Origin of the sequence: Saccharospirillum salsuginis (assembly GCF_014651855.1) — a bacterium.
Taxonomy (GTDB): domain Bacteria; phylum Pseudomonadota; class Gammaproteobacteria; order Pseudomonadales; family Natronospirillaceae; genus Saccharospirillum; species Saccharospirillum salsuginis.
In genome coordinates this window covers 327,443-385,113 of the sequence record NZ_BMXR01000004.1, presented here as the reverse complement: position 1 = coordinate 385,113, position 57,671 = coordinate 327,443, and the positions used below count along the sequence as shown (strand labels likewise).

52 protein-coding genes (2 of these 52 running past the window's edge) are annotated in these 57,671 nt (G+C 57.3%); 18 read left to right on the top strand and 34 right to left on the bottom strand.

Annotated elements, in window-relative coordinates:
* From IE111_RS10230 to IE111_RS10215, 4 genes are all read right to left on the bottom strand, one after another.
* Positions 1 to 126 carry the start of a hypothetical protein gene (locus tag IE111_RS10230; protein ID WP_189608449.1) on the bottom strand. It extends 138 nt beyond the left edge of the window, so only the first 126 of its 264 coding nucleotides appear in the window; it begins with the start codon at positions 124 to 126; its stop codon lies beyond the left edge, outside the window.
* Positions 126 to 485 carry a DsrE family protein gene (locus IE111_RS10225; RefSeq protein WP_189608448.1) on the bottom strand — a complete coding sequence of 120 codons (360 nt, stop codon included), beginning with the start codon at positions 483 to 485 and terminating at the stop codon, positions 126 to 128. The genes IE111_RS10230 and IE111_RS10225 overlap by 1 nt, the downstream gene beginning before the upstream one ends.
* The gene (gene tusD, locus IE111_RS10220; protein WP_189608447.1) at positions 482 to 871 is read right to left on the bottom strand and encodes a sulfurtransferase complex subunit TusD; all 390 of its coding nucleotides are present in this window, start codon (positions 869 to 871) and stop codon (positions 482 to 484) included. The genes IE111_RS10225 and tusD overlap by 4 nt, the downstream gene beginning before the upstream one ends.
* 714 nt (positions 872 to 1,585) lie before the next feature.
* Positions 1,586 to 2,257 (bottom strand): Bax inhibitor-1/YccA family protein, encoded by a 672-nt coding sequence (locus tag IE111_RS10215; RefSeq protein WP_189608446.1) that lies wholly within the window; start codon positions 2,255 to 2,257, stop codon positions 1,586 to 1,588.
* Positions 2,258 to 2,513: 256 nt separating this feature from the next.
* Between IE111_RS10215 and IE111_RS10210 the strand changes: the two genes are divergently transcribed.
* Entirely contained in the window at positions 2,514 to 3,143 is a 630-nt protein-coding gene (locus tag IE111_RS10210) for a TetR/AcrR family transcriptional regulator (protein ID WP_189608445.1), read from the top strand.
* Between the two features lie 5 nt (positions 3,144 to 3,148).
* On the opposite strand, the gene IE111_RS10205 is transcribed toward IE111_RS10210, so the two are convergent.
* On the bottom strand, positions 3,149 to 3,907 hold the full coding sequence (locus IE111_RS10205; protein WP_189608444.1) for an enoyl-CoA hydratase-related protein: 759 nt from the start codon (positions 3,905 to 3,907) through the stop codon (positions 3,149 to 3,151).
* A gap of 253 nt (positions 3,908 to 4,160) precedes the next feature.
* Entirely contained in the window at positions 4,161 to 6,818 is a 2,658-nt protein-coding gene (locus IE111_RS10200) for a helicase-related protein (RefSeq protein ID WP_189608443.1), read from the bottom strand.
* A 356-nt stretch (positions 6,819 to 7,174) separates the two neighbouring features.
* On the opposite strand from IE111_RS10200, the gene IE111_RS10195 reads away from it, so the two are divergent.
* Positions 7,175 to 10,087: an insulinase family protein gene (locus IE111_RS10195; protein WP_189608442.1), complete on the top strand. Its 2,913-nt coding sequence runs from the start codon at positions 7,175 to 7,177 to the stop codon at positions 10,085 to 10,087.
* A gap of 383 nt (positions 10,088 to 10,470) precedes the next feature.
* Here IE111_RS10195 and xthA read toward each other — a convergent pair whose 3' ends face one another.
* Complete coding sequence (gene xthA, locus IE111_RS10190; protein ID WP_189608441.1) at positions 10,471 to 11,295, bottom strand: exodeoxyribonuclease III; 825 nt, start codon at positions 11,293 to 11,295, stop codon at positions 10,471 to 10,473.
* 82 nt (positions 11,296 to 11,377) lie between these two features.
* Between xthA and IE111_RS10185 the strand changes: the two genes are divergently transcribed.
* Entirely contained in the window at positions 11,378 to 11,953 is a 576-nt protein-coding gene (locus tag IE111_RS10185; RefSeq protein ID WP_189608440.1) for a thymidine kinase, read from the top strand.
* 5 nt (positions 11,954 to 11,958) lie between these two features.
* On the opposite strand, the gene IE111_RS10180 is transcribed toward IE111_RS10185, so the two are convergent.
* Positions 11,959 to 12,459, bottom strand: coding sequence for a GNAT family N-acetyltransferase (locus IE111_RS10180; RefSeq protein ID WP_189608439.1), 501 nt, complete (start codon positions 12,457 to 12,459; stop codon positions 11,959 to 11,961).
* Positions 12,460 to 12,580: 121 nt separating this feature from the next.
* On the opposite strand from IE111_RS10180, the gene IE111_RS10175 reads away from it, so the two are divergent.
* Positions 12,581 to 13,192: a MepB family protein gene (locus IE111_RS10175; RefSeq protein WP_229805309.1), complete on the top strand. Its 612-nt coding sequence runs from the start codon at positions 12,581 to 12,583 to the stop codon at positions 13,190 to 13,192.
* Between the two features lie 27 nt (positions 13,193 to 13,219).
* Here IE111_RS10175 and IE111_RS10170 read toward each other — a convergent pair whose 3' ends face one another.
* Positions 13,220 to 13,915 (bottom strand): 4'-phosphopantetheinyl transferase family protein, encoded by a 696-nt coding sequence (locus IE111_RS10170; protein ID WP_189608438.1) that lies wholly within the window; start codon positions 13,913 to 13,915, stop codon positions 13,220 to 13,222.
* 157 nt (positions 13,916 to 14,072) lie between these two features.
* Here IE111_RS10170 and IE111_RS10165 point away from each other — a divergent pair, with 157 nt between their 5' ends.
* The gene (locus IE111_RS10165; protein ID WP_189608437.1) at positions 14,073 to 14,558 is read left to right on the top strand and encodes an NYN domain-containing protein; all 486 of its coding nucleotides are present in this window, start codon (positions 14,073 to 14,075) and stop codon (positions 14,556 to 14,558) included.
* A gap of 16 nt (positions 14,559 to 14,574) precedes the next feature.
* Here the strand turns inward: IE111_RS10165 and acuI are convergent, their stop codons facing one another.
* The 11 genes from acuI to IE111_RS10110 form a co-directional block, all read right to left on the bottom strand.
* Entirely contained in the window at positions 14,575 to 15,558 is a 984-nt protein-coding gene (acuI, locus tag IE111_RS10160; RefSeq protein ID WP_189608436.1) for an acrylyl-CoA reductase (NADPH), read from the bottom strand.
* Positions 15,559 to 15,621: 63 nt separating this feature from the next.
* Positions 15,622 to 15,921: an MmcQ/YjbR family DNA-binding protein gene (locus IE111_RS10155; RefSeq protein ID WP_189608435.1), complete on the bottom strand. Its 300-nt coding sequence runs from the start codon at positions 15,919 to 15,921 to the stop codon at positions 15,622 to 15,624.
* A gap of 98 nt (positions 15,922 to 16,019) precedes the next feature.
* Positions 16,020 to 17,402: a dicarboxylate/amino acid:cation symporter gene (locus IE111_RS10150; RefSeq protein WP_189608434.1), complete on the bottom strand. Its 1,383-nt coding sequence runs from the start codon at positions 17,400 to 17,402 to the stop codon at positions 16,020 to 16,022.
* A gap of 149 nt (positions 17,403 to 17,551) precedes the next feature.
* Positions 17,552 to 18,178 (bottom strand): arylesterase, encoded by a 627-nt coding sequence (locus IE111_RS10145; RefSeq protein WP_229805308.1) that lies wholly within the window; start codon positions 18,176 to 18,178, stop codon positions 17,552 to 17,554.
* Between the two features lie 43 nt (positions 18,179 to 18,221).
* On the bottom strand, positions 18,222 to 19,211 hold the full coding sequence (locus IE111_RS10140; RefSeq protein ID WP_189608433.1) for a hypothetical protein: 990 nt from the start codon (positions 19,209 to 19,211) through the stop codon (positions 18,222 to 18,224).
* A gap of 84 nt (positions 19,212 to 19,295) precedes the next feature.
* Positions 19,296 to 20,228, bottom strand: a complete 933-nt coding sequence (locus IE111_RS10135; RefSeq protein ID WP_189608432.1) for a DMT family transporter — start codon at positions 20,226 to 20,228, stop codon at positions 19,296 to 19,298.
* A 134-nt stretch (positions 20,229 to 20,362) separates the two neighbouring features.
* Positions 20,363 to 21,307 (bottom strand): sensor domain-containing diguanylate cyclase, encoded by a 945-nt coding sequence (locus IE111_RS10130; protein ID WP_189608431.1) that lies wholly within the window; start codon positions 21,305 to 21,307, stop codon positions 20,363 to 20,365.
* A 150-nt stretch (positions 21,308 to 21,457) separates the two neighbouring features.
* On the bottom strand, positions 21,458 to 21,682 hold the full coding sequence (locus tag IE111_RS10125; RefSeq protein WP_189608430.1) for a hypothetical protein: 225 nt from the start codon (positions 21,680 to 21,682) through the stop codon (positions 21,458 to 21,460).
* A gap of 30 nt (positions 21,683 to 21,712) precedes the next feature.
* On the bottom strand, positions 21,713 to 23,245 hold the full coding sequence (locus tag IE111_RS10120; RefSeq protein ID WP_189608429.1) for a glutamate synthase-related protein: 1,533 nt from the start codon (positions 23,243 to 23,245) through the stop codon (positions 21,713 to 21,715).
* Between the two features lie 150 nt (positions 23,246 to 23,395).
* On the bottom strand, positions 23,396 to 24,565 hold the full coding sequence (locus tag IE111_RS10115) for an MFS transporter (RefSeq protein WP_189608428.1): 1,170 nt from the start codon (positions 24,563 to 24,565) through the stop codon (positions 23,396 to 23,398).
* Positions 24,562 to 25,128 (bottom strand): TetR/AcrR family transcriptional regulator, encoded by a 567-nt coding sequence (locus IE111_RS10110; RefSeq protein WP_189608427.1) that lies wholly within the window; start codon positions 25,126 to 25,128, stop codon positions 24,562 to 24,564. Before IE111_RS10110 ends, IE111_RS10115 begins: the two co-directional genes overlap by 4 nt.
* 575 nt (positions 25,129 to 25,703) lie before the next feature.
* Here IE111_RS10110 and IE111_RS10105 point away from each other — a divergent pair.
* Complete coding sequence (locus IE111_RS10105; protein ID WP_189608426.1) at positions 25,704 to 26,882, top strand: DUF3103 family protein; 1,179 nt, start codon at positions 25,704 to 25,706, stop codon at positions 26,880 to 26,882.
* 31 nt (positions 26,883 to 26,913) lie between these two features.
* On the opposite strand, the gene IE111_RS10100 is transcribed toward IE111_RS10105, so the two are convergent.
* A complete protein-coding gene (locus IE111_RS10100) occupies positions 26,914 to 27,675 on the bottom strand; it encodes a DUF2182 domain-containing protein (protein WP_189608425.1) in 762 nt (253 codons plus the stop codon).
* A 16-nt stretch (positions 27,676 to 27,691) separates the two neighbouring features.
* Entirely contained in the window at positions 27,692 to 28,297 is a 606-nt protein-coding gene (locus IE111_RS10095) for a DUF1326 domain-containing protein (RefSeq protein WP_189608424.1), read from the bottom strand.
* 212 nt (positions 28,298 to 28,509) lie between these two features.
* Between IE111_RS10095 and IE111_RS10090 the strand changes: the two genes are divergently transcribed.
* The 6 genes from IE111_RS10090 (at position 28,510) to IE111_RS10065 (ending at position 35,517) form a co-directional block, all read left to right on the top strand.
* Positions 28,510 to 30,465: a winged helix-turn-helix domain-containing protein gene (locus tag IE111_RS10090; protein ID WP_189608423.1), complete on the top strand. Its 1,956-nt coding sequence runs from the start codon at positions 28,510 to 28,512 to the stop codon at positions 30,463 to 30,465.
* Positions 30,466 to 30,570: 105 nt separating this feature from the next.
* Positions 30,571 to 31,194, top strand: coding sequence for a hypothetical protein (locus IE111_RS10085; RefSeq protein WP_189608422.1), 624 nt, complete (start codon positions 30,571 to 30,573; stop codon positions 31,192 to 31,194).
* A gap of 349 nt (positions 31,195 to 31,543) precedes the next feature.
* Positions 31,544 to 32,818, top strand: a complete 1,275-nt coding sequence (locus IE111_RS10080) for a tyrosinase family protein (protein ID WP_189608421.1) — start codon at positions 31,544 to 31,546, stop codon at positions 32,816 to 32,818.
* Between the two features lie 87 nt (positions 32,819 to 32,905).
* Positions 32,906 to 33,130, top strand: a complete 225-nt coding sequence (locus IE111_RS10075; RefSeq protein WP_308427531.1) for an alpha/beta fold hydrolase — start codon at positions 32,906 to 32,908, stop codon at positions 33,128 to 33,130.
* Positions 33,131 to 33,181: 51 nt separating this feature from the next.
* Entirely contained in the window at positions 33,182 to 34,093 is a 912-nt protein-coding gene (locus tag IE111_RS10070; RefSeq protein ID WP_189608420.1) for a type VI secretion system-associated protein TagO, read from the top strand.
* A 389-nt stretch (positions 34,094 to 34,482) separates the two neighbouring features.
* Entirely contained in the window at positions 34,483 to 35,517 is a 1,035-nt protein-coding gene (locus IE111_RS10065; protein ID WP_189608419.1) for a hypothetical protein, read from the top strand.
* On the opposite strand, the gene IE111_RS10060 is transcribed toward IE111_RS10065, so the two are convergent.
* The 8 genes from IE111_RS10060 to IE111_RS10025 form a co-directional block, all read right to left on the bottom strand.
* Positions 35,514 to 36,086 (bottom strand): leucine-rich repeat domain-containing protein, encoded by a 573-nt coding sequence (locus IE111_RS10060; RefSeq protein WP_189608418.1) that lies wholly within the window; start codon positions 36,084 to 36,086, stop codon positions 35,514 to 35,516. The genes IE111_RS10065 and IE111_RS10060 overlap by 4 nt on opposite strands.
* Positions 36,087 to 36,142: 56 nt before the next feature.
* On the bottom strand, positions 36,143 to 37,666 hold the full coding sequence (locus tag IE111_RS10055) for a hypothetical protein (protein ID WP_189608417.1): 1,524 nt from the start codon (positions 37,664 to 37,666) through the stop codon (positions 36,143 to 36,145).
* A 237-nt stretch (positions 37,667 to 37,903) separates the two neighbouring features.
* Positions 37,904 to 38,149, bottom strand: a complete 246-nt coding sequence (locus IE111_RS10050; RefSeq protein ID WP_189608416.1) for a hypothetical protein — start codon at positions 38,147 to 38,149, stop codon at positions 37,904 to 37,906.
* The gene (locus IE111_RS10045) at positions 38,136 to 39,131 is read right to left on the bottom strand and encodes a hypothetical protein (protein ID WP_189608415.1); all 996 of its coding nucleotides are present in this window, start codon (positions 39,129 to 39,131) and stop codon (positions 38,136 to 38,138) included. Before IE111_RS10045 ends, IE111_RS10050 begins: the two co-directional genes overlap by 14 nt.
* Positions 39,132 to 39,329: 198 nt before the next feature.
* Positions 39,330 to 41,180 carry an Lnb N-terminal periplasmic domain-containing protein gene (locus IE111_RS10040; protein WP_189608414.1) on the bottom strand — a complete coding sequence of 617 codons (1,851 nt, stop codon included), beginning with the start codon at positions 41,178 to 41,180 and terminating at the stop codon, positions 39,330 to 39,332.
* A gap of 73 nt (positions 41,181 to 41,253) precedes the next feature.
* On the bottom strand, positions 41,254 to 41,733 hold the full coding sequence (locus IE111_RS10035) for a DUF3015 family protein (protein WP_189608413.1): 480 nt from the start codon (positions 41,731 to 41,733) through the stop codon (positions 41,254 to 41,256).
* A gap of 155 nt (positions 41,734 to 41,888) precedes the next feature.
* A complete protein-coding gene (locus tag IE111_RS10030; RefSeq protein WP_189608412.1) occupies positions 41,889 to 42,713 on the bottom strand; it encodes an SDR family oxidoreductase in 825 nt (274 codons plus the stop codon).
* A gap of 167 nt (positions 42,714 to 42,880) precedes the next feature.
* Complete coding sequence (locus tag IE111_RS10025; RefSeq protein ID WP_189608411.1) at positions 42,881 to 43,567, bottom strand: metallophosphoesterase; 687 nt, start codon at positions 43,565 to 43,567, stop codon at positions 42,881 to 42,883.
* A gap of 205 nt (positions 43,568 to 43,772) precedes the next feature.
* Between IE111_RS10025 and IE111_RS10020 the strand changes: the two genes are divergently transcribed.
* The 3 genes from IE111_RS10020 to IE111_RS10010 all read left to right on the top strand — a co-directional run bounded on the left by IE111_RS10020 (position 43,773) and on the right by IE111_RS10010 (position 46,199).
* Positions 43,773 to 44,642 carry a HEPN domain-containing protein gene (locus IE111_RS10020; protein ID WP_189608410.1) on the top strand — a complete coding sequence of 290 codons (870 nt, stop codon included), beginning with the start codon at positions 43,773 to 43,775 and terminating at the stop codon, positions 44,640 to 44,642.
* A 153-nt stretch (positions 44,643 to 44,795) separates the two neighbouring features.
* Positions 44,796 to 45,281 carry a type VI secretion system tube protein TssD gene (tssD, locus tag IE111_RS10015; RefSeq protein ID WP_189608409.1) on the top strand — a complete coding sequence of 162 codons (486 nt, stop codon included), beginning with the start codon at positions 44,796 to 44,798 and terminating at the stop codon, positions 45,279 to 45,281.
* A 456-nt stretch (positions 45,282 to 45,737) separates the two neighbouring features.
* Positions 45,738 to 46,199: a hypothetical protein gene (locus IE111_RS10010; RefSeq protein ID WP_194523966.1), complete on the top strand. Its 462-nt coding sequence runs from the start codon at positions 45,738 to 45,740 to the stop codon at positions 46,197 to 46,199.
* 125 nt (positions 46,200 to 46,324) lie between these two features.
* On the opposite strand, the gene IE111_RS10005 is transcribed toward IE111_RS10010, so the two are convergent.
* The 4 genes from IE111_RS10005 to IE111_RS09990 form a co-directional block, all read right to left on the bottom strand.
* The gene (locus IE111_RS10005) at positions 46,325 to 49,573 is read right to left on the bottom strand and encodes a type I restriction endonuclease subunit R (RefSeq protein ID WP_189608407.1); all 3,249 of its coding nucleotides are present in this window, start codon (positions 49,571 to 49,573) and stop codon (positions 46,325 to 46,327) included.
* A gap of 3 nt (positions 49,574 to 49,576) precedes the next feature.
* Positions 49,577 to 50,668 (bottom strand): Fic family protein, encoded by a 1,092-nt coding sequence (locus tag IE111_RS10000; protein ID WP_189608406.1) that lies wholly within the window; start codon positions 50,666 to 50,668, stop codon positions 49,577 to 49,579.
* A gap of 142 nt (positions 50,669 to 50,810) precedes the next feature.
* On the bottom strand, positions 50,811 to 52,079 hold the full coding sequence (locus IE111_RS09995; protein ID WP_189608405.1) for a restriction endonuclease subunit S: 1,269 nt from the start codon (positions 52,077 to 52,079) through the stop codon (positions 50,811 to 50,813).
* The gene (locus tag IE111_RS09990; protein ID WP_189608404.1) at positions 52,076 to 54,175 is read right to left on the bottom strand and encodes a type I restriction-modification system subunit M; all 2,100 of its coding nucleotides are present in this window, start codon (positions 54,173 to 54,175) and stop codon (positions 52,076 to 52,078) included. The genes IE111_RS09995 and IE111_RS09990 overlap by 4 nt, the downstream gene beginning before the upstream one ends.
* Positions 54,176 to 54,612: 437 nt before the next feature.
* Between IE111_RS09990 and ndhC the strand changes: the two genes are divergently transcribed.
* From ndhC to nuoC, 3 genes are all read left to right on the top strand, one after another.
* Positions 54,613 to 55,035, top strand: coding sequence for an NADH-quinone oxidoreductase subunit A (ndhC, locus tag IE111_RS09985; protein WP_189608403.1), 423 nt, complete (start codon positions 54,613 to 54,615; stop codon positions 55,033 to 55,035).
* A 344-nt stretch (positions 55,036 to 55,379) separates the two neighbouring features.
* Complete coding sequence (locus IE111_RS09980) at positions 55,380 to 56,060, top strand: NuoB/complex I 20 kDa subunit family protein (protein WP_189608402.1); 681 nt, start codon at positions 55,380 to 55,382, stop codon at positions 56,058 to 56,060.
* A 93-nt stretch (positions 56,061 to 56,153) separates the two neighbouring features.
* On the top strand, positions 56,154 to 57,671 hold the 5' portion of the coding sequence (gene nuoC / locus IE111_RS09975; RefSeq protein WP_189608528.1) for an NADH-quinone oxidoreductase subunit C/D. Its footprint extends 240 nt past the window's final position; only the first 1,518 of its 1,758 coding nucleotides appear in the window; it begins with the start codon at positions 56,154 to 56,156; its stop codon lies off the right edge, out of view.

Sequence of the window (57,671 nt, the reverse complement as noted above, 5' to 3'; positions counted from 1 at the left end):
ATTGGGCTGCCAGATCATGACGCGGGCGTCCTCGCGAAGCAAGAGCCGGTCTTCCGAGGTCAGCCAGACATGGAACAGGGCCAGTTGGCGGGGTGTGGGTGGTTGGGTCAGGGTTAAAAACGCCATCAGAACACCTCCACATGTCGGGCTGTGCGCAGTAATTCGGCGACACCGTCGAGCGAAAGCGGTTCGGCTTCCTCGGCCAGGGGTTGGTCTCCCAGGGTGGCATCGCGATGGGCGTCGCAATAGAACAGGGCTTCGGAGCCGTACAAGGGCAGGGCGCTGAGCTGCTTGCTGAGCGACTTGCCGAGGATGGGCGATTGATGCGGGATCAACCAGCTCAACGCCTGATCCCAGAAGACCACGCAGTGCGACCGGTCGAACAGGGCCAGGCTCATGATCGCTTCGAGGATTTCTTCGCTCCGGCGTTGCTGGTAGGTCGGTTGGGTGACCAGGATGACGGTTTCATAGTGCGGATGTTTCATCGGAAGCTGACCACCTTGTCACAGTCGCCGAACCCGAGTGTCCACTGGCCGAGACCGACCAGTTCGAAGGGCGGGGCGACGGTCACGCTGGATTTGGCCTGGCGCTGCGCTTCGCTTTCGTTCAGCAGGCCCCGATTGGCCGAGGCGGCGATGCACAGCAATAATTCGCAGCCGGACCGCTTGTGCAATTCGACCCACTCCTCGCGGATGTCGATCTCGTCACTGGCCGGCGACTGGGCCGTCAGCCCGGCGTAGACTCCGTCCATGAAGAAAAACACGCGTTTGATGCACAAGCCCTGAGCGCGAGCGGCGCGGGCATAGGCGAGGGCGTCTTCCTGGCTGCTCTGACTCCAGGGCGCGGCGTAAATGTTCAGTTGCAGATTCATGGCGTTATATTAACACGGTTTGAAACCAGAGTTTGTCGCTTGCCCGAGAGGATAGCACTGTTTTGGGCGGGTGCATGGTGTTTGAGACTGTGGTTGATTTTGGATTCGTGGTTGAACCCGCAGCGGGGACCGGGTTCAGGCATCAGGGGTCGCCGTGTATCCGTCCATGGAGGCTTGACCACAGCATCCCTGCTGTGGACATCCCCTGATACCAGAACCCGGTCCCCGCCGCTAGCCAATGCAGCCGTGGAACTCGTAGGGTGGGCACGGCCCACCAAAGGAAGGACAATCAAACATCAAACCTAATGATCGCCGCAATGCCCACCACGTCACACCCCCAAGTAGGTTGGGACGGTACGTCTGGTCCGGCACCCCGGTCTCGGCCGCCCACCATGGAAGAATGTTAACCTCTCGCAATGCGGTTGGATTGTGAATATTGCAAAGTTCTTAAGGCAGTGTTGTGTAGGTTGGATTAGCCCGAAGGGCGTAATCCAACAAGTTTGACAGTGCCACGAGACCATCTATCGACACCGTAGTAATGTTGGATTACGCCTTAGGCTAATCCAACCTACTTAACCGCAATCACGGAACTCGTGGGGTGGGCGTGGATCAATATCCTTCCCATGGCGGGCGGCCGAGACGCCAGACCGACCCGGCCCACATAAAAAAGGCCGCAAAAAGCGGCCTTTGAGGATTGCTGTATCAGTCAACCCGTCAGTCGTTCCCGGTAAATGCGGCAATCAGATGCAGAAGGTGAACGAACAGGTTGTAGATGCTCAGATACAAGCCGACGGTTGCGCGAACATAATTGGTCTCGCCGCCGTTCACGATCCGGCTGGTATCGAACAGGATCAGCAGGGACATCAGCAGGACAACGCCGGCTGAGATGGCCAGGCTGACGGCCGGGATGGCGAAGAAGAGGTTCGCCAGCATAGCCACCAGTACAACGATCAGGCCGACCATGACGAAGCCACCCAGGAAGCTGAAGTCCTTCTTGGTGGTGACCGCGTAGGCGGACAGGCTGAAGGTGACCACTGCGGTACCGCCCAGTGCCTGTGCGACGATGCTGGCACCGTTACTCAGCGCCAGGTAGGCGTTGAGGATTGGCCCCAGACTCGCCCCCATAAGCCCGGTGAAGACGAATGTCCACACCAGACCCATGCTGCTGTTGTAACTGCGCGGCAGGGCGAACCACAGAATACCGATGGCGGCGAGCATCATGATCAGGGATGCGCCATGACCCAGGTTCAGGCTCATGGACAACACCGCTGTTACGGCGCTGAAAACCAGCGTCATGGACAGCAGCGCATAGGTATTACGCAGTACTTTGTTCGTCGCCAGCGCCGATTCGGCGCGTTGGGAAACGGTGTTCTGATAGTCGGCCATAGGCAAACCTCCGTGATTCAAGTCAATCCTAATCTTATAGGCATTTGTGCGGTTTTCAATATGGGCACTGGTTCACAGCCGGCCCTATACCTTGCGCTGACATTATCGCATCGACCGGCGGTTGTCTGCGAATGATTCGGACATTTTCTCGCTTTGGACCTGCAAAACAATGAAAAGTAGGTTATATTCTCGTTTTAAACGATCGTTTAAAACAATGTAACGAATAAAACAAAGTAACGAAATCAGAGACGCAGTAATGAGCCAAGCCGATACCGTAACCCGCATCCTCGATTCCGCCGAACAGCTGTTCGCCGAAAAGGGGTTCGCCGAAACCTCCCTGCGGATGATCACCACCCGTGCCAAGGTCAACCTGGCGGCGGTGAATTATCATTTTGGCTCCAAAAAAGACCTGATCCAGGCCGTTTTCGCGCGTTTTCTGACTCCGTTTTGCAATAAGCTCGACAAGGAAATGGCGACCATGGCCGCCGGCAACCCGAACCCCAAGCTCGACGATGTTCTGGGCGTGTTGGCGAAAACCATGCTGACCGGTGTGACCTCATCCGGCCAGAGCAATAAACTGTCGGTCTTCATGCGGTTGCTCGGCCTGGCCTATACCCAGGCTCAGGGCCATTTGCGGCGTTTCCTGCGGGACCATTACAACGGCACCTATGCCCGCTTTATTACCTACCTGCGCGATGCCCACCCGGAGTTGTCGCCCAAGGAAATCTTCTGGCGAATTCACTTCGCCATCGGCGCCTGTGTGTTCACCATGTCGAGTATCGAAGTGCTGCGGGAAATGTCGATCGCCGACACCAGGGAAGACACCGGTATCGACGAGGTGATGAATCAACTGATTCCCTTTCTGGCGGCCGCGCTGGAGCGCTGAGCGCGTCAGGCGCTTTCACCATTGCGGAGGTTTTCGGACACGTCCGAGCGAACGTCCGTCGAACAATCGATCAGGCTTTCCATCAGCGTCTCGTCGTACACCTCGTTGGCGGCCAGATGCAGCACCGACTTGGTGGTGCGCAGTGACTCCACGCTGCGCGCCAGAATGCCCCGCGCCAGCACTTCCGCCACGGCATCCAGTTCATCGGACGGAACCAGTCGGTTCACCAGGCCCAGCCGCGTGGCGGTATAGGCATCCATGACTTCACCGGTCAGGGCGTAATACTTGGCCGCGCGTTCCCCCAACACCTTGATCAGATACGGGCTGCTCAACGCCGGAACCTGGCCGAACAGGGATTCGGTAATGCAAAACGTCGAACGTTCGCTGGCCAACACCAGGTCGCAACAGCAGGCGAGACCGACCGCCGCGGCATTGACGTCGCCCCGCACGGTGAGCAGGACAGGGGAGGGGAAGTTGTACAGGGTCGAGAGTAGACGCGCGAGTTGCTCAGCGTCCTGATAGTGCTCGGCACGGCCGACTTTCTGGCGTCGCTTCAGCCATTGTCGGTCGGGCCCGGTGCAAAAATGGGAACCCCGACCGGAGAGCCAGACGAGTTTGATGTCGGGGTCATCGGCCAGGTCGTCCAGGGCGGTGACCAGGGTGCAGATCAGTTCATCGTCGTAGGCGTTCCCGGACTCGGGTTTGTTCAGAATCACCCGGGCCAGACCGCCATCCCGGCGTTCGATCAGGACGGTTTCCTTCATATTGTTCTTCTTTTTGAGTGTATCGAAGGTCACTTCACCCTAAACCAGTTTCGCCTGCCTCGCCAGTCTCCGGGTTGTCAAATTTTGTGTAATACCGAAGTAAAGGGGCCGTCGGGTTTGTTGGGCAGAAGAGCGACAGCGTTATCTGCCATGGACGCCAATCAGCCAATGGTTGATCCAGTGGCACGAAAGACATCCGGCAGACAACGCCATTGCCCGATGTGTCGGATCCATTCCGATCCGCAGGCTGGTCTCAGACACTTCCCGGAGGCGCGCACAGGATCATTCTGACCCCAACCGGCTGAAGCTCGACATCGTCCCAGGCCGTTTCCTGCATCTCGGCCTGCATTTCGGCTTTCATCACATCCTGTTCGTTCACCATGGGGTTGACCGTGGCGAGGTAGCGCAATCGCTCGATCCGGGCCTCATTGGCCTGAATGTGAGCCTGACGGGCCCGCTCCAGTTCCTGGTCGAACTGCTTCTGGGCGTGTCCGAGGCCGGTCTCGTAGATCGGCGGGATGCGGTCCTTGGCCCCCTGGATCAGCTTGCGAACCGTCTTGATCGGCAGCGTCTTGATCTGCGGTTCCAGGGCCGACTCACTGAGCGCTTCGGACAGGTCGGTAGTGCCACCTTCCAGCGTGAGGGTACGCAGCAGGCCGTTGTTGATGTGTGGGCGCAATGCGTGAGCGGTACGAGCCGGAATGGCGAATTTCCATTGCACCTCGAGCAGAACCTGGCCGGCCGGCACTTGTTGGGTCTCAAGCAGGGCGACGCTCGCCTGTCCGAGTTCGGAGCTGTTCAGGATGTCGAGCAGGCCGACAATCAACGGATGCTCCCAGGAGACAAACAAAACGTCTTCGCGGGCGAGGGCGGTGTCGCGATCGAAGCAGATCACCGTGCCGCCTTCGGGAATGCCCGGAATGGTCGGGATCAACATGTTGTCCGACGGAATCAGCTCGTAAACGCCCTCATTCAGCGGCTCGAAGTGAAGATTCAGCAGGTCCGCGGCCAATTCGATCACACCGTAGGCACTGTGTTCTTCCAGCTCCTCGATGCGGGAACGGAGGTTGTTGGCGTCCGGCTGGCGGCAGGAATTCAACTCCAGCATAACGTCCCGGCCGTTCTCCAGTTCTTCATTCAGTCGGTTCAGCTCGTCGCGGATTTTACCGGTCAACTCGGCATCGTCCGGCGTGGCGTGCCAGGCCTCCGCGTACTGTTCGTGAATGGCGCCGGCGGCCGGCTGCAAGTGTTCGACGCAAGCGAGTACCTCGTGATACCAGCGAAAACGCAGTTCATCCTGAGAGTCCCGGAGATAGGGCAGGTGGATGTGAATCGTCTGCGTCTGGCCAATGCGGTCCAAACGGCCGATGCGCTGTTCCAGCACGTCCGGGTGATCTGGCAGGTCCCACAGCACCAGATGGTGACAGAACTGGAAGTTACGGCCCTCACCGCCGATCTCGGAACACACCAGGATCTGGGCGCCTTCCTCCTGGCTCGCGAAATGGGCGGCGGCCCGGTCGCGCTCGATCAGGTTCAGGCCCTCGTGGAACGCCGTCGCCTCGATGCCGTTGCCGTGCCAGAGCGAGTGGGCCAATTCCTGGGCGGTTTCCGCCGTCTGGGTGATCAGCAGCACTTTTTCGTCGCGATGCGTCTTTACCCAATCCACCAGCCAGGCGAGGCGCTCGGCATCATCAGCGGCCGGGTGGGCTTCCACCTCGCGCGGATAGAAACCGGCCACCGCGCGCCGGGTGTTGCGGTAGACCGTGCGACCGGTGCCATGACGGTCGAGTACCTCGTTCAGCGCACGGGTTGTGTCATTGTGCCACTCGATGCCGAGCGCTTTCAGTTCGGCCAGAACGGAATCGTCCACCTGATCCTTGTACAACGCGACCGCAAGATCGGACAGGTCACGGAACTGACGCTCATCGGCCTGGTAATTCTCAAAACTGGTGAAGCGCGATGCGTCAAGGAGCTGCAACCGTTCGAAATGGGCTTCGTGGCCCAGTTGTTCCGGCGTCGCCGTTAACAACAACAGATGCGGCAGCTTCCTGGCCATCGCGATCCAGGACGTCGTCTCATCCTCCGCCGGCTCGCGCAACGACAAGTGATGGGCTTCATCGACCACCAGCATGTCCCAATCCTGCGCCGTAACCCACTGCATCTCTTCCGCGTTATTCAACAGCGTATGCGGAATCAGATGCACCTGGCCGAGACCGAAATCGTGATCGTCGGACTGATAAAACTCGCAATGAATCGAAAAACGCCGCACCAGCTCGACCAGCCACTGCGCCTGCAGCGCATCCGGCACCGCGATCAGCACTCGGCTCGCGCGGCCCTGCTGGCGCAGGCGGTTGATGATCAACCCGGCCTCGATCGTCTTACCCAGACCGACCTCATCGGAGAGCAGGGCGCGTACCCGAGTGTGCTCGGTCGCCTGCTTCGCCACATACAACTGATGCGGCAACAGAGAGGAGCGTGTACCGAGCAAACCGTTCAGGTGGGTATTCCAGATGCGCTGATTGCCCTCGTTCAACTGCGACCGGAAAGCAAACCAGTTCGGGTGATCCGTCTGACCGGTCATCAACCGTGTCAACGGACTGTTGCGCGCCATCTTATCGCCCAACTCCGTCTCGGGCACCATCTCGCCGCCGGTTGTTTCATACACCAGCAGACCGTTCAGTTCATGAACCTTGGCCACATCCTCTTTGGGCTTATCGCGGCGATCGATGGTCTCGCCCGCCTCAAAGCGGATCCGCGTCAGCGGCGGCTGTTCCAGAGCGTAGCAGCGTTCCGCATCCGAGGCGGGAAAATACAGGGTCACTGTACGGCCACTGATGCCTTGCACCATGCCCAACCCCAGTTCCGGTTCCCCGTCCGCCAGCCAGCGCTGACCTTGTACGAATTCTGCCATAACGCCCTCTTTCTACCTCACTTCCCGGAAAAGGTCGCGTATTCTACGGAATCTGACAATGCATGAAAGCGTTCAGTGCCGGATTCCCCATTCAATCCTCAATTAACAGCCGCTTATACCCGATTTTCGGTATGGCAAGCGCCGGGGGCCGGGTGGTCCTATACGAGGATGTGGGCCGCAGGGATGCGGCCGTCAAGCCCCATGGATGGGTTCACGGCGACCTCGAATAGGACCACCCGGCCCCCGGTGCGGGTTCTGGCACCAAAAACAAACCCGGTTTCCACAGTAAATAAGGCTTGCGCGAGCCCGACAGAACCCCATTATGGACAGGAAATCGATTGATTGAATGGAAAGGTATGACCGTAAAAGCTCACGAAGCGTTCGATGTCGTCGAATCCCGCCGGGTCGACTCCCTGAATGTCACCCTGGAACACTACCGCCACCGCGTCACCGGAGCGGACCACTACCACATCAGCAGCGACAACCCGGAAAACGTCTTCATGGTGACCCTGCGCACCATGCCCAAAGACTCCACCGGCGTTGCCCACATCCTCGAGCATACCGCCCTGTGTGGCAGTGAAAACTACCCCGTGCGCGACCCCTTCTTCATGATGACGCGTCGCTCGCTCAACACCTTCATGAACGCCATGACCAGCAGCGACTGGACCGCCTATCCCTTCGCCAGTGAAAACGCCAAGGACTACGAAAACCTGCTCTCCGTCTACCTCGACGCCGTCTTCTTCTCCAACCTGGAAGAACTCGACTTCCTGCAGGAAGGCCACCGGCTCGAATTCAGCGAGCCGGACGACCCGAACTCACCGCTGGTCTACAAAGGCGTCGTCTTCAACGAAATGAAAGGCGCGATGAGCTCCCCCGTCAGCCAGCTGTACCAGGGCATCAAACACCACCTGTTCCCGTACAATACCTACCACTTCAACAGCGGCGGCGACCCCGAGGCCATCACCGATCTGACCTACGACCAGCTCAAGGCCTTCTACAAAACGCACTACCACCCGAGCAACGCCACCTTCTTCACCTTCGGCGATCGCCCGGCGGCCGACATTCAGCAACGCATCCACGACCAGGCGCTGCACCGTTTCGAAGCGCTGGACCACAAACTGGAAGTGGCGCTGGAGAAACGATTCAACAGCATTCTGCGAGTCGAAGACGCCTACGCCGCCGAACCCGGCGATCTGAGCGGCAAAACGCACCATGTTCACGGCTGGTTACTGGGCGAGTCCACCGACCTGTTCGCCCAGCTGGAAGCCCACCTGCTCAGTGATGTCCTGCTCGACAACAGCGCATCACCGCTGCGCAAAGCACTGGAAAACACCGAGCTCGGCTCCAACCCGTCACCTATGTGCGGCCTGGACGACTCCAACCGCGAGATGATGTTCGTCTGCGGCTTGGAGGGCAGTGAACCCGAGCACGCCGCCGCTTTTGAACAACTGGTGATCGATACCCTGGAAGAGGTCGCCGAGAAAGGCGTGCCGTACGAAGACATTGAAGCCATGCTGCATCAGTTGGAACTCTCGCAGCGGGAAATCACCGGCGATGGCCAGCCCTACGGTATGCACCTGATCTTCTCCGTCATCGGAGCGGCCACACATGGCGGTTCGGTAATGGATTCGCTGGACATCGACCCCGCGCTCGAGAAACTGCGCGAGCTCAGTAAGGACCCGAACTACATTCCCCACCTGGTGCGCAGCCTGTTGCTCGACAACAGCCATCGCGTACGGCTGACCCTGCGACCGGAAGACCAGTTGCACGACCGCCAGCTAGCCAATGAACGCGCCCGACTGGACCGCATCCAGTCCCGGCTCGACGAAGACGAAAAGGCCGCCATCGTCGAACAGGCCCGAAAACTGAAAGAGCGCCAGGAGCAGGAAGACGACATTGAAATGCTGCCCAAGGTGACGCTGGATGACGTCAAACCGGACGTCAAACGGATTCACCCGGTTTCCGAAGGCTCAATCGTGCGTTACGAAGCCGGCACCAATGGCCTGGCTTACCAGCAGTGGTACGTGCCGTTGCCGGACCTGACCACGGATGAACTGGCCCTGTTGCCGATCTACACCGCCGTGCTGACCGAACTCGGCGCCGGCGAGCGCGACTACCTCGGCATGCAGCAATGGCAGGCCGCCCGCACCGGCAGCGTCAGCCTGCACAGTCAGTTCCGCAACCCGCTGAACAGCGCCAACACCGTCGCCGGCTATCTGGTCCTCTCAGGCCGCGCCCTGATGCGCCACCTGGACGAGCTGACGCAGATCCTGCACCAGCACTGGACTTCACCCCGGTTCGACGAACGCAGCCGCATCCACGATCTGCTCCGGCAAATGAGCGCGCGGCGCCAGCAGAGTGTCACCGGTTCCGGCCACATGCTCGCCATGCAGACCGCCAGTGCCCACCACAATCGCGCCAATGCTCTGACTTACGAGATGGGCGGCCTGCCGGCGATTCGTCGCCTGAAAGGCTGGCTGAATGATTTCGAGCAGGAAGACGCGCATTTGGATCAATGGCTGGCTCGCCTGAGCGATCTGCATGCCAAGGTGACCGAACAGAGCGCCCAGGCCGTGCTGATCGCCGAACCGTCCGAATTGGAGACGGCGACCGAACTGACCGAGCAATTCGGCCTGGACAAGCGCACCGGCCAACCGGCCTCGATCGACCAGACCGCCGATATCGACCCGGCCGCCCGGCAACTGGCCTGGAGCGTCAATACGCAGGTCAATTTTTGCGCCTCGGCCTATCCGACCGTACTGTCCGAGCATGCGGACTCCGCTCCATTGACCGTGCTGGCCGGCATACTGCGGGACAACTACCTGCACCGCACCATACGCGAGCAGGGTGGGGCCTACGGCGGTGGCGCCAGCCACGACAGCAATACCGGCACCTTCCGCTTCTTCTCCTACCGGGACCCGCGCATCGAAGGCACACTGGACGACTTCAAGGCCAGCCTGGAGTGGATCCGCAGCGAAGGCGCCAAGGCCGACCAGGTCGAATCCGCCATCCTCGGCGTCGTCGGCTCCATGGATCGCCCCGGATCGCCCGCCGGTGAGGCCAAACAGGCGTTCCAGAACCGCCTGTTCGGTCGCACCGACGACTTCCGCAAGGCCTACCGCGAAGCCCTGCTGGCCGTGAAGCCGGACGACGTCGTCCGCGTCGCCTGCCAGTACTTCGACCCGGATAAGGTGTCCCAGACCGTTGTTACCGACCACAAGCATGCGGACGAGTTGGGCGGTAAGGGGTTCAAGGTGGAAGCGCTGTAATCGCGCCAGTAGGAAGACATAAGTGTAGGGTGGGTCGGTACGTCTGGTCCGGCATCCCGGTCTCGGCCGCCCACCATCGAGAAGTTATGTATCCACCGAATTGAATCATTGTCTCATCGCAGACTAATGGTGCGGATCGGTGGCTCGTTGAGTTCCCCTGGTGGGCCGTGCCCACCCTACGGCTTATACAACCTACTTGCGGGTGCGCTCACCGTAGGAGAAAAAACCGGCAAATCGAGTAGGTTGGGTTAGCCCGAAGGGCGTAACCCAACAACTGATGCTCGCCCCCGTAGGGTGGGCACCGCCCACCATGGGAGAATAATGAACCGCCGGTCAGTGCCGGAAGCGACATTTGAAACAATGGCGCAATCCGGCCCCACCACTCAAGCCATTTCCAAATCCAGATCCAACCAAACCGGCGCATGATCCGAGGGTTTCTCCATCCCCCGGGTCTCATAATCGACCCCGGCGTCTTGAATCAACGGCACCAGCGGCGCGCTGACCAAAATGTGATCGATCCGCAACCCGCGCTTCGGGTCTCGCTCGAACCCCCGGGAGCGGTAGTCGAACCAGCTGAAGCGGTCGTCCACGTTCGGGTACAAATGCCGGTAACTGTCGGTGAAACCCCAGTCGTGGATCTTCTCGAACCATTCCCGTTCTTCGGGTTGGAAGGCGGATTTACCTTCGCGCAGCCAGCGTTTCTTGTTCTGCTCGCCGATACCGATGTCCTCGTCCACCGGAGCCACGTTGAAATCCCCCAGGATGACCAGCAGATCGTCTTTTGAAGCATTGTTGTTCAACCACGCCAACAAATCCGCATAAAACTTCCGTTTGGCCGGCCATTTCTTCTCGTGATTGATGTTCTCGCCCTGCGGGAAATAGCCGTTCAACACCGTCAACTGGCGGCCGTCGGCCAGCGGATGCCGGGTGATCAGCATGCGGCGGTGGTCTTCCTCGCCATCGTCCGGGAAGCCCTTGTCGAACGACTCCAGTGCCTGGGGAGCCAAGGTCGCCACGCCGAAATGCCCCTTCTGCCCCCAGGTGACGGACTCTAGCCCGCACGCCTCGCGAACATCGTCGTGCGGGTAGATATCGTCGTGAACCTTGATTTCCTGCAGGCACAGAATGGCCGGGTCTTGCTCGCACAAGGCCTTCAACTGATGCATACGGGCCCGTACACCATTGATATTGAACGAAATTATGCGCATGGTATTCCTTTCGCGGTGAAGTGATTGCCGGCTATTATTCCGAACATCCCGCCGATATGAAACCGTTTGAACAGGAACGCCCATGGCCCAGCTCTATTTTTACTACTCAGCAATGAACGCCGGTAAATCGACCTCACTGCTGCAATCCGAGTACAACTACCGCGAGCGCGGCATGACAGCCCGTTTGCTGACGGCCCGCATCGACGACCGTTTCGGTCAGGGCTGCATCAGCTCCCGCATTGGATTGGAAAAGGCCGCCGACACCTTCGACGCGGACACCGACCTGATCGATTGGTACAAGGGTTTCAAGGACAACACCGACTGCATTCTGATCGACGAAGCCCAGTTTCTGACCCGTACGCAGGTCGACCAACTGGCCGAACTGGTCGATGACTACGACGTCCCGGTGCTGTGCTATGGCATCCGTACCGACTTCCAGGGTGAACTCTTTCCGGGCTCGGAGCGACTATTGGCCATTTCGGACAAGCTGAGTGAACTGAAAACCGTCTGCCATTGCGGCCGCAAGGCCATCATGGTGGCCCGGCTGGATGAATACGGCAACGCGATCAAAGAAGGGGATCAGGTCGTTATTGGCGGCAACGAACGCTACGTGTCCATGTGCCGCAAGCATTACAAGGAGGCGGTAGAGGGGCTGTAAACGGATCAACAATGGGCATCAATTGAATAACGGAAGAAATGCATCTCCAAGTCGTCGTCCATTTCGATTCTGAACTGAATCGGACCGTTCGCGCGACGATGAATCGCCTTTTTCCAGAAAGCCAGCGCACCACTGTTGTTGGTCAGTACCCGGGTGATCCATTGGCCTGGAAATCGGGAAACGGACAAATCGAATGCCGCCTGTCCCACGCCAAGCTGTTTAAACTTGCGCAACACGAAAAACTGGCCGACATCGTACCAGTCCGGTTCCGCCGGGAACCGGCGCAGCATAGAAAACCCGGCGGTCCCGCCATCCACTTGAATCAGGAAAGGGTAGTGGTCGTCGCGTTGCCAGTAGGGCTCCAGCATTTCTCTTTGGGGCTCGGTCGGGTAACAACCGTATTCGTCCACCGGCCAACCGGTGTATTCCGACATATCGTACAGATAGTAGGTAAATAAATTGAGAACAACATCGATATCCGGTGCATCGACCAGTTTGATGTCCATATACGGCTCCAGGAGTCGGGTGGGAAGAGTGCGTTAGTCGGCAAGTCTGGTACGCCGTCTGCAAGGCTTCCATTATCTGGAGCACTGTACCAAAATACCGATCACAGGGAACCCGCATCGAATGACAAGAATGATGGCAAAGTGTTCGATCAAGTGCAGTCATCCCGCAGCCACCCACTCACTTACAAGGAATACCGTGACTATTTTTTGTTCGCAGGTGCACGTACGAAAACCCGATTCTGTTTTGAATTGGTTGGATGAACTTAAGCCTGGGGAGGTGCCTGTTTCCTTTCTGGATATCAACCGATACCTATTCGAACCCAACCGGATGGTCATTTGTGCAGAGCCCAAAATCGAGCATGAAAGTCATGAATATGGGGCGTTGCGCTTTACACTCGACGGAAAAGATGCTGTCTTTCGACAAGCTAAAACCACTCCGAAGAAGATCGGTCAATTCGTGACGCTCTGGAAAAGGGACACCCCGACGTCCGAGATTTCGCCGTTTGACAGTGAGGACGAAATTGAGCTTTTTGTGGTTGCGACCTGTAATGCAAGCCAACACGGTGTTTTTCTGTTCGATCGGGAAATCTTAACAAGGAAAGGGGTTGTTTCTATCAATGGAAAAGGCGGAAAACGGGCTATGCGCGTATATGCTCCCTGGGATGAGCCACACAGCAAACAGGCTATTCGTACACAGGTTTGGCAATTGGACTGTTTCCATTCGCTGGATTAATGGACGGTATTTGCTTGTAAGACACTTTCAGTGACCCGCTGGGTCAAGTCTGCACCACGTCGTAATCAAGGTGTCTGTTCGTTCGAATTCAACGGTCAATTCTTGTACATCGGGTAATTCCGAAGCCAATCGGGCTTCCATTGTGAACAACAGCCGATCCGACTCCAGAGCTTGGCATTTGACTTCCTTAAAGTCCACATAGCGTTCCACCGTGGGGTGGATGGCTTTGTAAATCGCCTCCTTGGCTGAAAACAACACGGTCAGCGCCAGCCTCTCATGGCCCAGACTCTTGAGCGCTGCAAGTTCTCCATCAACCACGACCAGGTTCTGGATCGCATCGACCGATGACTCCGGTATAAACCACTCCATATCCAGACCCAAACCCCGATACAGATCCTTGGCTCCAACCAGGCAGGCGGCAAGGCCATCAGTGTGCGTAATGCTCCCGACCAGCGAATCCGGCCATATCGGAGCGCGATCCGGCCCGATCGGCAGATCATCCAGCTTATACCCAAGCGCCTCACTGGCTCGATGTGCGCAGTAGCGACCGGCCAGGAATTCGGCCTGTCGTTTGGGAACTGCCTTGTTTAATGACGCAGGCAAGTCGAGTGATAGTTGGCTGCTCGACAGTTGAACGATGGGCTGGTTACCGAATGTGAAACGGCAGGCGTGGAACCCTGTCGGGAGGCTATCGGACGCGAAAAGTGGCTGTGTGTCGATCACTTGTACACTTGAACTGGACACTGGCGGTTTGGGCTTCCCTTTATGATTACGAATTTAGCTGCTCACCGAAACAATTCTCATATCCCGGCCTTCGTTGAATACCCGTGTTATTCTATCAAGTCCACATCAAGCGACCAGAGGCGAAACAGAGAACCCAATGGAACGCGTAGCCCTATTCGTCGATGTTCAGAACGTCTACTACACAACCCGTCAGATCCACGGTCGTGGGTTCGACTACAACCGGTTCTGGCAACAGGCCACGGAAAACCGCGACGTGGTGGCCGCCCAGGCTTACGCCATCGACCGAGGCGATGAGAAGCAGCGACAGTTCCAGAATATTCTGCGGGCCATCGGGTTCGAGGTGAAGTTGAAACCTTTTATCCAACGCCAGGACGGTTCGGCCAAGGGCGACTGGGACGTTGGCATCACCGTGGATGTGATGGACATCGCCCCTCAGGTGGATGTGGTGGTGCTGGTCTCCGGCGATGGCGACTTCGACCTGTTGGTTCACAAGATCCGCCAGCAACCCGGCGTACGCGTTGAAGTTTATGGTGTGCCCGCCTTGACGGCCAACAGCCTGGTCCAGGCGGCCACCCGGTTTATCCCGATCGAAGGTGAACTGCTGTTGCCCGAGCGGCGTTAAACGGGCACAGACGACGCTATCGCCTCAGTGTCACTACGACACGACCGCGGACCTCGCCTATCAACAGCTGCTCGGCCGTCTCGACGGCATCTTCAAGCGGAATAGCCCGGGTAATGGCGTCGATCTCCTTCGCGGATACCAGCTCCCCCAAGCGCCGCCAGGCTTCGATGCGGTCCGCTTTTGGTCGCATAACGCTGTCCACGCCCGCCAGTGTAACGCCACGAAGAATGAACGGAGCGACAGTGGCGGGCAGGTCCATACCCTGGGCCAGACCACACGCGGCAACGGTTCCACCATACTGCGTCGCCGCCAGGACATTGGCGAGTGTATGGCTGCCTACTGAATCGACCGCACCGGCCCAGCAGGGTGAGGCGAGGGGTTTGCCGGGTTCGGACAGTTCCTGGCGGTCGATGATGGTGGTTGCACCCAGGTCTCGCAGGTAATCCGCTTCCTGAGGTCGACCGGTGGACGCCACCACTTTGAATCCGAGTCGGGCCAGCAGCGCAATGGCGTAACTGCCGACTCCGCCGTTGGCGCCGGTAACCAGGATATCCCCTTGATCCGGCGTCAGCCCGTGTCGTTCCAGCGCCATGACACACAGCATGGCGGTGTAACCGGCCGTGCCGATGGCCATGGCCTGCCTGGCCGAGAACGCATCGGGCAGCGGAATAAGCCAATCGCTTTTCAGGCGCGCTTTCTCGGCCAATCCGCCCCAGTGTTTCTCGCCCACGCCCCAGCCGTTTAACAGCACGGCGTCGCCGGGTTTAAACGCGTCGGTGTCCGAGTGCTCGACGGTTCCCGCCAAATCAATACCGGGTACCATCGGGAACTGCTTGACCACCGGGCCTTTACCAGTGATGGCCAGCGCGTCCTTGTAGTTCAAGGTGCTGCAGTCGACGGAGACGGTGACATCGCCTTCCGGCAGGCGATCGTCACTCAGCGACTGGATGGCAACGTGTTGGCCGTCGTCGTCTTTTTCGATCAGAAGGGCATTGAACATGGTGTGAACCTCGTGGCTATTGGATGTATGGGGCAACGAACCGGTCCAAGCGCGGGACTGTGTTCACGAACATTCCCGGAGCGACAACTCGCAGTACTCGATCCAGGTATCCCGCTTGTCGGAAGGAATCAACAGTCGGTCCTTCATGGGTTTACCGGTGCCCGGGTCGTGCGGCAAGCCGGCGCCCTCGTCGATGAGGCGCGTGACCGTTTCCGGTTTCAGCTTCACCGTCAGGTCGCCTTTGTAGAACATGGCGAACATCTTGCCGTTGAGTTTTAGACCCTGGGCGCCCCGGCCTTCGGCGATTTCGACCTTCGGATGGTTCCGAAAGTGGTCTTTAATGGGCTGATAGTCTGTGGACATGGGAATCTCCTGTCAGAACCGGTCAAAACGGTACGCCTGGCCCCGTAAGCCCTACCAGAATAGAAGCGCCACGCGAGTCCGCCAACACGACGATGGTCTCACGATGAGGGTGGCTCATACTGCTGCGAGGGTGGTGTGTTTTCGGTCGTGCTTTCTTCATCCTCGGTAATGAATTCATTGATCACACAGCACATCACCACATCGCCGAGGACATTAATGGCGGTCCGGCACATGTCCAGAATTCGGTCCACGCCCAGCAGCAGCGCCACTCCGGCAGCTGGAATGCCGACACCCTCCAACACCATGCTGAGAATGACTATGCCCGCACCGGGCGTGGCGGGGGAGCCGATGGAGGCGGCAATGGCCATGGTCACCACAAACACATAGTTCATGAAGGTCAGCTCCACCTGAAACACCTGGGCCAGAAACACGGTCGCCACGCCCTGGTACAGAGCCGTTCCCGTCATGTTGATGGTGGCGCCTAGAGGCACCAGGAAGCGCGCGATGCCGGGTTTCACCTTGAAGGTGTTTTCGGTGAGTTTCAGGGTCATCGGCATCACGGCGGCCGAGCTGCTGGTCGAAAACGCCAGCAACAGCAATTCTTTCGAGGTCATGAAAAACTGTTTGATCGGCGTGCCCACCAAAGCACGGGCAATCACCAGATACATCAATGCCAGGGCAACCAAGCCCAACACCACGGTAATGACATACAGCAGCATCCCGGCCAGCACGTTCAGCCCCAGGCTGGCCACCAGCCGCGTGATCAACCCGAAAACGGCCAGGGGGGCCAGATACATCGCCCAGGAGACCACCCGCATACTGACTTCCTGTAATGCCCCAAGAAGATCAAACAAGGGTAACGCGCGTTTGGGCGGGATGGATATCAGCGCGAACCCGAGAATGGCCGAGAACATAATGACCTGCAGCATTTCGCCGGACACCATGGACGCCATCGGGTTGGAAGGGAACAGGCTGATGAACTTGTCCGGCACCTCCTGAATGGACGGAAAGCCACCGGTGGCGGATTCGACGTCCCTTTCCGCCACATCGACGGTAACGCCCAAGGCCGAACTGTCGATTTGTCGCCCGGGCTGGAGGGTTTGAGCCAGACCGATGCCCGTCACCGTTCCGATGATCGTGGTAACGAGAATGAACGCCACCGCCGAAAGCCCGATCTTTCGCATCGCATTCATATCGTTGTTGGTTGCCAATCCCAGCACAACCGAGGCTACCACCAGTGGTACGACGATCATCTGGATCAGCGCAAGAAACAGCTGACCCGGCAGAGCCAACCAGGCCGTGAGGACGCCGGACGTCGTCGGTTCAACCAGGCCGAGATTCGGGCTGAGCAGGAAGCCCAGAACAATCCCCAGCCCAAGGCCGATCAAAACCTTTATCCAAAGACGATTTTGAACCAGATGATCGAGCCGGTGGGTCAGGTATTTTAGTGGGCTCAGGTAGAAAGGGGACGTATTGGCCATCGTGAATTCCCTTTGTCTGTGTCTGTAACGCCGATCGAAAACACGTTACAAGCGGCGGAGTACCAGGCTGACGATTCCGTCCGCCTACGACCTTGGCCGCATCAGCTTAGCATAGCCGGGAATGTGTGACGGTATCGCGAGCCAAACCGTCAGGGGAGGGCGCCGTTCTGTTCCATCAGTCGTTTCACGGCCTGGGCCATGGCCGAATAACCCGCGGCGTTAAAATGAACCCGGTCGGATTTCATGCCGGAATCCCCCTGGAGTTCCGTCAGGATGTCGTCTTCCACCGGGACATCGTATGCTTTGGCTACCTCGGCATAGTAATCGGCAGAGGAAAGGAAGATGCCGGGTTCCGGCACACTGATCAGGACCACCTCAGCTCCGTGCTCCCGAATCAGCTCGATCATCGCTGCCAGATTCGCTTTTGTGAGGGCCGGATCCATTTTGCGCAGTAAATCATTGCCACCGTGGCACAACACCACCAGATCCGGCTCGTACCGGTCGAGCACAGTTGGTAGCCGTCGCAATCCCTCGGCCGAGATTTCACCGGATATTCCCGCATTGATGACCTCCAGACCGGTAAGTGAACTCAACACGGCCGGGTAAGCCGCCGCGTCGTCTGCACCGACGCCTTCGGTCAAGCTGTCGCCAAATGCCAGAATGCGGCTTCCAGAATGCAGGGGTTGGAGGGATGGATCCTGACTGCAGCCCATCAACAGGACAGCGATGAGGAAAAACCAAACAAACGTTAATGCTTTATCACGCCGTTCATCCAAGGTTAAAAGCCTCCAACCGCATTTCGAGCTGTTCAGTTACGGATCAACACGGTTCATTTCTCCACCAGGACACCAAGTCACTCAGTGTGACGATGTGCTTCCCGGAGACCTCCGGTTTTGCGGAGGGTTGTCCCACCTGTTTGAGTAACCGCTGGACCGCCTCGGGTGCTGAATAGTCGCATTGATCCACTTTCAAACCCAGGATTGACACCAACAACAATGGCTCGTATTGAGGCACTTGGGTTTCCAGATCTGGAATATCCATATCCCTGACAAGGGTGAGTGTACGTGATTGAATAGCCGGGTCGGCGCCCGGAGACAGGTAACCGCCACTGTCATGGCCCCGGACGAGCACAATATGAGGCGCAATTTCGGGGTCATCCACCGTCCGTTTCAAATCGTCGGCTGTAACCTGGTGCCGACTGTAGGCAACCCAGTTTTTTCGCGTAAATAGAGACTCCGTCAGCGTTTCAGTGGTGTTGTTCGGGCCGACCTGAAGTGAATTGACGAGGACTGTGTGGTGATCGACCAGGTAGTCATACTTCGCGCGTTCGCGCTCACCAATGTAGACAATTGGATCGTAGGTGTAGATAGATTGGTTGAATCCCGGGCGAAAGAAAACATCAGGTTGGATTCGGGGAATCGCTTCCAAGTGCCAGGTCCGACCAGCGACTTCCTGGTCGCGCTGAATGCCATCGGGTTGGGGTGAGATCATCATGTCATAGGCGGTTTCCAGACCATAAACCTCGTGGCCATCACCTACAAGAGCACCCGCCAGATAGGCGTAATAATCTGAAATTCGAGTTTCTTCATTCTTAGCGAAATACGCCAACCGGCCACGTTCACCCAATTCTTCGTTCAATGGGATTGTCCAAGCCGCGTTCTCACCGGGATAATTAAGTGACCAGGCTGAGTAACCTTCCATCTCGGGCCAGACCGGGAAGCGATAGCCTTCAATCGTGATAGTCGCCGCAAGGCTACTGCCAACGGTAGTCGTCAGACAAAGCAGGAAGGTGCTCGTACGTCTGAGCATTATTGACATCCTTGATAATGAATCAGGGGTTAGATTGGCATCTGATGAATTGGTAATCAAGCACAGGGTACCCACGGCGGTGTTTCACACACTGCGCGTCAGGCTGAGCCAAAGAATGCCTGATAACACAACGGCACCACCCAGTAACTGTACCGGCGCCAGCACCTGGCCCAATACCAGATAGGCCAGCAGCAGGGACCACACCGGTTCGATGTTCATCACAGGCGCATTGCGCGCCATATCGAGTCGTGGGACCAGTACGAACAGCACAGTGGAGGCGGTGCCGTACAACACGGCCAGCAACCCGAGGCCGAGCCAGCCCTGAGCGCTGCCCGGCCAGGACAGACCGCCGGGTATGATGTTCAAGAACCCACCGACCGCCATCAGCATCACCACCAGAGTCATGGTATAGACACTGCGAACCGCTCCGGGGAGGCTGGCCAGTTTGTTGTTGGTCGTCCAGATCGCCAACGAGAAAAACACCGCCGCCATCATACCCAGCGCCACGCCGGGCACCCACTCGGGGCCCATGGCTGTCGGGTCTTTCAGCCAGGTGCTGACGTCCAGCACCAACGCCAAGCCGACCATCATGAAAGCCATGATTAACACCAGTCGTCCGCTGGGTCTTTTTCCATCCAGTGCCCAAGTGATCAGCGCCAGAAAGATCGGCCAGGTATTCACCAGCAGCAAGGCCACGGCGACCGGCACGCGTGCTACGGCCGAGTACAGGCACAGACTCTGACCGGCTATCATCGTACCTAGCAGCAATTGCCAGCGCCGCCGGCCGGCGGGTATCACCAGCCGATGCCCCTGCCAGAGCACCAGTGACACCATGATCAGCAGCGCCACCGAACCCCGGAACAGCAAGGCCAAGAGCACGCCGGCTCCCGAGTCGAACGCCAGCCTGGCGGCGACGTGATTGGCGGCGAACAGAAAGGCGCCGGAGACCAGAATCAGGATCGCCAACGCTCTGGGGAGGTGCTGGGCCGCCTGGGATTGATGTGACGTGTCGGTCATGGATGCGTACGTTCATAAAGTGACAAAGACTCGCAACCGTACCAAACCACGGCCACTCGAAACATCACTCTTTGAATCAACTGGCAGGTTCAGGCGTGGCGTCTATATGCCCGGGCCTCATGAATGGGCTCTGTTCAAGAAGCCTGACCCTCGATATCCCGATTTGTCTGACAATAGATCTGGTTTCGGCCACCTTCCTTCGCCCGATAGAGAGCATCGTCGGCGATCGAGACGATATCGGTATGTGAGGTACCTGGCCTGGGGGTCATTTCCGTCAGTCCGATGCTGGCCGTTACATGTGTCGCGGTCGGTGAATTGGGGTTGGGTATATCCAGTCCGGATATGTCTCGCATCAGACGATTCACCAGCCGTTTCGCGGTCTTTAGAGACGTATCGGCCCAGAGTAATATGAATTCTTCCCCTCCATAGCGCGCGCACAGATCGCCGGGCCTTCGAGCGTATTGCGTCAGTAACTCACCAAAGGAAATCAAGCAGTCGTCTCCCGACTGGTGACCGTAGGTATCGTTCAACATTTTGAAATTGTCGATATCGATGATGGCCAGGCAGATCGGCTTCTTCAGGCGCGCGCATCGTCTCCATTCCTGATGCAGGAATTCTTCGAAATAACGACGATTGGCAATACCGGTCAGACCATCCAGACGGGCAAGGTCTTCGACTTTCTCTTCCGTCAGTTTTCTTTCGGTAATATCCTGGTGCGAAATGACGAAATACAGTCGATCATCGTAATCAAAGCTATTGACGCGCATCATAAACCAGCGTTTGACATCGGGGCTGTGGCACGGGTATTCGAGGTAAAATTCGTGATTTTGCGCCTCAATGACACTGCGGATACCCTGTCCTGCGCGGGTGCCGATCTCATCGCCCATGTCCGACGCCTTGTCGCATTCGCTTAGATAATTCACCCCATCCCAGTCGCCGGATAGGGTAGAGGCGTTTTCGTCACCGAACACATGCCAGCTTTTGTTCGCAAACTGGATGTCACCGAGGGCATCGATGACCACCAATTGGTCCGGAACGGAATCAAGGACTTTCGTTAGGAATTCCTGGGTTTGGATCACTCGGGTTCTCTCGGGTGGTGGCAGGCCGCGAAAACAGTCGCGCTGGTCAACCAGTGTAGCAGATGCCGCTCAAACCGACGTACGACCCGGCTTGCAACAGGGCCATGCAAATGGATTGATCGGATTTAATCACTCGAGCCCGGTTGCTGGTCAGGATCTCGCCCCCATGCGCCCCAGAATCTCGTTCAATTCCTGCTCTGTGATGTCCACATACTCCTGAACACGGCCATAGAGCATCACAGTGGGCACATTCCGGCCATTCAGCTCCTTCTGGGTTTCATTCAGAACGTGGAGAATGATGCGTTCGGTCCGTGTCAGACCATCGCGCACATCAGGAAGGACCTCGTTGAGATCAGCTTTATCCGGTTCGTACATGGTTCCGACTCGGCCTCTTTCGTGTTTCCTTCAGTCCATAACCCCAGCATACCGCACACCGCTCAAGTCCGCGATTTCCCGTTTCCAGGTGGTCAGGTCCTCAGTGTTGAAGTCGCCCAGGCGTTGATGTCCGCACGCGCGTGCCAAAACCTGCATCAATTCAACGCTGGACCCGAAGAACCGCGCCAGGCGCTCGGCCCCTTGTTCCGGGTCCAGGCGCTTGCGTAATTCGGGTTTCTGGGTTGCGACTCCGGACGGGCAATTATTCGTATTGCAGATGCGCGCGGCGACACAGCCGATGGCCTGTATGGCCGAGTTGGCTACCGCCACGGCATCGGCCCCCAGAGCCAGGGCTTTGACAAAGTCTTCCGGCATGCGCAACCCGCCCGTGATAATGAGCGATACTTCCCGGCCAACGCTGCGATCGAGATGGCGCCGGGCTCTCGCCAATGCCGCGATGGTGGGCACGGAGATGTGGTTGCGGAAAATCAGCGGTGCGGCCCCGGTACCGCCGCCGCGCCCATCCAGAATGATGTAGTCCGCGCCGGCCTCCAGGGCGAAGTCGATATCCGCTTCAATGTGGTTGGCCGAGAGCTTGAATCCGATGGGAATGCCACCGGTGCGTTCGCGCACCTCGTCGGCGAGTTGGCGAAAATCCGCCGGAGAGACCAGGTCCTCGAAGGTGGCGGGCGAGATGGCCGATTCTCCCGGTGTCAAACCGCGGACCTGGGCAATCTTGTCCGTGACCTTGTTGCCGGGCAGGTGCCCGCCCGTCCCGGTTTTCGCACCCTGACCGCCTTTGAAGTGAAACGCCTGAACGCCCGCGACCTTGTCCAGATCCCACCCGAAGCGGGCGGAAGCGAGTTCGTAGAAATACCGTGAGTTTTCCGCCTGCTCCTCAGGCAGCATGCCGCCTTCGCCGGAACAGATGCCGGTTCCGGCCCGTTCCGCGCCGCGAGCGAGAGCGACTTTGGCTTCCTCGGACAAGGCGCCAAAGCTCATGTCGGATACGAACAAGGGAATGTCCAGGTGTAACGGCTTGGCAGCCCGGGGCCCGATCACCACGCCGGTTTCGACCGGCACTTCGTCGAGCAGCGGTTTGCGGGCCAGTTGCGCCGGCAGGATCTGCAGGTCGTCCCAATGGGGCAGGTCTTTACGTGGCACCCCCATAGCCCCCATCTCGCCGTGGTGGCCGAGTTTCGACAATCCGTCCCGAGCCAGCTCGTGAATGCGTGCCACCGTGGGTTCTTCCGGCGTCGGTTCGGCTTTGGGTGCCTCGGCGGCGTTGACGAAAGTGGGCGAATTGTCGCCAACTTCATAGTCCTCCAGCTTCTTGTGTGTCCCGTCGCAATACGGCTGATTACCGGTGGACTTACACTGACACAGATAGGCCGGGCCGGATTCCTCCGCCTTGAAGGTGACGGGTGACAGCCCGGTGCCTTTGTGGGACCCGTCGCAGAAGGGTTGATTGCTGGATCGACCGCAGCGGCACCAGGTATAGCTTTCACCCTTTTCCAGTTCGACACGGGCCGGTTTCTTGGCGGCGATGATGGGTTGGCTCATGGCATTTGTCCGGGTTTCAGGTTTGCCATGCAGTGTAGGCAGCCCGAGCGAGATTCACCAAAATCGCCCCAAAAAGCGTGATCACGCGAGTGCGATAGACAAGTATCCGGGCTTATACCGGTCGTAAGGACTCGGCCGGTATAAACTTTCTCAATAAACGGGACGTATCATTCTCGCCAACGGCACCGACAGAATGGTCACCACAATGCCCAGCAATGCATACAGACTGAACGCCGCCTGATAACCCGACGTGCCAATCACCATGCCCGCCAGGGTTGAACCGAGAATCTGACCACATGATACGGCCAGGAAGGGCAGAACGGGGCCGTATGCGGGCTCGTTCGGCAGAATACGAGTGCCCTGGATCAGGTAAAAACTGCTCAGCATCATGTAACTGGCCCCGAAGGCCGCAGCCGCCAGCATGGCCACCCCGAAATCGCCCGGTGCCATGGCCAGCAGGCCGACCGCTACCGACATGACGGCCAAGCCCAAGGCGTGGGTAAATGCAGAGCCGAAACGGTCGATCAGGTCGCCGGCGGAACTGCCGAGCAGTCCGGCCACGCCGACGGAAAACCACATCCAGGCCGTCTGGCTGGATTGCAGCCCCCCTCGCTGAATCGCCGCATCCGGTGCGAAGACCCAGACGATGGAACTGACCAGACCCATGGCCGCGGCCAGCCCGCATAACCGGGCCATTTTTCGCCACGGACGGTGAACGCGGTAAGCCGATGACGAGGCTGTCCTGGACGCCGAGCGCTTGATCGAGCCGCCGGGCAGGTAGACCAGGGCGGCCACCACCCCCGCCGCTGCAACAAGAGCGAAGCTCAAGTAGGCAAGCCGCCATTGACCGGCCAACAGCAACACAGCCGGCATGGCGAAAGCGATACCCAGACTGGTCCCGGAATTGATGGTGGCGTTGACGCGACCACGCACCTGCGGCTTCACACAACGATGGACAACGTCGGGCATGACCGGGGTCGACAGACCGGTACTGATGCCGCACACCAGAACACCCAATGCCAGATAGATCGGACTCGGTGCATGGGCAATGGTCAACAGGCCAAGCAGTGCCAGCGCGGAGGTACCGACTGCCGCATAGCGAATGCCCAACAGTCGTGTGTATCGGGGCGCCAGCAAGATGGCGACAGTGAAACTCAAGAAGGGGAGTGCGCCGATCAAACCGGCTACCGTAGGAGAAAACGCCATGTCTTCACGCATGACGGGTAGAAACAAACCGAATACAAACCGTGCCAAACCATAGGTGATGGCAATCAAGCCGCCACCCAGGGCGGCCACACCGCTTGCGGATAAATAGGTCATGGTGCTTTTAACCTCACGAACCGAATGAGTTCTTCGATTGCTGATCGAGTGTCTTCAAGAACGGCCTTCATCCCCAGCACAGGGAGTGCCGCATTGGAGCCTTCCAGTACCAGGAAGATCCGTCGAGACAGCGCCTCCTGGTCGGGCAAACCGTCTCGAGCCAACGCCGACTCGACCCGGCCCAGTACGTCTTTTTTGGCCTGAACAGCCTGTTGGTGGATATCGGCGTTGTGCGCTTCGAATTCCGACATGGCCTTGCCCTGAATGCAGCCGCGCTGGCTGAACGCTCGGTTCCACCGGTTGTGCGCATCGACCAGTGCCAGGGTCACCTCGCCATCGGCGGCGAGTTCCATGGCTTCGTCCAGCGCGGCCAGGAAGCGGGTGTGCCGGTCTTTCAGAACGGCCGCGACCAGGTCGCCCTTGGACGGAAAATGGTTGTACAACGTCATGCGGACCACTCCGGCATCGGCCACGATGCGATCGATCCCGGTGGCGTGAAAACCCTGTTGGTAGAAAAGCCGTTCCGCCGTATCGAGCAAGGCTGTGCGCTTCTGGGAAGTCATAAAAATACGCCTCTATTGACTAGACCGGTCTATCTAAACATGGGCCAAAAATTACCGTCAATGAAGCTGATGTAAAGGAATGTGTTGAGTGAGCTTCCGGGCAGGAATCGGCCCGGAGGCGCCGTTCCCGGGCGGTTTCGGAGTCTCCGTTTGCGGCTGTAATCCCGCTTTCGTGTAGTGATTTGAGTGAGTATCGTTTTGTGCTGGTTATTCATTACTCAAGGGGGATGGCCAATCATTTTCAAACGTTGTTCATTGTTCATCCGAATGAATGAAAAGCAGGTCTCATTTCCGCGCTCAATCCCGGCATAACCCGAGTTTCCCTGCTAGCGTTCGATTCATTCAGGCCGTGTTTATCGGTCCCGGTCTGACCACCCCTGCAATACAAGCAGTTTCAGGGACAATCAACAATGACAATAAGACTGTCCCGAACGGAAGACCGATTGCCTCTGCTGAAATCTGATCGGAACGGCGTAATGCCCCTGCCGGTGTAATGTGGTAACGCAAAGATCGGCGCAGACGGCGAAAAGGAAGGGGTCCACCTCGGGACATGATCAACCAAAACGAGGATTACCATGACGATAAAAGGAATCGTTCGTAGCACTCTGCTCGGCGCCGCTCTGGCCGGGCAGGCCCTGTCACTCAGCCCCATGGTCCAGGCCGATGCCCGCATCAGCCTGCCCGGCGGCGATAGCCGGGTGAACGTGGACTACAAACCCGTGAACCTGCACGCCAACAAACGACAACTCGCCTTGCGATTCGCGCAGCAGTACGACCAGTTCAAGCCTTTGTTGGAGCAACGTCTGGACGGTCAAAACAACGCCGTCCAGATGAGCGAACTGTCCAGCTACGCTGCCCGCAACGGCCTCGATATCCAGGCGATGAAGTCGCTTGACCGGGCTGTTCGCCAGAGCAAAGGCATGGTGGCCGAAGCCGACCACCTGATTGAAGTGCGCATGGCGGACGACCGGATGATTCGAGAATGGCAGCAGGGTGCCGAGCCCTTGTTCGCCTACGTGCCGGAAGGTGACGAAGAGAGCTGGTACCACATCGAAGCTTTTGATGCCGACGGGCGCCCTCACAGCCTGTCACCGGACGTCATGCCAGACCGCCCGGTATTCGTGGTCGGTATCAATGCCGAGAAGGACTTGCGCATCGGCCTCGAGATCATGCAGCAGACCTTTGAACAGGAAGGCGTCAGCGGCAGCCCACGGCCCACGCTGAATAGCACTGCCGACAGCGACCTGGAAACCACGGTGCTGAAACGCGTCTCCGTTCAAGACGACAACGAACCCTGGATCAAGGGCGCTGCCGAGGTGTACTCCATCGTCTCTGGGGTTGACTACGAGCAGGACGACGCCCGCATCAACGTCGTCGACATGCCGTACCTCGACTACGACGGCACCGACTATTATCCGAACCAGGTCATGGTGTACTGGGACCGCTACCGCTTCCAGGCCGTCGACATGGTGTTCATGGAACACGATGACAGCACCAACTACAAAGACCTGAGCCTGGCCCTGGTCGCCGCCGCCCAGAAAGCTCTGGAACTCTACGGCCGACCGGACCTCGCCGCCATCGGCGTGATCACCACCGCCATTCTGCAGGCCATCCCCGATGACTGGATGACCGACGATGACGACTACATGGACGTCATCTACACCCTGATGAAGTACCAGACGCTTAACGGGCAGTACGGCGTATCTGGGAATGTTCGGGTGGATATGGAGCCGTTGGTGATTCCCCGAAATTAGCGGTACCAAGGTGTGGCAGGCCCCGGGCTTGTCACATCACCATCACAACCACCCCTGCAATCACCAACAACGCCCCGGTCACCCGTCCAACCATTCGCGGGTAGGGCACCAGTTTCTCCGCCAGGAAATACAGCGTCAGCGCAGCCATCCAGGCCAGGTTCATCACGCCACCGACGAACATCAGCAGCATCAGCGCCCAACAGCAGCCGATGCAGAACGCACCGTGGCGTATGCCCATCACCCATGCCCCCATCGAGCCCTCGCGCCATTCCGTCATCAGGAAACTCAACGGCGTGCGACAGTGGGTCATGCAGGCTTCTTTCAGACCGCTGAACTGGAAGGCGCCGGCCGTGATAAGCAAGCCACCGCCCAGCAGCGGTCCGACCTTGCCCATGGCTGAGCTCAGTAGCGCGCTCTGGTGCAACAGCCACTGTGCCAAAGCCGCCAGCACACCAAAACCGACCCATACCGCCAGATAACCGGCCACGAACACCCAGGTCGGCACCATGGCGCCGCCCTGGGCGGCCCGCCGCCGGCGGACCTTGGTGTAGGTGAGGATCATCGGACTGGCGCCGGGCAGCATCATCGCCACCATCATCACCGCCCACATGGTCACGTTGGCCGCCAGCATGTTCAGGCTGACGGCCGGGCCGGGCATAGCCATGGATCCGTCCATACCGCCGCCCGATGCCGGCACCAGGAAATACGCCCAGGCGAGGGCGGTGATGCCGACCAGCGCCACGCCGATCAGCATCCGCTCGCGGGTGTGCATCGTTTCCATCGTTATGGTCATGGTGCGCACCTCCCGATCAGGGCCCGGCGTAGCTGAACGGCGAATAAAACGCCGTGCGCTCACTGAGATCGAGGTGGATGCCGTGGGCCTGATGGCGCAACGCCCGGGAAGAGGCCACCACCAGGGTTTCACCCGGCGCGACCGCCAGAGGATGATTCTCGATGGTCACATCCTGACCGTCCTGGCCCTCGATGGCGTAGACCTCGGCCTCGGCGGACTGGCCCAGTTTGAGGTGGCGTTTGCCCTGTTCGATGGTGTAGTCGATGGGCATGGGTTCCACACCCCGCACCTCGCCGATCAGCGACGCCAGCATGGCGGGGTGACCGCCGGCCTGGCCGCCGAATATGGCCCCGAGTGCCTCCTGCTGCGCTTCGTTCGCGTTCTGGTCCAGGTACAACACGGCTTTCCAGTTGCCGTCCGCCATCGCGCCGGGCGAGTTCAGCGCGACGGCCACGTTCAGCCCGTCCAGCGGGACATCGCCAAACCGACCGGTCGCAATGTGCCAGCCGACCAGGGCGGTGCAGTCCCCCTCGGTGGGTGTGCCCATGTAGACGCAGGGGCAGGCGCCCTGACAGCTGCAGCTTTCCAGATAATCGCCGTTGATGGTCCATTCCGTGCTCATGCTATAGCTCCTCTTATTGTTGTGGCTGGAACAGGTACTGCGTTTACCTGGCGTCAGTTATAGCCGCTCGCCACTGCGGAAGCATGACCCGGGCATGAGAATGTGATGAGAATTCGCGGGTGGGACTTATCCCGGATACAACCGGGGGCTGCAGGAACGCCCGTTGATGACTATGCTGGGCGTTCGGAAGGCCGCCAACAGGAAGGTACGCCATGCCTCAGACGCTTTCAGACCTATTGGCCAGCCAGGCACAGGAAGGGTTCGTCGGACGCGATACCGAACTGAACGCTTTACGCGGCACACTGACGCCGGACGGCCCCCGTGTTGTCCAGGTCCACGGCATCGCCGGTATCGGTAAAACGGCCCTGCTGGAGCGCTTCGCCACCGAAGCGAGAAGCGCCGGCGCGACCGTGATCCGGCTGGACTGCCGCGATGTCGAACCCACCGAGACCGGCCTGGTGCAAGCCTTGGGCGAAGCCATTGGCGGCGGTCGCCATCAGGCCGACGCCCTGGCGACCCGGCTGGGTGAACTGGGCCCGACCGTCATACTCGCACTCGATACCTACGAAGTCTTCCTGCTGTTGGATACCTGGCTGCGCCAGGTCTTTCTACCCAGTCTGCCGCAGAACGTGCGCGTTCTGCTCTTCGGTCGGCAACGGCCGCTGTCGGCCTGGTACGCCGCCCCGGGCTGGGGACGCCTGATGCAGACCGTCGCCCTGGAGCCGCTAACCGACCGGGAAGCCGGCGAACTGCTCGCCAAACTGGGCGTCGACGGTGACGAAGCGCCACCCATTCGGCGATCCACCCATGGCCACCCACTGGCGCTGATGCTCGCCGCCGGCGCGGTGCGCGACGAACGCCGCGAACACTGGCCCGAAGACGCGCCGCTGCAACACTCCCTGGATGAACTCACCCGGATGTTTCTGGCCGACGTCAGCGACGGCGTGACCCGACGCGTGCTTGAAGGCGCGGCCGTTACACGCCGCGTCACCGTTTCCCTGTTGCGCGCGCTGTTCCCGGACCTCGCCCCGCAGGATGCCTTCGAGCGCCTGCGCCAATTGCCGTTTGTGGACGGAACCAGTGACGGCCTGATCATTCACGACGCCGTGCGCGAAGCCGTGGCCCGTTCGCTGCACGCCAGCGACCCCAGCCGCCACCTCGACTATCGACGCGCTGCCTGGCGGCAACTCACCGATGAAGCCGTGAGCGCCGGCAGCACCGACCTGTGGCGCTACACCGCCGACATGCTCTATCTCATCGAAAACCCCGTCGTTCGCGAAGCCTTCTTTCCCAGCGGCACCCCGCGCCTGCCTGTGGAACAGGCCCAGCCGTACGATGAAGACGCCCTGGAAACCATCATCCGCGGTCGCGAAGGCCCGCAAGCGGCGGACGCCCTGCTGCGGTGGTGGCGTCGCATGCCACAGGCGTTCTCCGTCGTGCGTTCCACCGAAGGTCGCGTCGTCGGTCTGTGCTGCAAACTGCGTTCGGACCGGGTGGAACCGACCTGGGTGGTGGACGACCCGGTGACGAGCGAGTGGTGCGCCCATCTGCGCCGCCGACCGATGGCCCGCAACGAGATCGCCCTGTTTTGCCGACGCTGGCTGAGCGAAGGGGAGGGCGACTCCCCCAGCGAAGCGCAGGCCGCCGTCTGGCTGGACCTGAAACGCACCTACATGGAACTGCGCCCGCAGGTGAGACGGGTCTACCTCGTCGCCCGCGACCTTCCCGCCTACGCGTCGGTCGCCCAGCGGCTCGGCTTCGAAGTATTGACGGAACAGACCGTCACGCTCGACGGGCAGGACTATCACAGCGCCGTGCTCGACTTCGGCCCGGCCTCGGTCGATGGCTGGCTGGCGGAAATCGCGGCGGCCGAACTCGGCGTTCAGCAGGCCCCGGACCTGCTCGATGTCGACGCCCGGGAACTGGTGCTGGACGATAGCCGGATCGCGCTGACACCGCTGGAATTCGGTGTGATGCATCACCTGCACGCCCGCCCGGACAAAGCCGTCTCCCGCACCGAACTGCTGCGCGATGTATGGGGCACCACCTACGAAGGCGGCAGCAACGTGGTGGACGCTGTTGTAAGAACGCTCAGGCGCAAGCTCGGTGACCAGTCCGAAAGGGTGGAAACAGTGACCGGCGTTGGCTACCGGCTGCGCTCGCGCTAGTCACACCCCGAATCTTCATGAATTTCTCATTCACTCATCACTTCCGGTCGTCGCGACAGCGACACACTCACGCACAGGCAGAACCGACCCAGAGGAGGCAACACTATGAAAACAGAAAGACTCAGTCGATCAAGCCCCAAGCGCGCGCTCTCATTCACCGTGAATTCAGTGATGGCGATGCTCCTGATTCATCTGGCCGGTTGCGCGACCCCGGCCAGTGAACGCACCAACACAGGCATGGCGGACTGGATGGATGGCGGAAAACCGACCTTGCAGGCGAACCGGTTTTCGACAGGACCGGATACCGACATGGACCATTTTGTGGGCGAGGTGAATGATCAATTGTTCATCGGCGTGGCGGTTGAGGATCCAAACTCGTCGGACGGGGAGGCCCGCACCGTTGCCGTCTATTTGTGCGACAGCCGGGGCGTGTCGAAATGGCTCTTCGAGGACGTAACCGGAAAACGGACCACATTGGACGCAGGCAACACGACCGTTGAATTGGCCCTGTCTAACCAGCGTGTTACCGGAACAGTCAGCATGGCGGACAACAGCCCTCAGTCGTTCTCGGCCCGGCTGGCATCGGGTGAAGCCGGCCTCTACAGAGTGGCGTATCGCCAGGGTGGCATCGACTTCAGTATCGACTGGATCATCCTGGCCGACGGACGGATGCGGGGGCCGCTGGATGGCAAAGGCAACGACGTCTATCCACCACCGAGAAGGAACTGAAGTCGGCCGTCTTCAAACGGCCTGGCACCGGTTATGGCGACCAAACAGTGCGTGAGGGGGGCAGTGACCGGTGCCGTCCAATCGTGCCGTTCCATTAAAAACGTACTTTCGAATCTCAAAAAGATAGGAAACAACCATTTAAAGTGCTTTGCGACCAAAACCCTTTATCGTTGATTCTTGCCCCGCAATAAATGCGTTTTTTGATTAACCCCCTGCACTGATCTATTGTGCAATCACACCGGAAGGGAAAGATGTGGGCACAGTATCCGGTGGTTGTGCTCTTTTCCCATGCAGAAGCTCTGCCCGACAGAGCACGATTCACACATCACGCATACAAGGGAGAGGTGCCATGACCATACGCTATCGCCGCAACATCAACTGCCTGACCGACAACCAACTGCACGACCTGCGCGAGGCCTACCAGGCCATTTACGACCTTCCGGATTCATCTGCCGACAGCTTCGCCACCCTGGGCGGGATTCATGGCTCGCCATCGCCGATCTGGTGCGACCACGGCTCGCCCGGGTTTCTGACCTGGCACCGCGCCTACATCCGGGCGTTCGAGAAAGCCCTGCAGTCCGTCCACTGCGACGTGATGCTGCCATTCTGGGACTGGTCCAGCGGCCCGACCACCGGCGTTCCCGAGGCCTGCCGGCACCCCACCTACGTGAACCGGTCCGGCAACACCGTGCCCAACCCGCTTTACAGCGGCCCGATATCGAGCGCGGCCGGCGGTGGCACAACCGCCCGCCGGTCCGACATCGACACCACCACCTTCGGTGACATCGCCACGTCCGCCCAATCCGCCATGTCCAGCTCAACCTTTAGCAACTTCCAGAACGCGCTCAACGGCCCGCACGGTTCGGTCCACGTCCGCACCGGCGGCCAGATGAGCTCGGTCTCCCACGCCGGGTTCGACCCGATCTTCTTCCTGCACCACTGCAACGTCGACCGCCTGTGGTGGAACTGGCAGCAAAGCAACCCCGGCGCCGCCGTACCGACCAACGAACTGACCCACGAACTGGACCCATTCAACAAACCCTTCACCACCGACTGGCAAACCGGCGCCGACGTCATCTCCACGGACGACCTGGGCTACCGCTACATGAACTGGTGTATCTTCCTGCCGCCCATCATCGTCTGGGAAGTGCTGCCCATCGAACTCGACCCCATCGTGCTGGAGCGGTTCCGCGATGCCCGGCTGCACATTCGCTCTTCCCGCATGCCGGCCGAATCGGTCGAGTTCCAGGTGTTCATCGGCGACAAAGACGCCGTTGCGAATACTAAAATCGAAGGCAATCCGGCCTTTGCCGGCACCGTCGGCCTGTTCGGCATGGGCAATATGGACGAAAAAACCATGATGACCATGACCGGAAACAACTTCGACATCGCCCTCAACGTGAACGACCACCTCCGCCAGCGGTGCAAACACCTGATCGAAGAGCAGGGCGATACGACACCCAAAGACACCAAACGCAAAAAAACCGCCAAAAAACACACTGACGACGAGAACCCCAACGCCACAGCACCGCTGTTCATGCGGGTCGCGGCGGTCGATGCTCAGGGCAAACCGATCGAACCGGATCGCCTGCCGATCGACGACATCGAGCTCATGGTGGATTAAGGCGTCACCTGGCTTAGCATCCGGTCAACGACGTGGTCGAAACCAAGCGATAGGGCGGCGGGCCTATACAGCAACGAGGTGAACCCGATGTGGAGCGAAGCCTTCCAGACACTGAACGTCACCACCTCCGACGGAGTGGACATCCACCTCAGGCACGCCGGTTCAGGCCCGCCCCTGCTGTTGCTGCACGGCTACCCGCAGACCCACGCCATCTGGCACGACGTCGCGCCGCAGCTGGCACAGGAATTCCACGTGGTGTGCCCGGATTTGCGGGGGTTAAAGCGACAGTGCTTTGCCGTTAAAGAGGTTTGAAGCGTTTCCGTCTCCCCGGTAGTCTAGGAAGACGCCAAAAGGAGACATTTCTTGAAAACAACCCTTTCAGTATTCGCAGGACTCACGTTCAGTGCAACGAGCGCCTGGGCCGATTTTCGAGTGGACCTTGAGCCTGCCGAGGTAGCCGGAAAGCTTGATATATGGACTATTGCCAACCTGTCAGTCGGGGAGTCCGGCTTGGTACAGGCGAACCATCTGGAATATTGTGAGGATCGTGGCCGTGTATTGGTGAGCTCGATTACAGAACTGAGTGGTGATTTCCCGGACGACTCGGCCGTGTTGAAAATTCTTCGAGAGCCGGGTGGAACCGTCTCAATCGGACGAAGCCAACAAGGGCGGGAACTCACAGCTGCCGATTTTGTTGCCTGGTCCTACGACATGTCGCATCTGCCTCAATGCAGCCACCTTCACTCCGACGGTGTTCCAACCCTGAGAGTAAATCGCTTCTTCGGCAGTACTTCATTGTCTGAATTGACCGGTTGGCTCGTGCCAGACGGGTCGGGGCCTTCCTACCCGGATACAGGGCCCGGTGATCCGGTTGGCTACAATTGGCAGCTCTCCGAGACGCAATCCCCCATACTGGGCACCACTCGGATCATTCTGTCGACCCGTTCCATATCCGACGAAGCAACCCTGATGATCCGGTGCCAACGCAACCAAATGGATGTCTACATTGCCACAGAAAACACCGTGGACCATTCACGGCAACCCGTAACCATGCGGCTCGGTGATGCCATGACTGAAACGGTCTGGATGACGCCTTCCACTGACAACGACGCCTTGTTCTTTGATGATGCCATAGCAATCATCGAGCGCATGTTCCACGCGAACGATGCCTTGTTCCGCTTCCATGATACGACCGGTGCTTCAAAAACGGAACTCTTCCGGATAGAAGGCCTGGAACAGGCCATCGAGCCTTTTAGAGAAGCATGCGATTGGTAGTCCGCTATTCGACGCGCGTGTCGTGATAGAGCATCTTCTCTCGTCGCCCCTTGGAATAGAGCTGGTAGGCGAAGGCCGAGCGTTTCCGAGCCCCACCGTTAATCATGAACACATTGTAAATAGGCCATACAGGAGAGCAGGTCTTGCCCTCGCTGGTGCGCGAGTGACAATCCCGCCCGTAAGGCAATCGAAGTACCCAAAGCAAGCTGTTTTGATTTGACCAGCGAAACCGCGAAAGGAAACTACATATCATCTGTCGATCCAGTTTACACTCACGGTCAATCACTTGAATAACCAAAAAGGAAAGCCCTTTGGTTACAGCGAGTTATATCATTGGCACCGAAATTGCTCGTGGAAACTCGCACAATAATAATATGGAGAGCTTTGTAATGGAAAAACTCACTGTTACCTCGGTTCTATTTGCCACGATAGCATTAGCACCCTCAACCTCACTGGCATTGAAAATTCAAAATTCGTTTGATTTCCAAGAATCGCCAAGCAATCTTTTCTATTCCTTAACCAGTTCGGATTATACCCTTCCCAATCCCAGCGAAGGTCCTTATGTACAAGATATGATCGTGCAAGCGCCGTCTGAAGACGTCGACAACTTGTCATTGCTGACGGCAAATATCATCAACGAAGCGACTCGCTTGTGGGCGTATTCTATCGGTGGCGATACGGAAGTAAACATTAATTGGAATTGGGCTGATTTGAGTACTGGAAAGTATAGTGAATATGAAGGTAATACCATTACTTTGAATAGCTCAGTCAATAATTTCTACTTCGATAGGGATGTCACATCGTCTTCAGAATACATTCGGGACGACCAGTATGTTGAGTACAAAATACTGGATGATGAATACGAAGTAGATGCCAAACTGACTAAACAAGGCAATATGACTTATAACCCGAATCACCATACAGATGATGGGATCTATTATTACGATTGGGCTGACTTACAGCACTCTGTGGATTTGTTCTCTGTCGCACTGTACGAAGTGGGGCACGTTCTGGGGTATCAGAGCAACAAAGTGGGTACTAGTAGCATATCGGTCGAAGAACCATTGCCTCTTGCGGGGATGCACAGTGAAATCGACTGGGATAATGATGCTAGCTTTATTCAAAGCGGGCACTCAATGAGTTACTCCGTGAGTCAGGGAGAAAGAAAAATACTGACCGTTGATGACGTTCTAATACTGGCGCAATTGAATGGTTGGACGGATGTATACCTACCAGAGTTTCACGAGAGAATATGGTATAAAAATGAAGTACATAACGGCTGGGATTTTGAATACGATTTACACAAAGTATCCAATAATGTCAGAGTCGTCGATGTCATTCATGTCAACGAACCTTCGAACATTTTAATGCTATTTGTGGGGTTGTTTTTGTTGTTTTTAATCAGGAATTACAATGTTACCTAGGTAATTAATTCAATCTCCGGACGAGCCTTTCGAAGCTGATCGATCGCGGCGTCATTAATCTGAAGGCGCTGCACGACTACCCGTCGTAGCGACGCGATATCGACAAGAGACTTCAAGTCAATCACTAGCGTGGCCCGTAGGTCAATCGTCGTCACCGCCGGAAGCTCCCGGAGCACGGAAATGTCGGCAACGGCGGTATGAGCAACGTCGAGTTCCTCCAGCGTCGGAACCGAGGCCAAAGGGGCAAGAGTGGTCACACGCGTGTGCCTCAGTCGCAGGACGGTGAGGGTGGGCAGACCCGCCAGTGGACCGAGATCCGCGACACGCGTGGAACTGACGTCAACAGTGTGTAGATGTTTGTGGCCCTCAAGTCCGTCGAGCGCTCGCACGTTCTGCCGAGGAAGTTCGACAACAGTCAGCTGTGGGCACTGGCGCAACACCGACAAGTCCAACAAGGCGCCGCCGGGCGACGAATGCGGGTTGGTGTGGTGCAACCTCAGCACTCGGAGTTTGGGTAGGTCGCCTAAGGGGGCCAGCGAGACGGGTCGGGCATTGACCAGGTCGATCACCTCGGTGTCCGTCGGGAACGACTGACCCGCGAAACGGATTGGCGAGGGTGGGGCGGTCACGGAAACACGTTCCGGTAGTGGCTGTGCAGCCAGTCCGACAGCCGACGATCCCGGGTGGCACTGCCCAACAGTCCGCCGTAGGCAGCCATGGCCGCATCCACAGCCTGGTCGACGCCAGCCGCTATCTGAGCCGCCGTATTAGGGAACGCCCCCGAGGGAACAACGTTGGGCAGCGCCTCGATATTGTCCCCCGCGATACCCATGGCCCGAACAACGCTTTCCGACGTCGTAACATCCAGCCGCGTGATGTCAGGGGGCGAGCTCAACTGCTCGTGTAACGTCAGCCCCATGAGCGGTGAAACCTCGAGCAACCGGGCAACTGTGGGTCCATCGAGCGCTGTGCCATTCAGTTGGTCTCGGCGGGCCTGTTTAATGAGGTCGTCGAAGTCGGCCGCGGCATCCCACGCTCGTTGATAATACTCTGCTCCGTCCTCCCTGATCCGATCTTCCGTGGTGAGGGGCGCCCCCCCACTGGACACGCCGGGAGTGAAGGTTTCGCCGGCATATTGGCTAACGCCCCAGACTCGCCGGGGAAGCTCTTCGTAGTGAGCGGCATTGTTCACCTTGGCCGCGTGGCTTTTGGCTTCGAAGCCCGTGGTGCCGTAATAACCATGGTCGTCATCAATACTGGAGGCGGCGAGATGGGCGGCCTCGTGAACGAGGGTGGCTTTCGACTCGGCGGTGAGCGGGTCGGCAACGACCTCGGACAGCAGATGCATGTGCTGAGCGCGGAAACTCGCCCACCCACCGAGAAAGGTCTCCTGCGCATCCAGGTTGTAGTCGGTGGTGACCCGGTTGGCGATGTCGGTGCTCACCGCGTTGAGCTTGCTGCGGATCAAGCCGTAGTTGGTCCGTGCTGTGGTCCACTCCACGGGCCCGAACACGGCGCGCAGCCCGGCCTCATCCGCCGCGACAGATTGCGCCGTGTTGGCCGCCGCCTGCATGGCGTTGCGCAGATCGCCCCGGTCGGCCGAGCGGGGTGCCGCGCTGGCGTCCTGCACCGAGTGGTACACCATGGTCCGGTCGGCGGGGTCGATGTAGCGTTCGTAGGCCGCCTGATCCAACACGCCCGGCGACGGGAAAATCTCGTTCATGATCGCCCCGATGTCGCCGTATGTCGTATTACCACTGAGCCGTCCCTCCCGGTTCATGCGCTCGAGCAGCCGGTGAACGCGTGAATGAACCACCGCCTCGTCGACCGTCCCGGATGTCAGCATCGACTGGAGGTCGGCCGACGGTGGGACACGCCATTGGGCGTCCGAGGGTGGGCGGATGCCTTCGCCGAAGACGCGATCCAGTCGCCGGTATTTTTTGGGGTTGCCGGTGGGTGGATTACGGGTTGTGTCGGTCGGGCCGATGGTGTGATCCCCCGGCGGTGCTTTTGCCTGTGCCGGTTGTTGCCCAGGCGAATGAAGGATGGCGCTGACACTACGGCTTTGCCCCCATGCTCGAACGGGCTTTGCGGAACGCCCCGATTTGGCTTTCCGAGACCGCTTTCGTTTATGTGCAAAGGTACGCATGGTCGATCTCCCCTGGTTAGACGGTTTGATGCCTAACCTCCATGAGCGCCGGCGCCGATGGAGTACAGATGGCCTTGCCTAGGGTGACACCCAACAAAATGATGCCAGCCGCTCCAGTCTAGCAAGCTTGCGGGAACCAGCCAGCATCAACCGCAGCACACTGGTGGATGATGATCGGAGACAGGGGAAAGAGGAGGGGGATCGCCCAGCCGCGGGGCGATCTTCGATCGGGAGCCGTCAACCGCCCCCGGTCGGTGTGGGCCGTTCCTGTATAGCCTGGAGCAGGGTATCGAGTTCCCCGGCGTTCAATGGCTCACCCGGAGGCATGCGACGAGGGTGCCGGGTCAAACGGGTTTCCAACACGGTCAGGTCACCTGACAACCGCAGCCACTGTGCGGGGTTCAGCAGTCGGCCCGGGTCGCTGGTCAGCTCGGTATGGCAGCTGCTGCAGCGGTTTTGCAGCACGGCTTCAGTTCGTGCCATCGTCGTCCGCCATAAAGTCCGACCAGGTTACCAGAACCGGTTGTGCACCGTTGACGGACACTTCCACGCCGTTCGCGACGATGGTGTATTCCGCGTGTGTGTCATTGCCGCCGGTTACCGAAACAGCCCCGGTTGAGGGATAACCATCGCCATGGTTATAGACGATGTCTGTTGTCGTTTCTAATTTGACGTATTGATCGTCGAGACTCGATTCACTGACGATCAAGCTCATGGTTTGGACGGTCTTGAGCGGGTCCAGTTTAGTCTCGGTCCAACCTGCGATGAATGAATCCTCCGTTTCGTCACCGTTTACATTGGTGAAGGAAACACTGTCGAACCTATGGGTCATCAGCAGGTTGTCGACGCTGTCCTCTGCCGTAGAGTATCCGTCCCAGGTCATCTGATAACTCAAAACGCCATCAAATAGGATGTAATTATCCGACGACAAGCGCATATTGCACGCTTCATAAATCACGCCCAATGAAGACTGACCGGAGGCTTGGAATGCATTGGTGGACGTATCGAAATCGTTAGACTCGAGCACCAGAGTCATGAGGCCATCTGTGCATCTGGATTGTTCCCAGGTCACTTTTTCCGGGGTTGAGTCCATCTCATTTTCTGGATGTTCGTCATGGTACAGAGCAAACCATGACTCAGAGATGGAATGGAGTTCCATGACCTCCGTTTGCTCGATATATTCCCGAACCTGATGGTCGATTTTTATTCTGTTGGCAGCGGTGATGGGGAAATCAAGCTTAGGGAGCTTGGCTTCTTCCTCCTTTTCGCCATCAGAGCCATCGTCCGGATCAGTCTCCTCACCGTCCGACCCTGTATCAGGGTCTGTCTCCGATTCGGTCTGAGTGTCTTCGGTCTCGGTGGTGTTTGCAGACTCGTCTTCTTCAGGTTTGTCCGCAAGTTGATCGACATCCAGACAGGCTGTCGTCAGGAAAGGGATAATCGCGATGGATATTATGTGCTTCATACTGCATTCCTTAACTACCCCCATTGAGGGGGACAATGGTGCTTTCTTCCATGCAACGTAAGCATTACAGGGAGAGCCGTTAATCAATAGGCCGGTTCGTTAAAAAAGGACCTTACCTCAACGAGACCGGGACCTCCAGCCTATAACCCCGAGCAATACCACCTTCGACGAGAGAGCCGCTACCGAAGTAAAAGCCGCCTATCGCAGGTGCCAGACCCAGCCGATACGCCCCTCAAATTGGCTGTCTTCGAAGTGAATGGAGGTAACCATACTGTTGGACGTCGATACCGAATAACGGCCTACCAGACTGGCCAGTCCGGTGGAACCGCCCACTGGGCCGATCGCTTGGCGATAGCCGACTTCCGTCACCAGTGACCACCCCGACCGTTCCGCCCAGCCGGCTTCGAGTACGGCATCCAATGAGAAACGCCGCCCGGCCTGGTGCCCATACACGAGAACGCTGACGAGGCTCGAATCCAGGCTCAGGCTGTGCCCGATGCCGGCCCGAAGGCGAACCCCTTCGCTCACACCACAGTGCGTCAGACAGTCCGCTCCGACATCCAGGGTCCAACTGATCGGCCATTGACCGGGAATCGCCTGTCGCACGTCGCTGCGTTGCGACACCCGAATCAGCGTCAGGTCGTCCAGTGAAACCCGGTCGGCCACGGACACGCGAGTGCCGAGCAGCGTCAGTTCGGACAGGTCCGGGTTCCCGAGGTCGGTCGGTGCCGTTTGAAAGGGGGTAAACCCCAACAGAGCGGCCCCTTGTTCACCCTGCGAACCGGCAGCGATCTCCAGGCGGCGGGTCTTGGCCGTTTGCCCGGTGGGTGTACCCGGCGGTACCGGTTCGACCGTCAAGGCCCGGCCCGGTGGGTAACCCAGACGCGCCACCAGCAGTCGACGGCGCTGGTCATAGAGTTGGGTTCCCCGTTCCGGGTAGCCCTCGATCAGATAGTCGTAGTATTCGATCAGCGCCTCGAGAATGACCGCCGCTTCTTCTGGCGAGCGGTCGGCTAGGCGGCGTTCCAGATCCTGGTCCGGATCGTCGATGAAGGATTGAACCCGATCGGCTTCGTCATCCGAGAGCGAGGCGATGATGGCATCCAGTTTGCGCTTTTGTGACGGCACGAATTCGCGCGAGGCAATGATCTCGTTGTCGGGCTGGCGGTGCAGATCCTCCAGTGTCTGAAACAGGGCCACCGGCGGGTACCAGCCGGTATCCTGGTCCACAATGTCCCGGTCCAGCACGAATTCAAGCGTTTCGGCGACGGCGAACGCACAGTTGTTCTTCACAAAATAATACGTGGTCGGGTGCCCCAACAACTCCCACAAGTGTGCCACGAACTGTCGTTTCTGCTCCGGGTTCAGGTTCAGTTCGTAGTTCCACATATCGCGGTGTTCAGTGCGGGTATACACCAGGTCCTGGCGGTAAAAATCCTCCCGCGTGAACGAGGCCTGATAGCCGCCGGTCAGCCCCTTGGCGATATAGGTCAGAGGGCCTTCGCCTTCGGGAATACGCGCACCGTAATTGATGCTGGTGTCCAGCAGGCGTTTATTCGTGTCCTGCGAACCCAGGCGGACGATCAGATGGCCGAAGGAAGAGGCCGGATTGCCGTAGTAACCGTCGACCATGACCACCACGACACGAGGGTCACCTTCCCACTGGGACCAATTCCGGAACGCCGGGCAGTCCGCCAGCACGTCCACATCGCGAGGTCGATTCAGAGCCGAGGTCAGAAACAGGTAGCGGGACGGGTATTCACAGATCGGATGGGCATCGCCCATCGACGCAGACGATTCAAAAAAGGCCCGGTAGGTGGCCCGAAGTTCAGCAACCGGATCGATGAGTGGCCCGTCACTGAGATAAAAGCCCCGGTCGGTGATCCGGGGGCGACTGGGCCGGCCATCGTTCGTTTCCAGATAGAGCTGGCGCACCCATTGGGTCGAACGCCCCAACTGCTCCAGCGAGTCTTCCGCCTGTGCCGTGGGCAACGCCTGGGCGGCCACACACCAGCCGATACAGACGAGGGTGAATACCAAACGTCTCATGGTAAAAGAATACCCAATAAAAAGCCCCCGGAACCGGGGGCTGTTGGTCGCGTTCCGGGCGTTGATCGCCGGATCAGATGGTGCAGTACTGCTCGGATATCTGAGTCGCCGCGTTGTAGAGGGTTTCGGACTTGTCGAAATCAGACCCGTCGAAGTACCCGTCTTGCGCCACGGCTTCCGCAAAGCTGGCACGGAACGCATGGCTGGCGTCGGCATTGCCTTCACAGCCCATCAACGTCATCACAGAGCTCAGATGAGTGCCTTCACCCACGGTCAGGTCCTGTTCCAGTTGCGGATGCGTATCCAGAATAAATGCCGCCATGCTGGACGCATTGCCTTTACAGGTTTCCGGTGAGGACAATTCGGAAATCACGGCGGTGGTTCCCAAATCCCAGGTGACATTGGTGATGACCGCGATGATCGGATCGTCAGGAAACAGCATGGCGCCAAGGCCACATTCCTTGTAGATTTCGTCGAATTCCCGCTGAGCTGAAGCGGTTCCGATGGTCGCCATCATGACGACGAAGATCAGGCCTGTCTTAATGTACTTCATAGTACCTCCTTGGGCACAGACGTGGTTGTGTGAGATGTGGAAACCCACGAGCTGGAGTATAGAAGGTGAATGCGGACTGGCAATGACAGTGTTGGGCTGCCCTTAATGGCCCCCGCAACGACCGTCAGCCAACATGGTTGCGAGTGCAAGCCCGGTTACAGCTCAAGGTCGCCATAGCGATAGGCCGCGGTAACACCCCCATCGATCAGAAAGTCGCTACCGGAGATGAACCCGCCATCCGGCCCCATCATCAAGGCGCCGAGCGCGGCGATCTCGTCCGGCGTACCGGGGCGGCCGCCCGCACAGGCCTTCAGCATACGTTGATATGCCTCACGATTGGGGCCTTCCAGCTCTTTCCGCGACAACGGCGTAACCACAAAACCAGGGCTGATGGCGTTGACCCGCGCGCCACGCTCGGCCCAGCGGGGCGCTTCGGCGGCGACCCGCAGCGAGGCACCGCGCTTGGCGATCTGGTAGGCCAGCAACGGCTCGTCGACTTGTTCGGGTTGCAGCATGTCCAGGTCCAGCAGTTGGTCGACCGGTGTGGTGGCCAGACGCTCGTTCTGTTCCGGCGTGAAAGCCTCCAGCCGATGGCCGGCCTGCGACGAGACCACCAACCCCGACCCGCCATTCGCGATGACGCCACCGAACACATCGAGCACCAGCGCCGTGCCGTAAAGATCGACCCGGAATATCACGGATACCGGCGCACTCGACGGGGAAACCCCGGCGGCATGAATGACGCCGGTCACATCACCGCTTTCAGTGGTCTTATGCGCCAGCGCCTCGACCGACCCGTGCGAGGTGACATCCACAGTCACGGCCTGAACGTCGAACCCCGCGTCGCCCAGTGTTGTCGCGGCCGCATCGGCGTTCTCCTGGCTGACGTCGGCCAGCAACAACCGCTTGCCCGAGCTGACGCGCCGGGCAATGGCCAAACCAATAGCGCCGGACCCGATCAGCACGATGACATCGCTCATGACAGCGCCCTCCCAACAGACTCGAATTCACAGAAGGGTAGAGTAGACAAGCCTGGCCACATCGCACAACGGACCGGTCGGCGAAGCTTATGGCTCGCCACAAATCGCGTCGGTATGCCAACCGCATGAATCGGCGGGCCTGGTAGAACCCGCCACCGATCCTGCGATTAGGCTGTCACTGGCACATCGGCCAGAAAATCATGCATCGATATCAGCTCTGGCAGGTCGGTTTCAGACTCAAGCTTTTTGTAGATAAACCAGGTATTGGAATGTACGGTTACCGATTCAAAGCTTCGGTGACCAACAACAACCTTATCGATACCCTGGACAACGGGAGCATGACTAATGTTGTTGGATACTGGATCGATGCCAACCATGGTCTTAAGCAAGCTCTGGCTCGGATATTTCACCGAAGGCCAATAACCGGGAGGATCGGCGTGGACGACACCGACCATGGCATTCTTGATCGGGACTTCCAGCGCAATAGGCCTTTTTGCAAACTGAATGGCCAAGGGCTCGAGACGGGACTGGCTCAGCGGTATGGTCCAGGTGCCCCCTTTGGTCAACACCGTGTGATAAACAGCACGGTCAAGGTGCAAAAAGGCGTCGATAAACCGATGTTCATGGTCACCTCGCACCATGTGAAACCACTTTTCCTTAAGCAAGGAAACGATCTGAAGACTTTCGGGACCATAATCGATGATGTTGCCGGTACAGATCAGTCGATCGCGGTTTATATCGAAATTGACGTTACTGAGTGCCTTTTTCAGAAGGGTGTATTGGCCGAACAGGTCACCCACGAAATAGTCGGTTCCCTTAAGATTTGGAGCAAGACGTACCAGGCTGTTGTTCATGCGACCTCCTTGTGCATTGGGTCTTGGTGACGCCATTAATGTAGACTGCATCACAAATTTGGCAACCAAAGGGGCGCACATCTGTCCGCTTTCAACGCCTTACCGCTCGCGAACGCCTGGCCTTTCGGCCACTGGTCGGCCGTTTAGACACCCTGCAGACGTGCCAAGCTGACAAGCCCAAACCGGGCGGTGTAAGATGACCGCCATGAAAACGACCCTCGACCACCTGCCCGAACGCAAACAGCGGGACATCCAGACCATCGCCACCGTGTTGCGCGATGCGCTGGACGAGTACCTGGATGGCAAGACCGGCAGCAAGCTGAACTACCGGATCCTTAAGATCATCCTGTTCGGCAGCCACGCCAAGGGCACCTGGGTGGACGACCCGGCCAACGGTTACCTGAGCGATTACGACATCCTCGTCATCGTCAACCAGAACGCTGTGGTGGATGAATACGAGGTCTGGCAGACGGCCGAGGACAAGATTCAGCGTCGCGTGCAGGCCCCGCTGGGGTTGATTGTGCACACGCTTGCCGATGTGAACGAGCACCTGCAGAAAGGAAACTATTTTTTCAAGGATATTCGGGAGGAGGGCATTGAGCTGTATTCCGCCAATGGGCGGGAATTACCGATGCCGGGGAAGCTGACCGAGGATGAGCGAAAGGAGATCGCTGAAAAACACTTCCACCATTGGTTTAAGACGGCCGAATCGTTTTTTAGCAATTATCGCCATTGTATCGACCGAGAAGACTACAGTATCGCGGCATTCATGCTGCACCAGACCACAGAGCGGCTGTTTAATTGCGCATTGTTGGTCTGTACGAATTACCTTCCCAAGACACACAACCTGAAACATCTACGGTCACTCTGCGCTCAGCAAGATGAGCGTTTTTATAGGTTGTTTCCGGCTGACAGCAAGTTCCACCGTCGCTGCTTCCAACGCCTGAAGCGCGCCTATGTCGATGCCCGCTATTCCGAGCACTATGTAATCACCCGTGAAGAGCTGGATTGGCTGGAATCCGAAGTAATGACATTACGTCATATTACAGAGGAAGTGTGCCAGTCTCGCCTTTAACAGCCATTCAAAGATGAAAATCTAGGTCTACTGGCTGAAGGGGCAGCATGGTTTGCACATAAAGCATTTAATAATGTGATATGAATCACTTCCTAACCCTGTTTTATATGCCATCATTCCTTACTCACACAGCGGAACAAAGGAAAATCAGATATGGCAATCCCGGCATACATGTGGTTAAAGGACGAGCAGGGCAACGATATTCATGGCTCAGTTAACGTAGCAGGGCGTGAAGGCTCGATCGAGGTTCTGGAATTCGACCATGCCGTCTACATTCCTACCGATAATGACACCGGTGAACTGACCGGAACCCGGAAACACGCGGGCATTAGCATCGTAAAGGCATTCGATTCGTCTTCACCTTACTTGTTTAAAGCGTGCTGCAATGGCCAACGGTTCAACAGCGCTGTTATTCGCTGGTACAAAATCGACGAGTCTGGCCAGGAAGTAGAGTATTACCAACACGAACTGGAAGGCGTAAAGATCAACACCTATTCTCCGCAGATGGGGAATGTCAAACGAGCAGAGTTAGAGAAAATTCCGCATATAGAGAATGTTGTAATCCGTTACGAGAAGATCACTCACACCTACCTGGATGGCAATATCAGCTATGCCGATTCATGGACGGAAGGAAGGTAAGAAGCTGTCAATTCCAATTGATATTTTGAATTCTTTAAAAAGCGGGACTGGCTAAATGGACATTAACAGAGCAGATCGGGAACATGCGGCAAAGGTGGTCAACTTTTTCTGGGGTAGGGGAACAGCGACCCCGGAAACAGTAAACGAATCGGTCATAAGAGTAGCAGTGGACGCACTGGACCAGGCGAATGTCTGTTCTGACAGCATGGATTTGGTGCCAAGACCGGCAGGTATAGTAAGGCCGGACCCGAAATGGGCAATGAAGCAAATCCGGAAAGTGGCACAACGAATTAATGAAGGCAACACAAGCGTGTATCATATTTGCAAAGTTAGAATCGAGTCCGTTTATAAAACGGAAATTCGAATGGCTCTAGAGGGACTGATTTAATGTGTATTCGTCTACTGTTAGCCGTTTTTGGGATGATATACATGGGTACCTGCCAAGCAGACGATTCGATGCTTGTGAAGTACGCAGGATATGATTTTTCAATTCCCGCCAACCCTTCCGTGGTGGTGTCGAGCGGAGACAATGACCGCGTAGATATCCTAATGTTTAAATACGATCACCCAGAGAGGAGTGGCTATATTACTTTGATGAATATGAGTAGTGACCCTACGTTGGAAGAATTACAGGACGTTCGAGGGTGCGACTTTGCTACGTTTATTGAAGATTTAATCACAAGGAACGACGATACAACCTGCAATCGTGAGCCGCTCGAAGCTTTCTACAAAGACCTCGGAGAATCTGACTTTGGGTCTTGGGACGGCAAGGATAATAGTAAATGGCTGTATATGTTCGATATGGACAAGTCTTTGATATATCTAATATCCCCCGGTGAGAAAATAGTTCAGATTGCTACGGATATGTTGAATACCGAACGAGAACTAAAGGCCGTCATTAATCAATATGTGAAGTGAGTTTCCGTAATATGCGCTTCCAAGCGATTAATCACACAATGCCAATAAAGCGTATAAATGGAGCAATTCAGAATTGCAGTGATTAAAAAGAGCCTGAGCTATTTAATTGAATGGAATTTGGACTGCTATGCCGCCCATCTTTGATGATTGATAGCCAGATCCAATGTCAATTCAAAAACCCGGTCGCGCTTTTGCAGAAAAAGGTCTCTATCGTAGCTTTCTTCTGGAAGGTAATCATCCAGCACAGCACCTACTTCATCACGAACAGTAAGACGCGTTTGGCTGTCCTTGTACCAGTCCTGCACCAGCACTTTAGGCTTTTCCTCAGTAAGTCGCTTGAGCAAAGCTTTGGCTGCAAGGCGCACTTTCTTCTCCTCAGATTTGGACATATTTTCTTTACAGAGAAGGTCGTATATTTCTAATTCATCTTCCGTAAGCCCCTTACGGATATGCCTGCTTTCTTCTTCCTTTAGGGCTGCCATTTCCTCCATAAGTTGTTCGAAAGATTCATCTGCCGAGCTACTGCCCGAATTATAGTTGTCGATAATTTCCTGCAGACGCTCGGCAAAATCGCGACGTGTGCGGTTTTTATTGAGCATATCCTGCAGTTTCTTTTCCAGAAAGGCGCGTAGATCAGCAATTTCGATATTTTTGTAAGTGGCCTGTTGGAAATCTTCTTTGAGTTTGTCGAAATCAACTTTACTCAAATCCCAGGTCTTGCCTTTTTGTATGATTTTCCAATCGGCCGGTTTCTCCTTAATATGCTCAAATTTCTGATCATCGACAATCACACTTTCGTCAAGAAGCTCGTTTATCTTACGGGTGGCGGAATCAATGTCATGTTGATCGACAATACTGTCTATGACACCGCGCAAGTACTGGAATAGGGCTACTTTGCGAACAACTGGATTACCTAAAATCTCCGGTTTGCAGGCTTCATATAACGCCGTTATGGTATTTTCAAATACCTTGAAGGACTGCCGCAACTCATCTTTCGCGAGTAATTTATCAGCCCAGGACTCAAACAGACTGACTTTCTTGAACACATCATCCGCTGCAAGCGCTGCATCGATTTCAATATCGATTTCGGCACAAAAGGCGCGGGCTTGCTCAATGGCATCGGTAAGCAGAGCAAACAGTTCATCTTTATCCTTAACTGGCGGCTCATCTTCCCCTTCAATACCCTGGCCATAGTCCTTGATGGCCTTTCTGAGTCGACCGAATACCCCAAAATAATCTACTATTTCACCGTTTGTCTTTTCCACGCCATTGATGCGATGTGAACTTACCCGGTTAGCGCGTGCGATGGTCTGCATTAGGGTGTGGTCTTTCTGGGGCTTGTCGAGGTATAGAGTGGAGATGGTTGTCGCATCAAATCCGGTCAACCACATGGCACAGACGAACACCAGCTGCAGTGGGTGTTCCGGGTCTTTGTAATTATACTCCAAGTCATGACCGTGGGCGTCTACTTGGTCCATACGTTTGCGGTGCGGGCGTATGTCGAGCCCTTGGGCATCGAATTTTTTTTCCTCGCCATTCTCAGCGCTGACCACCACCGCCATTTCAACCTTGCGCATCCATTCCAGCTGTTTTCTCAAACGTGTTTTGTGCAACTCATCTTTACACTGTTTGATTTCGCCACGTAGCGCTTTGATATCGGCTTTCCATAAGCGTTGCACCTTATCGTACATTTTCACAGCGGTGTACTTATCCACCGCTATCAGCATACCTTTGCCCAGATACCCCCGGCGCGGAAAGTGGTAGACAATATCCCGAGCGATGGTTTCCAGTCGGTCGTCGCGCTTTATTACCTGTAATTCCGTAGCAAAGCGTCGCTCCAGTTTTTCTTGTTGCGCCTCATCGAGATTTTCGTCCTCCAGGATCTCGTAGAACTCTTCACTCAAATCTTCGTTCTGGTTCAGTACTTCCGGCACGCGCTTTTTGTAGAACAGCGGCACAGTGGCACCGTCGTCCATGGACTGACTGAAGTTGTATTCCGACACATAGTCACCAAACCACTCGTTGGTCTTGCGCTCGCGCCCCAGCAGCGGAGTGCCGGTGAAGGCCAGGTACTGACCATTGGGTAGGCCAGCGCGCATGTTCTCGGCTAGAGTTTTATACTGGGTGCGATGTGCTTCATCCACTATCACAATAATATCGTCGCGATCCGACAACAGCGGGTAGCGCTTGCCCTTGGGCCAACGGAATTTTTGAATCAGGGTAAAAACCAGTTTTTTGTTCTGGCCGAGAAAAGCGCGCATTTGTTCGCTGTCTTTGGGCTGGGCAGCATCAGCTTTCTTGACGGTTTCAGTGTTTAGGAAATTGCGATAGATCTGCCCGTCTAGGTCTTCGCGGTCGGTCACCACCACAAAACTGAAGTTGCCCGGGACTTTGCGGATGATCTTGCGCGTATAGAAAATCATGGAAAAACTCTTGCCCGATCCCTGGGTGTGCCAGAATACGCCGAGTTTGCCGCCGTACTCTCCACGGCGTAGAAACTTGGCGAAGCCCCTATTCACCCCAATAAACTGGTGGTTCTGGGCGATGATTTTCTGAGTGCCCTTGTGGTAGATGACAAAGTTTTCCACATAGTCCAATAGCTTGTCTTTGGCGCACAAGCCCTGCAGAAAGCGCTCGGCACTGGTGCCTTGCTCTCGAATCTGGTCGCGACGTATCTTTTCCTTCTCGTCTTCCGGGCGTAGCCAATGGAAGAAGTGTTCCCATTCTGCGCTCAAGCTACCCAGGCGCGTTTCCAGGCCGTTGCTGAATACACAAAACACATTGGAGAGAAACAGCTGCGGAATGTCGGCCTTGTAATTGGTCAGATTGTCGTCGTAGGCACTGCGCAGTTTGACGTTGGAGTTCTTCAGCTCAATAAACACCAAGGGCAAACCATTGACATACAGCAGAATATCCGGTCTGCGATAGCCTGCCTTGGCCGCCGCACCGGTGCTTTGAATCCATAACTGGGTTACCGCGAGAAAGTGGTTGTTCTTCGGCTCTTCAAAGTCAATTAATTTGACTCGCTCCTTGCGGTTACGACCCTTGTTGTCTTTGAACTCGACCCGTACGCCGTCCCGAATTAGACTATCCAGCTCGCGGTTGGCCACCATGGTCGCCATGGCCTGACGTTGGTCGCAGACCTGATCCAGCGCATCGTCTATCGCGATATCGGGAATTTCGGGGTTTAAGCGCACTACTGCGGTATTAAGGTGATCGCGAAAAATCACTTCGCGCTTGTCTGCGCGCCCCGAACCATCATTTATGTCCGCAGCATCACTGGTATAACAGTCCAGTACGTCATAGCCATACAGGTGTTGTAGCCGTTGCACCATGGCCTGTTCGATGTTGTCTTCAGACATGAAGTTCGGCATGGGTCAGGGCGCTCCTTCCATATCCAAGGGAGGTAGATTGAACAGCAGTTGCACCAACTCCCTGTTGATGTAGTAGTTTTCGCGGCCTAACCGGTGTTTGTCGAGAATGCCACCTTTGGCCAGCTCATCCAGATATCGGGTAGCGGTGGCACGTGATACGCCCAGGTCGTGCTCGATAAAAGCCACTTTGGTATAAGGGTGGTAAAAAATATTGTTGATCAAATCCTGGCTGTAAAATCGGTAGTGGGCGCGAATATCGTGCTTTTGTTTTTGCAGCAGGCGGGCGATCTGTTCCACAAGCGCGGTGGTGTGGCGAGCCGTCACTGCCACGCCGCGCAGCAGGTATAGCAGCCAGCCTTCCCATTCGCCGGTGTCTCGAACTTTTTGCAACTCGGCATAATATCCCACTTTGGTCTGACTGATGTAGCGGCTCAGGTAGAGGATAGGCGAGTCCAACAGCCCGGCGCACACCAGAAACAGGATGTTGAGAATGCGCCCGGTGCGGCCGTTACCGTCATAGAACGGGTGAATGGTCTCGAACTGGTGATGCATGACGGCCATTCGCACCAGCGGGTCCAGGCCCTCGCCCTCGTCGGCATGGATCCAGCTCACCAGCTCCTCCATCAGGGCAGGCAGTTGCTCGGGCGAGGGCGGTTCAAATACCACCTCGCCAGTGCGTTCGTTCTTCAGCACCGTGCCGGGCGTGCGGCGCAAGCCGGCGTCATTGCCCTCCAGCGTGGCCTGCACCTCAAGGATGGTACTCAGGCGCAACAGCCCGGAAGCGCGTACCGCCCGAAAACCCACCTCCAGGCTCTGGGCATACCAGGCGACCTCCTTGCTGGCGGGGTCCACCGAGCCGGGCTGTACCTGATAGCGGTAGAGCGCGTCCTGAGTGGTGATGATGTTCTCGATTTCCGAGCTGCTTTGCGCCTCCTGCAGCGACAGGGTGGATACCAGCAGCCGCTCGTTGGGGATGCTGCGCGCCACACCTTTTAGCTCCGCCAGATGCCGATGCGCCGCCACCAGCGCCCGCAGCACCGCCGGCGTCTCCAGCGGCCCCCGGGGGGGAAAGTGTTCGCGGATGGTCAGCACCATGGCATCGGTTCCTACGAGTTAGCGGTAAACCTGCTCAATATTGGGCTATTTTGAGCAGTTCATAAACCATCTTCTCAGATTTGCCTCTTTTTGAACAGTCACCGGGGCCTGCCGATGTTCTAGGCTACAATCGGCCGCAGGTTCAGGCATGGCGGGCCTCCGGCTGAGACTCCTGGTTAGCCGCAGCTTCCTGCATGCTGGGCGGGAACTGGATATCCAGGTCTTCCACGGACAGCTTGCCAGTGATCAGGCGTGGGAGGAGGAGGTCGCGGGTTTTGGTCAGGACTTCTAACTGATTATCCAAATGCCACTTTAGACCGTATATAGGTTCACATAGCTCTTCAAAGTTGTCTCGTAGTACCTCGTCGGCCATCAAGAGTTTGATAGACTTTATGCCTTCAAGGGTTATTTGGGGTTGCGCTGATCCTCCGATAACGTCTTTACAACCTCGTAGCTTGAGAGTGTGGTACAGCCAGAAGAAACCAGTTTTTTCAAGTGGTTCGACAGAGAATGAGTTATTGGTGATGTAGCTTTTCGGATGTGTAATTTTTACTTCTCCAACGCTTCCGCGACACCCCAAAGCAATAGTGCGATGATCGTGGGTAAACTTTGAGTAACGACCAATGATTTTCGCCGCGCCATATACAGGGAACTCCCCATTACTAATAAGCTGAGATGTAGGTAAGTTTTTCCCATATTGGATTCTTGATGCTTCGAGTATCGGAACGAAGTCCCACCCTTTTGGCACACCTTTTGTAAAACCGGTGTTCTGATAACCAGGAAACCGCAGTCGTACAAACCATTCACGATAGATTTCATCGGCCATATTTTCCAACAGCGCGATGCGACGCTTGTTGACTTCGATCAGATCGTCGTAGGCCGTCAATATGGCGGCGATTTTGCGTTGATGATGTAGGTTAGGGATTTTAAGAACGGTATGTTTCTTAAACGATGAGTACTGAAAGCGCGCGACACCGGTATGTTGGATGTGAAATACACCCATGTAACCAGATGTGTGTAGACTTTGCAGGAGGTAGTAAACGAATTCTGAGCAGAATTTTGACTGATCTATTCGTAAGTGACGACTAAAACTGGCGCAGACAGCAGGTAAAGGACTATTGTTGTCGAAAAATGCCCTCTTTAGGAGCGCACTTCTGCCTGTCGATTGAGTGGAAGTGCCGCCAGCCATCTCGAAAACAATATCACCTGGCTGAAGCTTTTTGCGTTCGACCAAATGGTTTTTTATCCATCGACGGGGCAGGTTTTGATCAGGTTCGTTTATACCTGCAAAGTCTGTACCTCGAATAAGGACAGCTTCGGTATGGCCTACTTCAGGCTCCCCCTTTCCCCACTCACCATCGCGGCTTTCGACCAACAGATCGACAAAGGGCACGTCATTCCAATTTCTCATGAGCCTTCCCAAACCTTTGAGATGTTGGAATTAATAACCTTGCTGAGCTTGGTAGCCTCTGACGTCAAATTAGTGAGTCGTTTATTTAATTCAAGGATGTCGTCTAGGAACTCCTCCTCCGTCTTACCATCCTCCTCAATCACTACACCCACATAGCGCCCCGGATTCAGCGAATAATCCTGCTCTTTTACTTCCTCTAGATCAGCCAGTTTGCACAAGCCGGTGACATCCTCGTACTTCGCCTCGGGAAAGCGCTCCTGCAACCAGTGGATATGGCCAAAGCTGCTTTCGGCGTTTTTCACTTCCTTGTGCAGTTCCTCCAACGCGGTTTTCAGTTGCTTAGTGGCGCGATCACTGCTCTGGCGTTTGCCGGCCTGTTTGGCGGCTTCCGCCAGGTTTTTTTCGTGGCGGCGCACGGCTTTGTCGATCTGTTTAAGGCTGTCGTGCAGGGCGTTAAAGAACGGGTCGAAGGTGGCGCGCAGCTCGTGTTGGGCGCGGTTCTTTTTGTCGGCGGTGGCTTTGGCCGTGTGTTTTTTCTGGTAGGCGGCCCAGGCTTTTTGCAGAGGGGCGAGGCCTTTCCAGGTGTCCACCAAACTGGTCACTGCTTGTTCACCAGCCTTATCGTCCAGAACCGCCAGCAGTTGTTCGGCCACTGGCTCCACCTGTTTCTGGTTCTCCGCCAGGCGCGCCATGCCCTGCTCGAAATAGCGGTCGACCAGTGCCACGAATTCATCGCTGCGGCCCTTGTGCAGGCGGCTGATCATGGCGATATTCTGGATCTGCTCTTCCGAGAATTCGCGGTGGGCACGGTCGATGGGGGTAAAGATATTGCGCGCGTCGATAAACAGAATGCGATCGTCCGTCTTGCCCTTGTCGAAGAACCACAGGGTAGCGGGCAGGGTGACGGTGTAGAACATGTTCGACGGCAGGGTGAGCATGCCGTAGATCAGGTTGTTTTCGATCAGGGTCTGGCGGATATCCGCCTCGGAGTGGCGCGCATCCGAGGCGGAGTTGGCCATAACCAGCGCCGCGCGACCGCCAGGGTGCTTGTTATCCGGTTCGCGCAGCGAGGTGGCGAACAGGTTGATCCACAGGTAGTTGGCGTTGGGCACTGTCTCTTTGCCCTGTTCGGATTTTTTCGCCTTGGTCTTTTTGCGGGGAATGCCGTAGGTGTTAAAGCGCGGGTCTTTTTCCACGCCGGAGAGCGACACTTCATCCACGTTAAACGGCGGGTTGGCCAGTACATAGTCAAAGTTGCCGAACGAATCGAAGTGATCGTCGTAGTAGGAGATGCCCTGCAGAATCTGCCCGCGCAGGCCGTTAACAGCCAGGTTCATACGCGCCAGTTTAACGGTTTCCGAGCTTTTCTCCTGCCCGGAGACAAACACACTGGTGTCTTCGCCCTGGGCTTCGTACTCTTTCTTGTGCTTTTCAATAAACTGCGCCGATTGTACAAACATACCGCCAGAACCACAGGCGGGGTCGAACACGGTGCCGCCGTGGGGCTCGATGATCTCCACCATCAGCCGCACCACCGAGCGAGGGGTAAAGAACTCCCCGCCGCCCTGGCCTTCGGACAGGGCAAACTTGCCCAGGAAGTACTCATAGATCTGGCCGAACACATCGCCGGTAGCGTCGTCTGGGATATTGTCGAACTGACGCAGCAGATCGAAGGGCAGCAGTTTCGTCTCTTGCGTGCGGGTCAGTCGGTAATACTCGTCCTTGGGCAGGCTACCCTGCAGCTCGGGCTTGTACTCCTCGATGGCCTCCATCGCCTTTTCAATGGCCTTGGCGATGTCCTGGCTCTCGGGCAGATTCAGCAGGTGGCTGTAGCGGGCGTGATCGGGCAGGTAAAAGCCACACTTAGCCACGGCGATTTCATTCAGGGATTTCTCCCGGCGCGTGCCTTTGAGCTTCTGGTATTCCTTGAGAATGGCTTCTTCGTGGCGCCGGTAGTTGATATCGGCGAACTTGAGGAAGATAAGCCCCAGCACGGGCGTGCTGTATTCCGAGGCTTTAAGGTCGGAATTGGCGCGCAGGTTGTCTGCGGCGGCCCAGAGGTCGTCTTCCAGTTGTTTTAGTTGCTCTTTGTTCAATTATTGACCTGCTTTTATGATTTTAGTACATGGTTTCCACACGCGTCGTTTACCTCATATTGGCATACTTGGTAGAGGGTTATAAACGACTGATTTCATTAAATTTTGACGGTGGCACCTTGATCAAGACTACTTCTTCAGGTTTAGCCTACCGGGCTTAAGGCTTAGGAGCCGCATATATATTAACGACGTTGGGGTACCTAATACAGAGTCGATGGGGTTGCCTAACAGGCTGTTTTTCTTGCTAATTGTTTATAAACCAGCTGGATATCCGGGATCATTTGCAGCAAGAGTCTTCATAGATTGAATTTTGATCAGCATGTAATCCAGACAACTCAATCGATTTAACACCAGCAATTAGCATTTCCCCAACCAAGCTGCTAGCTTGAACGGGACGCCTCACTCGAAGCATGGAATCACGATCAGTTGAGGGCACCATGAGCACAGACGCCATCACCCTTTCCGCACAACAATGGGCGACAGGGTTTTTCATTGTCGCCGTCTTCGGCCTGGTTCTGCTGATGATCGGGCTGTCCCATTTCCTGGGCGGCCGCAGCCGTGGGCGGGAGAAGAACATCCCGTTCGAATCCGGCATTCTTGGGGCGGGCAGTGCCCGTCAGCGCTATTCCGTGAAGTTCTACCTGGTGGCTATGCTGTTCGTCATCTTCGATATCGAAGCCGTGTTCCTGTTCGCCTGGGCGGTATCGGTCCGCGAGGTGGGGTGGAGCGGTTTCTGGGGGGCGGCGATCTTTATTTTTATCCTGCTTGTCGGTCTGCTGTACGACAGCCGGGTCGGGGCCTTGGATTGGGCGCCGGGTAACCGGTCCAAGCCGTCGCGGGCTCCCGCTCGCGCGTCTTAATCGTCCATTTTCTCTTTAGCCAGGCGGTCGGTCTGGCTGTTCTTGTTTGGTCTACCGTTAGGGTGACGCCAGTGTCATTCCACTCGAGGTCGGCGTCTGCGTGCCCATGGGGCTGATTTTGAACGGTTTTTGATCGATTATTCGCATTTGCCGCAACCTGCTGCTAGATTGGACGGGAACGCCATCACTTACAGGGTGTTACATTGCCCCCAAGGGGGTAATGCGGAGGGCCAGCGACGGGCTCGAACGATGTAGAGCGCCCGGTCGCGCCTCGTTGGTTGGATAAGCGCCAGAGAACTGGCATTGTCTGATCGACTTTCGTTCACAGGCGAGGGAGGAAGTGTATGGGTTACACTCTGACACGAGCCGACGACGCTGTCGCCGAGGCCAATGCCCGGTATCCGCTCGATAAGCGGGAACGGGTGGAAGACCCGGTGAAGCGCCAGCTGGAACGCAATGTCTTCACCGGCAAGCTGGAAGACGTTCTCAATTCGGTGGTCAACTGGGGGCGCAAGAACTCGCTCTGGCCCTACAACTTCGGTCTTTCCTGCTGCTACGTGGAGATGACCACCGCCTTCACCTCACCGCACGACATCGCCCGTTTCGGGTCCGAAGTCATCCGCGCCTCTCCGCGCCAGGCGGATTTCATGGTCATCGCCGGCACCTGTTTCATCAAAATGGCGCCGGTCATCCAACAATTGTACGACCAGATGCTGGAGCCCAAGTGGGTCATCTCCATGGGGTCCTGCGCGAATTCCGGAGGCATGTACGACATTTATTCGGTGGTGCAGGGGGTCGATAAGTTCCTGCCCGTCGATGTGTACGTGCCGGGCTGCCCGCCGCGGCCCGAAGCCTTCCTGCAGGGGCTGCAATTACTGCAGGATTCCATACAAGAAGAACGGCGCCCGCTGTCCTGGGTCGTGGGAGACCAGGGCGTGTATCGGGCCGACATGCCGTCCCAGCGGGAAACCCTGCGGGACCGGCGCATTCAGGCTACTGAGTTACGCAGTCCAGACAGTCTCTGAACGACCTTCAATGTCCCTGCTCCAGGGCAGGGTAAGGATGAACGGACGATCATGAGTCAGACCCCAGAGGGTACCGTCTCGCAGGTCGAAGCCATGTCGACCCGGGGGCTCGGGGAGTCACCCTTGGTTCACGAGTTGACCGCCCGCTACGGGCCGGATGTGCTGTGCGTGCAGCCCACGCTTACCGGTGTGCCGGTGGTGTGGGTGAACCCCGGCATCCTGACGGCGGTGATGGGTTGGCTGCGGGATCTGGAACAGCCGTTTTCGATGCTGTTCGACCTCTCCGCGCTCGACGAACGCTTCCGCAGCCATCGCGATGGCCTGCCGGAGGCGGATTTCACCGTCTTCTACCATCTGCTCTCCATCGAGCGGAACGACGACATCATGATCAAGGTCCCGATCGACGAGCGGGACATGGCGGTGCCGTCCATCAGCGCTATCTACCCGAACGCCAACTGGTACGAGCGCGAAGTCTGGGATCTGTTCGGCATCACCTTCCAGAACCACCCGCACCTCACGCGGCTGATCATGCCGCCCACCTGGACCGGCCACCCATTAAGGAAGGATTACCCAGCCCGCGCCACCGAGTTCGACCCGTACAGCCTCACCGTGGAAGGGCAGGATAAAGAGCAGGAGGCACTGCGGTTCGTGCCGGAAGAGTGGGGCATGGCGCGTGAGCGCGACGGCAGCGAGTTCATGTTCCTGAACCTGGGCCCGAACCACCCTTCGGCGCACGGGGCGTTTCGCCTCGTGCTGCAATTGGACGGCGAGGAAATCGTCGATTGCGTGCCGGACATCGGCTACCACCACCGCGGCGCGGAGAAAATGGCCGAGCGCCAGTCCTGGCACAGTTACATCCCGTACACGGACCGCATCGACTACACCGGCGGGGTGATGAACAACCTGCCGTATGTGCTGGCGGTCGAGAAACTGGCCGGCATCACGGTACCGAAACGCGCCGAGACCATCCGCGTGATGATGGCGGAAATGTTCCGCATCACGAGCCATTTGCTGTTCCTCGGTACCTATTTGCAGGACATTGGCGCCATGAGCCCGGTGTTCTTCACCTTCACCGACCGGCAGAAGGGCTACGAGGTCATCGAGGGCATCACCGGCTTCCGGATGCATCCGGCCTGGTACCGCATCGGCGGAACCGCGCACGACCTGCCCAAGGGCTGGGAAAAACTGGTCCAGGGCTTTCTGGACTGGATGCCCAAGCGACTGGACGAGTATGAAAGCACGATGATGACCAACGCCATCGTACGCGAGCGCACCCGCCACATCGCGGCCTACACCACCCAGGAGGCGCTGGACTGGGGCGTCACCGGGCCGAACCTGCGCGCGACCGGGTGCAATTTCGATCTGCGCAAGCAGCGGCCTTACGGCGGTTACGAGAATTTCGATTTCGACGTGCCGCTCGGTTCCAACGGCGATGTGTTCGACCGGGGCATGCTGCGCATCGAGGAGATGCGCCAGAGCCTGCGCATCATCCAGCAGTGCGTGAACCACATGCCGACCGGCGATTACAAGGCGGACCACCCGCTGACCACGCCACCGCCGCGCGAGCGGATGCTGCAGCACATCGAGACACTGATCACGCATTTCCTGTCG

Excerpts from the sequence above, each read along its gene's own strand:
- IE111_RS10225 (WP_189608448.1), bottom strand. The coding sequence starts at position 485 with ATGAAACATCCGCACTATGAAACCGTCATCCTGGTCACCCAACCGACC.
- tusD (WP_189608447.1), bottom strand. The coding sequence starts at position 871 with ATGAATCTGCAACTGAACATTTACGCCGCGCCCTGGAGTCAGAGCAGC.
- IE111_RS10215 (WP_189608446.1), bottom strand. The coding sequence starts at position 2,257 with ATGGCCGACTATCAGAACACCGTTTCCCAACGCGCCGAATCGGCGCTG.
- IE111_RS10210 (WP_189608445.1), top strand. The coding sequence starts at position 2,514 with ATGAGCCAAGCCGATACCGTAACCCGCATCCTCGATTCCGCCGAACAG.
- IE111_RS10205 (WP_189608444.1), bottom strand. The coding sequence starts at position 3,907 with ATGAAGGAAACCGTCCTGATCGAACGCCGGGATGGCGGTCTGGCCCGG.
- IE111_RS10200 (WP_189608443.1), bottom strand. The coding sequence starts at position 6,818 with ATGGCAGAATTCGTACAAGGTCAGCGCTGGCTGGCGGACGGGGAACCG.
- IE111_RS10195 (WP_189608442.1), top strand. The coding sequence starts at position 7,175 with ATGACCGTAAAAGCTCACGAAGCGTTCGATGTCGTCGAATCCCGCCGG.
- xthA (WP_189608441.1), bottom strand. The coding sequence starts at position 11,295 with ATGCGCATAATTTCGTTCAATATCAATGGTGTACGGGCCCGTATGCAT.
- IE111_RS10185 (WP_189608440.1), top strand. The coding sequence starts at position 11,378 with ATGGCCCAGCTCTATTTTTACTACTCAGCAATGAACGCCGGTAAATCG.
- IE111_RS10180 (WP_189608439.1), bottom strand. The coding sequence starts at position 12,459 with ATGGACATCAAACTGGTCGATGCACCGGATATCGATGTTGTTCTCAAT.
- IE111_RS10175 (WP_229805309.1), top strand. The coding sequence starts at position 12,581 with ATGACAAGAATGATGGCAAAGTGTTCGATCAAGTGCAGTCATCCCGCA.
- IE111_RS10165 (WP_189608437.1), top strand. The coding sequence starts at position 14,073 with ATGGAACGCGTAGCCCTATTCGTCGATGTTCAGAACGTCTACTACACA.
- acuI (WP_189608436.1), bottom strand. The coding sequence starts at position 15,558 with ATGTTCAATGCCCTTCTGATCGAAAAAGACGACGACGGCCAACACGTT.
- IE111_RS10155 (WP_189608435.1), bottom strand. The coding sequence starts at position 15,921 with ATGTCCACAGACTATCAGCCCATTAAAGACCACTTTCGGAACCATCCG.
- IE111_RS10150 (WP_189608434.1), bottom strand. The coding sequence starts at position 17,402 with ATGGCCAATACGTCCCCTTTCTACCTGAGCCCACTAAAATACCTGACC.
- IE111_RS10140 (WP_189608433.1), bottom strand. The coding sequence starts at position 19,211 with ATGCTCAGACGTACGAGCACCTTCCTGCTTTGTCTGACGACTACCGTT.
- IE111_RS10135 (WP_189608432.1), bottom strand. The coding sequence starts at position 20,228 with ATGACCGACACGTCACATCAATCCCAGGCGGCCCAGCACCTCCCCAGA.
- IE111_RS10125 (WP_189608430.1), bottom strand. The coding sequence starts at position 21,682 with ATGTACGAACCGGATAAAGCTGATCTCAACGAGGTCCTTCCTGATGTG.
- IE111_RS10120 (WP_189608429.1), bottom strand. The coding sequence starts at position 23,245 with ATGAGCCAACCCATCATCGCCGCCAAGAAACCGGCCCGTGTCGAACTG.
- IE111_RS10115 (WP_189608428.1), bottom strand. The coding sequence starts at position 24,565 with ATGACCTATTTATCCGCAAGCGGTGTGGCCGCCCTGGGTGGCGGCTTG.
- IE111_RS10110 (WP_189608427.1), bottom strand. The coding sequence starts at position 25,128 with ATGACTTCCCAGAAGCGCACAGCCTTGCTCGATACGGCGGAACGGCTT.
- IE111_RS10105 (WP_189608426.1), top strand. The coding sequence starts at position 25,704 with ATGACGATAAAAGGAATCGTTCGTAGCACTCTGCTCGGCGCCGCTCTG.
- IE111_RS10100 (WP_189608425.1), bottom strand. The coding sequence starts at position 27,675 with ATGACCATAACGATGGAAACGATGCACACCCGCGAGCGGATGCTGATC.
- IE111_RS10095 (WP_189608424.1), bottom strand. The coding sequence starts at position 28,297 with ATGAGCACGGAATGGACCATCAACGGCGATTATCTGGAAAGCTGCAGC.
- IE111_RS10090 (WP_189608423.1), top strand. The coding sequence starts at position 28,510 with ATGCCTCAGACGCTTTCAGACCTATTGGCCAGCCAGGCACAGGAAGGG.
- IE111_RS10085 (WP_189608422.1), top strand. The coding sequence starts at position 30,571 with ATGAAAACAGAAAGACTCAGTCGATCAAGCCCCAAGCGCGCGCTCTCA.
- IE111_RS10080 (WP_189608421.1), top strand. The coding sequence starts at position 31,544 with ATGACCATACGCTATCGCCGCAACATCAACTGCCTGACCGACAACCAA.
- IE111_RS10075 (WP_308427531.1), top strand. The coding sequence starts at position 32,906 with ATGTGGAGCGAAGCCTTCCAGACACTGAACGTCACCACCTCCGACGGA.
- IE111_RS10065 (WP_189608419.1), top strand. The coding sequence starts at position 34,483 with ATGGAAAAACTCACTGTTACCTCGGTTCTATTTGCCACGATAGCATTA.
- IE111_RS10055 (WP_189608417.1), bottom strand. The coding sequence starts at position 37,666 with ATGCGTACCTTTGCACATAAACGAAAGCGGTCTCGGAAAGCCAAATCG.
- IE111_RS10050 (WP_189608416.1), bottom strand. The coding sequence starts at position 38,149 with ATGGCACGAACTGAAGCCGTGCTGCAAAACCGCTGCAGCAGCTGCCAT.
- IE111_RS10045 (WP_189608415.1), bottom strand. The coding sequence starts at position 39,131 with ATGAAGCACATAATATCCATCGCGATTATCCCTTTCCTGACGACAGCC.
- IE111_RS10040 (WP_189608414.1), bottom strand. The coding sequence starts at position 41,180 with ATGAGACGTTTGGTATTCACCCTCGTCTGTATCGGCTGGTGTGTGGCC.
- IE111_RS10035 (WP_189608413.1), bottom strand. The coding sequence starts at position 41,733 with ATGAAGTACATTAAGACAGGCCTGATCTTCGTCGTCATGATGGCGACC.
- IE111_RS10030 (WP_189608412.1), bottom strand. The coding sequence starts at position 42,713 with ATGAGCGATGTCATCGTGCTGATCGGGTCCGGCGCTATTGGTTTGGCC.
- IE111_RS10025 (WP_189608411.1), bottom strand. The coding sequence starts at position 43,567 with ATGAACAACAGCCTGGTACGTCTTGCTCCAAATCTTAAGGGAACCGAC.
- IE111_RS10020 (WP_189608410.1), top strand. The coding sequence starts at position 43,773 with ATGAAAACGACCCTCGACCACCTGCCCGAACGCAAACAGCGGGACATC.
- tssD (WP_189608409.1), top strand. The coding sequence starts at position 44,796 with ATGGCAATCCCGGCATACATGTGGTTAAAGGACGAGCAGGGCAACGAT.
- IE111_RS10010 (WP_194523966.1), top strand. The coding sequence starts at position 45,738 with ATGCTTGTGAAGTACGCAGGATATGATTTTTCAATTCCCGCCAACCCT.
- IE111_RS10005 (WP_189608407.1), bottom strand. The coding sequence starts at position 49,573 with ATGCCGAACTTCATGTCTGAAGACAACATCGAACAGGCCATGGTGCAA.
- IE111_RS10000 (WP_189608406.1), bottom strand. The coding sequence starts at position 50,668 with ATGGTGCTGACCATCCGCGAACACTTTCCCCCCCGGGGGCCGCTGGAG.
- IE111_RS09995 (WP_189608405.1), bottom strand. The coding sequence starts at position 52,079 with ATGAGAAATTGGAATGACGTGCCCTTTGTCGATCTGTTGGTCGAAAGC.
- ndhC (WP_189608403.1), top strand. The coding sequence starts at position 54,613 with ATGAGCACAGACGCCATCACCCTTTCCGCACAACAATGGGCGACAGGG.
- IE111_RS09980 (WP_189608402.1), top strand. The coding sequence starts at position 55,380 with ATGGGTTACACTCTGACACGAGCCGACGACGCTGTCGCCGAGGCCAAT.